We start from the raw sequence: 56,000 nt of genomic DNA, 5'->3' as shown, positions 1-56,000 counted from the left end.
CCACCTGGACCGACACGTTGCCGATCGTGAACCCGGCGGCGCGAACCCGGCGGGCCGTCTCGGTGAGCAGCGCCACCCCGGAGGCGCCGGCCCACTCCGGCTGGTCGACGCCGAAGTTCGCGCCCAGGTCACCGAGGCCGGCCGCGGAGAGCAGCGCGTTGCAGGCGGCGTGGGCCACCACGTCGGCGTCGGAGTGCCCGGCGAGGCCGTCCTGGTCGGGCCAGAGCAGGCCGGCCACCCAGCAGGGCCGGCCGGCGGCGAACGCGTGCACGTCGGTGCCGATGGCGACGCGGGGAACGATCATGAGCAGAGGGTACGCGTCAACCGCCGGCGGCCAGCAGATGCTCGGCGAGCGCCAGGTCGAACGGGCGAGTGATCTTGAGTGCGTACTCGGAGCCCGGTACGCAGGACACCGGGACGCCCTGCTTCTCCACCAGGCCGGCGTCGTCGGTGAGCGCGTCACCGGCCGCGGCGTGCGCGGCGGCGAGCACCGAGCGGCGGAAGCCCTGCGGCGTCTGCACGATCCGCAGCACGGAACGGTCGACCGTGCCGAGCACCGTCTCCTCGGCGCCGACCTCCTTGATCGTGTCGACCACCGGAAGCACCGGGATCACGGCCGGCCGGCCCGCGCGGACCGCCGCCGCGACGGCCTCCACCAGCTCGGGCGGGGTCAGTGCCCGCGCGGCGTCGTGCACGAGGACGATCTCGGGGCCGGGCGGCACCGCGGCGAGCGCCGCCGCCACCGACGCCTGACGCTCGGCGCCTCCGGGCACCACCGTCACGGGGGCCACCGGGGCGAGCAGGTCGCGGACCGCGTCGAGCTCGGCCACGGGAGCGGCCACCACGATCGTGCGCACGCTCGGGGCCGCGGCGAGCCGGCGCACCGCGTGCACCAGCAGGGGTTCCCCCGCGAGCAGGCGCAGCGCCTTGGGTCGGCCCGGGCCGAGCCGTACGCCGGCACCCGCCGCAGGGACGAGGACCGCGACGTCACCGCGCGGATTGAGCTGCGCGGTCACGTCGCGGTCCTCGGTGGTTTCTTCGCTACGAACTGGGTACGTCGATGCTGTGCGGACTAGGCCTCGGTCAGCACCTTGTCGAGCAGCGTCTCCGCCTCGTCCTTGGTGCTCTTCTCCGCCAGCGCGACCTCGCCGACGAGAATGTCGCGGGCCTTGGCGAGCATGCGCTTCTCGCCCGCGGACAGACCCCGCTCCCGCTCCCGACGCCACAGGTCGCGGACGACCTCGGCGACCTTCAGCGGGTTACCGGAGGCCAGCTTCTCCAGATTCGCCTTGTAACGCCGCGACCAGTTGGTCGGCTCCTCGGTGTGCGGGGCACGGAGCACGTCGAAGACCTTGCCCAGGCCCTCTTCGCCGACCACCTCGCGCACACCCACGATCTCGGCGTTCTCGGCGGGCACCCGGACCGTGAGGTCACCCTGCGCGACCCTCAGGACGAGGTACTGCTTCTCCTCGCCCTTGATGACCCGAGTCTCGATTGCCTCGATGAGTGCGGCCCCGTGGTGGGGGTAAACAACGGTCTCGCCGACACTGAAAACCATAGGTTCGAAACCCCTTTCGCTGTGTCTAGGGTAACACGCTCAGGCACCGATGTCTCACCGCTGTCCTGACCGTTGGCGCAGCTCAGGGGCCCTGTGAGAGGTATTTCTTCGACTTGACAGGCCGTCAAACCGATGGTTCGAACACGCTCCGTAACCTCCGGATGACACCCCGGTAGGAGTGAACGGAACGCCGAGATCAAGGGCTATGCGCTCGTTACATGGTATCCCGACGAGGGCTGCCGCGCCCACGTCTAGCGGGAGCCGCCCCCGGTGCGCGAGGCTGGTAGGCGAGCCGCTGTCGGCTCTCGAAGACGGTTCCAGGGGGTCCGATGAGCATGCCGGACGCAGACGGGCACGGGCCGTCCGAGGGGCTGCCCGACCTCCCGCCGGAGTGGGGTCGGGTGGTGATCCCCGACGACGCCTCGGCGCTCGCGCAGGAGGCCGCGCAGGTGCGCCGCGAGTTGCGCGAGGCCGCACGCCGCGCGGCGCGGGCCCGCCTGTCGGCCCTCAAGCTGCCCCTGCTCGTCCTGCTGGTGGCCATCGTCACGACGCTCGCCGGCCTGGCCGCCGTCACCTGGCCGCGCCCGCCGCGCTCCGCGGACCGGTCCACGCCGGCCCCGGAACCGCCACCCGCCGCGCTGACCGGCCGGCCGCTGCCCGCCCTCGACCTGGTCGACGCCGGGCAGTCCCCGGTGCCGCTGCGCGGCCTGGCCCCCGCCATGATCATCCTGGTGGACGCCTGTGCCTGCGTCGCCGAGGTCACGCAGGCCGCCGCGGCCGCGCCGCCCGAGGTGAACGTGGTGACCGTCACCGGCGAGCGGAGCGTGCCGACCGCGCCGACCCGCGGGCCGGGTGTGCGTACGCTCGCCGATCCCGCCGGTGGACTGCGCTCGTTCCTGCACCTGCCACCGCACCCGGACCAGGCGGTGGCCGTGCTCGTGGACCGGGCCGGCGTGGTGGTCCGGGTGCTGCCCGACCTCGGCCCGGCCGAGACGTACCGGGCCGACCTGGCTCGCCTCGCCGCCTGACCGCCGCCGCGACCTGGCCCGCCTCGCCGCCCGACCGCCGGCCGCGACGTCCGGGCCGGCGGCGGGAAGCGACGCGGCCGGTCAGCCCGCCGGCACCAGCTGTACGGCGACCCGGACCCACTCGGTGCCGGCGCTCGCGAGCCAGACGCGCAGCGGCCCGCCCGTCCCGACGACCACGAGCGCGCGGATCGCGCCGTCGCAGACCGCCGGGGCGCGGTTGACCACCCGGCCGCCCGTGATCGAGACCCGCAACGTCCCCGGCCCCGTGCACCGGTACTGGAGCAGGTACGCGGCGGGCGGCGTGTCCTCGCCGCCGACCTGCTGCGAGACGGTCCGCTGACGGGTGAGCGTCACGGCGTCGTGCCAGAGCGCGTCCGGATCCCGCGGCAGGACGAGGCCCTGCGTGATGGTCCCGGGTTCGGCACGGCGGCGGGGACCGGGGTCGACCGGGAGGGCGGCGTCGTCCTCGGTCACGAGGACAGCGGCCCCCGTGGCCGGGTCCACCCGGACGACCGCTCCCGCCCGCCCGTCGGCCGGGCCGAGTCGCACCGGATCGGTCCCGCCGACCCGGGCGGCAGCCACGTCGCGCGGCGAGCCGGCCCGGGTGCCGTCCGGGGCGTTCGCCCGCCACCACCAGCCCCCGGCCACCAGCACGAGCACGGTCGCGCCGGCCAGCACCCCGCGGCGCAACCGGTCATCCGCCTCGATGCCCATGCGCCGAGCCTAGGCGTGACCGCTCAGCCCTGTCGATCGAGCAGTACGGCGTAGAGGGTGAGGCCCGGGCCGAACGCGAGCATGAGGATCCGCTCCGGCGGCGTGGCGGCGCGGCGCAGCCGGTCCAGGATCAGCAGCACCGTCGGCGAGGAGCAGTTGCCGTGCTCGTCCAGCGTCGCCCGGGACGACGCGAGCGCGTCCGGGGGAAGACCCAGCTCACGCTCCACCACGTTGAGGATGCGCGGCCCGCCGGGGTGCACCGCCCAGCCGTCCAGCTCGGCGACCGCGGTGCCGTGCCGGGCCAGCAGGTCGTCGACCAGGCCGCGGACGTGTGTGGACAGCACCTGCGGCACCTTGGGCGACAGTCCCATCCGGAAACCGGCGTCGGTGACGTCCCACGTCATGTGGTCGGCCGTGGAGGTGTCGGTGACCGACGTGACCTCCCGCAGCGCGTACCCCGGGCCGCCGGGAAGCACCACGGCGGCGACCGCCGCGTCCGAGAAGAGCGCGTGCGAGACGATCTGCTGGGTGTCCACCCGCGCCGTGGAGGGCTGGATGTGCAGGCTCGTCAGCTCTGCGCAGAGCAGCAGCGCCGGACGGCCCCGCGCGGTCACGAAGTCGCTCGCCGCGCCGAGCCCGGGCAGCGCCGCGTAGCAGCCCATGTGGCCCACGAACATCCGCTGCGTGGTGGGCGCCATGCCGAGGTCACGGGCGAGCAGGATGTCCAGCCCGGGGGTGGCGTACCCGGTGCACGAGCAGACGATGAACAGCCCGATGTCGACGGCGTCGAGGCCGGCCGCCGTCAGTGCCCGGCCCACCGCCTCCTTGCCCAGCGGCAGCGCCTCGACCAGGTAGCGGCGCATCCGCCGCTCGGTCGGCCAGTCGGAGACGTCCTCCAGCAGCGGGTTCACCGCGGCCTGGCGGGTGCTGACCCCCGAGTTCGCGAAGATCCGCTGCGCCAACGACCGGGTGGCGCCCGAGAAGTGCCGGGAGAAGAAGCCCTCCCACAGCTCGTCCTGCCGGGCCGACGGCGGCTGTGCCGTCCCGAGGCCCGCGATCACTGGTACCGACACGATCCCCACCTCTCGTCCGACGCCGCCCTCCCCAGAACCGCCCCTCGACCGGGACGGCCCCGGGCGGCCCCACGCTCACCAACGAGGCGCCGAGCCGTCGCGGTCCGGGTCACCGCCCAACGCGGCGATGCCGAGCCAGTCGGCGCAGACGTCCGAGGTGGCCGGATGCAGTGACCCGCAGCGGGCGTCCCGGTAGAGCCGCTCCAGGGGATGGCCGCGGCGCGTCGCCGACGTGCCGGCGGCCTCCAGCATCGACGCGGCCACGTCGGCCGCGGTCGTGCCGGCGAGCAGCTTGGCCCGCCACACCCAGCGGTTGGTCTCGGCGTCGCCCGGCGCCTCGTCCACCCGCCGCGCGGCCTCGGCCACCACCAGCTCGGCGGCCGCCACGGCGGCGTCGGCCCGACCCAGCCGCGCCCGGACCGCCGGCAGACCGGCGAGGTTGCGGGCGTTCAGGTGCTCGGCCGCCGCCTCGACCGCCGCCCGGGCCACCCCCACGTAGACGGCCGCGTAGCTGGCCACGAGCCAGTGCGGCATGAGCTGCGCGACCACCAGCGCGAGACCCTCCACCCCGCCGAGCAGCCGGTCGGCCGGCACGGTCACGTCCAGGTGCAGGTCGTGCGAGGCCGTGGCGCGCATGCCCAGCGAGTCCCAGGTCGGCTCGACGGTGATGCCCTCGCCGGCCGGCACGAGGAACTGGGACACCACCGACTGGTCGGCGGCGCTGCGGGCGGCGACCAGGTAGCCGTCCGGGTGCCCGGCGCCCGAGCAGAACGTCTTGCTGCCCTTGATGTGCCAGCCACCCTCGACCGGCTCGTAGACGGTGCTGAGCTGGGACAGCCGGGCGCCGGCGCCGCGTTCGCTCATCGCCACCGCGTACCAGGCGCCGTCGGCCGCCGCCCGGAGCAGCCGGTCGCGGGCCGCGAGGGCCTCGTCCGGTACGCCGAGCGCCTCGGCCAGCTCCTCGGTGACCGCGCCCAGGGCACCGGTGACCGAGGCGTGCATGTTGAACACCAGCGCGGTCGCGCCGTTCCCCTTGGCCAGCTCCGTGGCGACCGCCGCGTACTCGGCGAACGTGGCGCCGAACCCGCCGAGGTCGCGGGGCACCATCAGCCCGAAGAGCCCGGCCTCCCGCAGGTCCTCGAAGTCCTCGGCCGGGAAGGAGCCGTCCCGGTCGTGCTCGGCCGCCCGGGCGGCGAATCGCGGCGCCAACCTGCGGGCCGCCTCCAACGCGTGCACGGTCACTTGCGCCCCCTCCTCGGCGTCCTTACCCCGCCGGGCCCGAACTATCCTTTCCGGACCCCCCAGCCCTGGTACAGCACCGCGGTCGAGCGCGTCGGCACGATCCGCGGGGCGCGGCCCGCCGGCGCGGTGCCGGAGGCACCCCGTACGCGCCGGAACAGCCACCCGAGCAGCCCGCGCACCTCCGGCCGGACGCCGCGCAGCCGCAGCGCGACGCCGTGCCGGGCGGCCTCGGCCACCAGCGCCCGGGCGTCCACGAACAACCGTGGATCGTGGATCCCGCGCGGCACGGTCGGCAGCCGCTCGCCGACGTGGACCGCCACGACGCGGCTCAGCACAGTGTCGTTCAGGGTGTCCAGCACCAGCAGGCCACCGGGCCGCAGCAGCCGGCACGCCTCGGCCAGCGCCCGCCGCCAGTCCGGCACGTGCTCCAGCACCTCACCGGCGGCCACCACGTCCGCGCAGCCGTCGGCCAGCGGCACGGCGGTGACGTCCCCGTTCACGGGGGTGACCCCGTGCGCGGCGGCCTGGGCCAGCGCCGAGCGGGTCAGGTCGACACCCACGTGCCGGTAGCCCTTCCCGGCCAGGTGCGGCGCGAGCAGCCCGGCACCGCATCCGAGGTCCACGAGCAGCGCACCGGGGCGCTCGGCGGGCGGCACGAGAGCCGCCCGCGCCTCGGCGAGCCAGTGCAGCATCGCGAAGGCGCCGTCCGGCCGCCACCACTCGCCGGCGAGGTCGTCGTACTGGCGCGGATCGTTGCGCGGCAGCACCCGCGACCGGGTGGGCGCCGCAGCGACGTCTCGCATGGAACCGAGCGTGGCACGACTCCCGGGTAACAACCAGACTTCCCTTATGTCGACTTCGGTGTTAGGGCTGGTCAGGGCGAGCCATCCGGAACCGGCGGCGGCGGTGACCGTCGTGGCCGGCCTGCTGGCCGTCGGCGTGGGGCACCGCCCGGCCGGGGTGGCCGCCGTCGTCCTCACCGTGCTGGCCAGCCAGCTCGCCGTGGGCTGGGCGAACGACGCCATCGACGCCGACCGGGACGCCGCCGTGGGGCGTACCGACAAGCCGGTCCCGGCCGGCGCGGTCCGCCGCCGCACCGTGGCCGTGGGCGCCGCGGTGGCCGCGCTCGCCACCCCGGCGCTGGGGCTGACCACGACCCCCGCCGCGGCGTTCTGGGTCACCCTCGGGCTCGTCTCCGCCCTCCTCTACGACTGGCCCCTCAAGTCCACGCCGGTGTCCGTGCTGCCCTACGCGGTCTCCTTCGGGACGCTGCCCGCCTTCGTGGTGCTGGCCCTGCCCGGCGCGCCGGCGCCGCCGGCCTGGCTGGTGGTCGCCGCCGCCTGCCTCGGCGCCGGCGCGCACTTCGCCAACGTCCTGCCGGACCTCGTCGACGACGCCCGGACCGGGGTCCGGGGCCTTCCGCACCGGTTCGGCGCCGCCGGCAGCCGGGCCGCCGCCGCCGTGCTGCTGCTCGCGGCGACCGGCGTCCTGGTGTTCGGGCCGCCCGGCCCGCCGTCCGGGGTCGGGCTCGCCGCGGTCGTGGCCGCCGTCGTGGTGCCGCCGCTGAGCTGGTACGGCGGGCGTGGCGCCGCCCGCGCCGGACGCCGTCCGGTGGCCGCCTTCCGCGCCGTGATGCTCGTGGCGCTCATCGACGTGGTGCTGCTGGTCACCAGCGGTCGGGTGGCCTGATCGTCACCCCGCGAGGTGGCATCCCCGGGTCGGAGTGCGGCCCTCGATCAGGCCCAACTACCCTGGAGCGCGGTCTGCGCGGGCATGGCCACCGTGCCCGGCGTACGCACCGGGTGTGATCGTGACGAGGAGGACCGACGTGACGCGCTCGATCAGGGGTTCCCGGCGGGCGGCCCTGCTGCTGTCCGGGGTGGCGGCGGCGACCAGCCTGCTGCTGTCCGGGTGCGGCGCAGGACAAATCTCGGAGACGGCCAACAAGGTGCCGTCGGTCCAGGGCGTCAACATCTCGACCGAGAACGGCGAACTGGCGGTGCGCGGCCTGCTGGTGGAGTTCCCCGGCGTGGAGGGCTACAAGGCCGGCGAGGACGCCCTGCTCAACGCGGTGATCTACAACGACTCGAAGAACCCGGTCACGGTCACCGTCACGAGCCAGGACGCCCGGGACGTCGTGGTCACCAGCGTGGGCGCGTCGGCCAGCCCGTCGCCGTCGCCGTCCGAGTCCCCCTCCGGTTCGCCGTCGGCGACCCCCACGGAGTCGGCCTCGCCCGGCGGCTCCGCCTCGGCCACCCCGTCGGACACCGCCAGCCCGTCGGCTCCGGCCGGGGAGCCCGCCCGGATCGAGATCGCCCCGCTGAGCTACGTGCAGCTGAACCAGCAGTCCGGCCGCATGCTCCAGCTGGTCGGCCTCAACGAGGCCCTCCGCTCCGGCCAGAACGTCTTCGTCACGTTCGACTTCGGCAACGGCAACACCATCACGGGTCCCGCCCCGATCGCCGTCCCGTTCACCCCGCCCGCCCCGCCCTCGCCGATCGTCGAGCGTGAGGGCGGCTACGAGGGTGGCGACGAGGGCGGCGCCGGGCACGGCGGCTGAGCCTCCCCGACCTACCGCGGACACCGCCGGCGTGCACCACGCCGGCGGTGTTTCGTCGTACGGCCCGGTCGTGCTCCGGCGGGGGCGCCGCGTCCGGTCGTACCCCCGAGCTAGCGTGCTGGTGTGACGACCTCCCGATCGACGACCTCCCGAGCCACGTCAGCCCGCGGCGGCGCGGCGACCGGCGGGCGGGGCCGCGCCACCGGCCGTGATCCCCGACCGGCCTACGAGTGCGACGCCTGCGGCCACCAGCCGCCCAAGTGGGTGGGCCGCTGCCCGGAGTGCGGCGAGTGGGGCTCCGTGGTCGAGTCGACGATCACCGGGCCCACGGTCTCCGGCCGGGTGGTCAGCTCCCGCATGCCGGCCGAGCCGGCCCGGCCCATCGCCACCATCAGCGCCGCGCCCGCCCGGGCCCGGCCGACGGGGGTGAGCGAGCTCGACCGCGTGCTCGGCGGCGGCCTGGTGCCCGGCGCCGTGGTGCTGCTGGCCGGCGAACCAGGCGTCGGCAAGTCCACCCTGCTGCTCGACGTGGCCCAGCAGTGGGCCGCCGGCGGCGGCAGCCCGTCGCTGGTGGTCAGCGGCGAGGAGTCGGTCAGCCAGGTGCGCCTGCGCGCCGAGCGGATGGGCGCCCTGCACGACCAGCTCTACCTGGCCGCCGAGAGCGACCTGTCGGCGGTGCTCGGCCACCTCGACGCGGTCAAGCCGGGGCTGCTGGTGCTGGACTCGGTGCAGACCATCTCCACCCCCGGCACCGAGGGCGTCCCCGGTGGGGTGACCCAGGTGCGGGCGGTCACCGCCGCCCTGGTGTCTGTGGCCAAGGAACGGAACATCGCCACCGTGCTGGTGGGTCACGTCACCAAGGACGGGCAGGTGGCCGGTCCCCGGGTGCTCGAGCACCTCGTCGACGTGGTGCTGCACTTCGAGGGCGACAAGCACTCCTCGCTGCGCATGGTGCGCGGCGTCAAGAACCGGTTCGGCGCGGCCGACGAGGTGGGCTGCTTCGAGATGCACGAGGGCGGCATCACCAGCCTGGCCGACCCGTCGGGGCTCTTCCTGACCCGCTACTCCGAACCGATTCCCGGCACCTGCGTCACCGTCGCCATGGAGGGGCGGCGCGCGCTCGTCACCGAGGTGCAGGCGCTGATCGGCGCGACCGTGGCCGGCTCGCCACGGCGTACGGTGTCGGGGCTCGACTCGGCGCGGCTCGCGATGGTGCTGGCCGTGCTCCAGCGCCGGACGGAGCGGCTCACCCTGCACGACCGGGAGGTCTTCGCGGCGACCGTGGGTGGCATCCGGGTGGTGGAGCCGGCCGCCGACCTGGCGGTCGCGCTCGCCGTCGCCTCCGGGGGACTCAACCTGGCCATCGCACCGCACCTGGTGGCGATCGGGGAGGTCGGGCTCACCGGCGAGGTCCGCCGGGTCGGCGCCGTGCCGCGCCGGCTCGCGGAGGCCGCCCGGCTGGGCTTCCGGATCGCCCTCGTCCCCCCGGGATGCGGGCCGGAGTCGACCGGGGTCGTCCCCGAGCAGATGCGGGTGAGGGAGGTCACCGACGTCCGGACGGCCCTGCAATGTGCCGCGCGCGCGTCGGCGGAGTGACCCGTCGTGGTCGGCCGACCGGACCGTCGGGCCGATACCGGACACGCCTCCACGGGCCGGACGGAAGGCATCGTGACACATCACAGTAACCACGACAGCACCCACCGCACGGCAGTCCGTAGACTGTGCCCGTGCCGATCGACCGCGATACCACCAAGCCTGCCGGCGCGACGCCCCACGCCCGCACCGGCGCCGTGGGCTCGCCCGCCCGTCCGATCAGCGTGAACGTGGCCGGAGGCGCCGCCGGTGACCCGCTGCGCGCCAACCTGGCGCTCATGGCGCCCGGCACCGCCCTGCGGGACGGCCTCGAACGGATCCTGCGCGGCCGCACCGGCGCGCTGATCGTCCTCGGCTACGACAAGGTCGTCGAAGGGCTCTGCACGGGCGGTTTCCCGCTCGACGTGGAGTTCTCCGCCACCCGCATCCGTGAGCTGTGCAAGATGGACGGCGCCGTGGTGCTCTCCAGCGACGGCACCCGCATCGTCCGGGCGGCGGTGCACCTGATGCCCGACCCGTCCATCCCCACCGAGGAGTCGGGCACCCGGCACCGCACCGCCGAGCGGGTGGCCCGCCAGACCGGTTACCCGGTGATCTCGGTGAGCCAGTCGATGCGGATCATCAGCCTCTACGTCAACGGCCAGCGGCACGTGCTGGACGACTCGGCGGCCATCCTCTCCCGGGCCAACCAGGCCCTGGCCACCCTCGAGCGCTACAAGCTGCGGCTCGACGAGGTCTCCGGCACGCTCTCCGCGCTGGAGATCGAGGATCTGGTCACCGTGCGCGACGCGGTGGCCGTGGTGCAGCGGCTGGAGATGGTCCGCCGCATCGCCGACGAGATCGCCGGCTACGTGGTGGAGCTGGGCACCGACGGGCGGCTGCTGGCGCTCCAGCTCGACGAGCTGATGGCGGGCGTGGACGCCGACCGGACCCTGGTGATCCGGGACTACCTGCCCTCGGGCCGCAAGTCGCGCACCCTCGACGAGGCGCTGGTCGAGCTGGACCTGCTCGGGGCCACCGAGCTGATCGACCTGGTGTCGGTGGCGAAGGCCATCGGCTACCCGGCCGCCTCCGACGCGCTCGACGCGGCCGTGAGCCCGCGCGGCTTCCGGCTGCTCGCCAAGGTGCCGCGGCTGCCGGCCGCGGTGGTCGACCGCCTCGTCGTGCACTTCGGCAGCCTCCAGCGGCTGCTGGGCGCCACGGTGGAGGATCTCCAGGCCGTCGAGGGGGTCGGCGACGCTCGGGCACGCAGCGTGCGCGAGGGCCTGTCCCGGCTCGCCGAGGCGTCCATCCTCGAACGGTACGTCTGACCGCGGTCCCTCACCCGCGCGCGGCCGGCGCCGGCTGGGCTCAGCCCGTGATGGTGAGCTTCACGGGCTCGCTGAGCTTCGTGCCCACCCGCGCGAACACCTGGTAGGTGCCGGGCGGAACCGGCTTCCCGGCGGCCACCCCGTCGGCGCACCGGCTGGCGTCCTGCCCGTTCCAGGTCACCTGGTACATCTGCTCGATGTTCGGCGGGAAGGACTGGACGTTCCGGCCCTTGGCGGTGCCGCAGGTGTCGGAGGACCAGATCTTCTCCGCGCCGGACTTGATGAACAGCTCCTGGAGGTCGGCGCCGACGTCCCGGCTGCACGTCCGGTCGGACTTGTTCTTGATCCTCAGTTGCAGGTCGACCGGTGCACCGCTGCGCACCGTGGCGGGCAGCGCCACCGCCGTCAGGCTGATCTCCGCGTCCGTGCAGCTGCCGTCGTCGGCGGTATCGGCGGCGGGAGCCACCGGCGGACCCTCGCCCTGTGACGCGGGCGGATCGGCCGGCGAGTCACCGGCGGTGGGGCTCTCGGCCGCCTCCGGGGGCGGCGAACCGGTCTTCGGAGTGAGCAACGACGGGCTCGGGCTGGGGCTCACGGAGCCGGTCGGAGTCGACCCGGCCTGCGGCCTCCGGTCACCGGGGTCGTCCGACCCGGTGCACGAGTAGAGCAGGACAATCAGGAAGAGAAGCCCCGCTCCGAGTACGACGGCGCGACGCCGCCAGTAAACGGCGGGTGGCAGGGGGCCGACCGTCAGACGCATGATGCCCCCACCGTAGCGGCGAGCGGCCCCGGCAGTGCGGCGCGACGCGCCGGGAGGTTCGTCGACGCGCGCGACCACACGTCCACTGTGGAGGCTGCGGCCACCGGGCCGGTGCGCCGTGCCCACGGCTGCGGCCGGGCCCGGCGCGGGTGCCGCGGTGCGCTCACAGGTAGACCTTGCGCTGGTAGACGGCGTGCGCCCCCGCCACCCGGTCGAGGAAGAGCAGCCCCGCGCAGTGGTCGATCTCGTGCTGGAGGGCGCGGGCCTCGAAGCCGTCCGTGACCAGCCGTACGGGGGCGCCCGTGCCCGGCAGCTCGCCCTCGACCACCAGCCGGCTGGCCCGCTTGACGTCCCCCGTCAGGTCGGGCACCGACATGCACCCCTCGCGACCGGCCTTCCAGCGGGTCGCCTCGACGACCGTGGCGTTGCAGAGCACGAACGTGCCGTGCACGGTCACCGCCTTCGGGTGCCCGGTCACGTCCACGGCGAACACCCGGGCGCTCACGCCGACCTGCGGGGCGGCCAGGCCGACGCAGCCGGGCGAGACCCGCATGGTGGCGATGAGGTCCGCGGCCAGCCGCACCGTCTCCGCCGACGTCGGATCGACCGTCTCGCCGGCCCGGCTCAGCACCGGGTGCGGCGCCGCCACCACGGGACGGACCGCGCCGGCCACGCCCAGCGCCTCCGGCGTCCAGTCGCCGAGGCCCGCGTACTCCCCGTCGGCGCGGCCGGCCTCCGGCCCCTGTACCTCGCCGCTCACAGCAGGTCCGGATCCGCCGGTCGGAGGGTCACCTCGACACCCAGCTCGGCGGCGACCCGTTCCAGCCGCCCCGCCAGCTCACCGGCGACACCGGGCGGCAGGTCGACCTCGGCCACCACCACGTAGAGCGCGCCGGTGAGCCGGGTGCTCAGGTCGGTGACGTTGCCCCCGAAGTCGGCGAGCACCCGGGTCATCGCCGCGACGATCCCCATCCGGTCCGCGCCGTGCACCGCCATGACGTACGGCTCGCCGCGCAACGCCGTCTCACCGTCGGGGGTGACCGCGCGTACGGTCGCCAGCAGCCGGCCCTCCGCGGCGAGCGGCGCCAGCGCGGCCTCGACCTCGGCGGCCGCCGGGCCCACGCAGATCAGGGTCATGGCGAAGTGTCCACCGAGCCGGGTCATCGTGCTGTCGGTGAGGTTCGCCCCCAGCCGGGAGAGCACCTCGGCGACATCGGCGACGATGCCCGGCCGGTCCCGGCCGATGACGGTGATCGCGAGCTCGTTCATCCGGGCATTCTGCCCGATCCGTCGCCGGCGGCCGCGTCGCCCCGCCAGGCCGCCCACGCTGCGGGATCGCGGCGCGTGACATCATCGGCGGCACCATGACTGATCCCACGTTCGCCGCCCTGGTCAGCCGCTGGTACACCGAGAACGCCCGGGACCTGCCGTGGCGCGCGCCGGGCGTGAGCCCGTGGGCCGTCCTCGTCAGCGAGGTGATGCTCCAGCAGACACCGGTGGCGCGGGTGCTCCCCGCGTACGAGGCGTGGCTGGCCCGGTGGCCTGTCCCGGCGGCGCTGGCCGAGGCGAGCCCGGCCGAGGCGATCCGGATGTGGGGGCGGCTCGGCTACCCCCGCCGGGCCGTACGGCTGTGGGAATGCGCGGTCGCCATCGTCGAGCGGCACGGCGGCGAGGTGCCGGACCGGCTGGAGCAGCTGCTGGCGCTGCCCGGCGTCGGCACGTACACGGCCCGGGCGGTCGCCGCGTTCGCGTACGGGCAGCGCCACCCCGTGGTCGACACCAACGTGCGCCGGGTGGTCTGCCGCGCCGTGGCGGGCCAGCCGGACGCGGGACCGGCGACCCGCCCGGCGGACCTGGTCGCGACCGAGGCGCTGCTGCCGGAGGATCCGGCCGCGGCCGCCCTCGCCAGCGCTGCCTTCATGGAACTCGGCGCGGTCGTCTGCACCGCCCGGTCGCCGCTCTGCCACCGATGCCCCGTGGAGGCGATCTGCGCCTGGCGGGCGTCCGGCCAGGAGGCCCCGGCCGGGCCGACCCGCCGCCCCCAGCGGTACGCGGGCACCGACCGGCAGGTACGCGGACTGCTGCTCGGTGTGCTGCGCGAGGCGACCGGGCCGGTGCCCCGGCAGCGGCTCGACCAGGTGTGGGCCGACGGCACCCAGCGAACCCGTGCACTGGCCGGCCTCGTTCAGGACGGCCTCGTGGAGCCGGTGGACGCCGACTCGTACCGCCTCGTCGGCGACGGCCCGTCCCGACCCGCCGTCCCCCTCCCGGCCCTCCCCGGCTGACCCGCGCCCCCGCCCCCGTCCGCGGACTGAGGGGATGCGGTTCTCGCGGCCGCCCGCAGCCCACCACCGGGTGCGCCTCGGCGCACCCACAAAGGGGCGGGGCCCCGGCGGCTCGCACCACCGGGGCCCCGCCCCCTGTCGCAGTTCTTCGACGTTACGCCGCGTCGTCCGCGCCCGCGGCGGCCGTGCCGCCGAGGTCGGCGGGGACGGCGTCCGGCACGGTGACCGGCTTGTCCGCGCCCCGGAAGACGAGCTTGGACTTGTCGATGTTGTTCGGGTCGCCCTCGCAGTCCACCACCACGATCTGACCCGGGGTCAGCTCGTTGAAGAGGATCCGCTCGGACAGGTTGTCCTCGATGTCGCGCTGGATCGTGCGACGCAGCGGACGCGCGCCGAGAACCGGGTCGAAGCCCTTGGTCGCCAGGTACTTCTTGGCGTTCTCGGTCAGCTCCAGGCCCATGTCCTTGTTCCGCAGCTGGGTCTCGATGCGGGCGACCATGATGTCGACGATCGACAGGATCTCCTGCTGACGCAGCTGGTGGAAGACGATCGTGTCGTCGATCCGGTTCAGGAACTCGGGCCGGAAGTGCTGCTTCAGCTCGTCGTTGACCTTCTGCTTCATCCGGTCGTAGTTGGACTCGGAGTCCTCCGACGCCTGGAAGCCCAGCGACACCGCCTTGGCTACGTCACGCGTGCCGAGGTTGGTGGTCAGGATGATGACCGTGTTCTTGAAGTCCACGATCCGGCCCTGACCGTCGGTGAGCCGACCGTCCTCCAGGATCTGGAGCAGCGTGTTGAACACGTCCGGGTGGGCCTTCTCGATCTCGTCGAAGAGGACCACCGAGAACGGCCGACGCCGCACCTTCTCGGTCAGCTGCCCGCCCTCGTCGTAGCCGACGTAGCCGGGAGGGGCACCCACCAGCCGGGAGACCGTGTACCGGTCGTGGAACTCGGACATGTCCAGCTGGATGAGGGCGTCCTCGCTGCCGAACAGGAACTCGGCCAGCGCCTTGGAGAGCTCGGTCTTACCGACACCGGACGGACCGGCGAAGATGAACGAGCCCGACGGACGCTTCGGGTCCTTGAGGCCGGCCCGGGTACGCCGGATCGCCTTGGACACCGCCTTGACCGCGTCCTCCTGGCCGATGACGCGCTTGTGCAGCTCGTCCTCCATGCGCAGCAGGCGCGAGGTCTCCTCCTCGGTCAGCTTGTAGACCGGGATGCCCGTCCAGTTGCCGAGCACCTCGGCGATCTGCTCGTCGTCGACCTCGCTGACGACGTCCAGGTCACCGGCCTTCCACTCCTTCTCCCGCTGCGCCTTCTGGCCGAGGAGCTGCTTCTCCTTGTCCCGAAGCTGAGCGGCGCGCTCGAAGTCCTGCGCGTCGATCGCGGACTCCTTGTCGCGGCGGACCTGGGCGATCCGCTCGTCGAAGTCGCGCAGGTCTGGCGGCGCGGTCATCCGGCGGATCCGCATCCGGGCACCGGCCTCGTCGATCAGGTCGATCGCCTTGTCCGGCAGGAAGCGGTCGGAGATGTACCGGTCGGCCAGGGTGGCGGCGGCCACCAGGGCGGCGTCGGTGATGCTCACCCGGTGGTGCGCCTCGTAGCGGTCCCGCAGGCCCTTGAGGATCTCGATGGTGTGGGCCAGCGAGGGCTCACCCACCTGGATCGGCTGGAAGCGGCGCTCGAGAGCGGCGTCCTTCTCCAGGTGCTTGCGGTACTCGTCGAGGGTGGTCGCGCCGATGGTCTGCAGCTCGCCACGGGCCAGCATCGGCTTCAGGATGCTCGCCGCGTCGATCGCGCCCTCGGCGGCACCCGCGCCCACCAGGGTGTGGATCTCGTCGATGAACAGGATGATGTCGCCCCGCGTGCGGATCTCCTTGAGCACCTTCTTGAGGCGCTCCTCGAAGTCACCGCGGTAGCGGGAACCGGCCACCAGCGCACCGAGGTCGAGCGTGTAGAGCTGCTTGTCCTTCAGCGTCTCGGGCACCTCGCCCTTGATGATCTTCTGGGACAGCCCCTCCACCACGGCCGTCTTGCCGACGCCGGGCTCACCGATCAGGACCGGGTTGTTCTTGGTACGGCGGGAGAGCACCTGCATGACCCGCTCGATTTCCTTCTCGCGCCCGATGACGGGGTCGAGCTTGCCCTCGCGGGCGGCCTGGGTCAGGTTACGGCCGAACTGGTCCAGCACGAGGCTGGTCGACGGCGCGGCCTCGCCCGACGCGGCGCCCGCCGCGGCCGGCTCCTTGCCCTGGTAGCCCGAGAGCAGCTGGATCACCTGCTGGCGGACCCGGTTGAGGTCCGCACCGAGCTTGACCAGCACCTGGGCGGCGACGCCCTCACCCTCGCGGATCAGACCGAGCAGGATGTGCTCCGTGCCGATGTAGTTGTGGCCGAGCTGCAGCGCCTCGCGCAGCGACAGCTCCAGCACCTTCTTGGCCCGCGGCGTGAACGGGATGTGCCCGCTCGGCGCCTGCTGGCCCTGGCCGATGATCTCCTCGACCTGCTGCCGGACGCCCTCCAGCGAGATACCGAGGCTCTCCAGAGCCTTGGCCGCGACGCCCTCGCCCTCGTGGATCAGGCCCAGCAGGATGTGTTCCGTACCGATGTAGTTGTGGTTGAGCATCCGGGCCTCTTCCTGGGCCAGGACGACAACCCGTCGCGCTCGGTCGGTGAACCGCTCGAACATGCCCTCGTGCTCCTCACGTGCCGTGCGCCTTGATGGTCAAAGATCTTGGCGGGGCCGGTGCGCGGACGTCCGGGACGGGCGTCCGTGCCTCATTACTCTATCGCCGCGGACCGACTCAGCTGAGGTCGTGTGTCTCCGGCAGGAGCCGCGTACGCGTCGTTTTGCACAACCGTGCGCGCTCAGGAGGTGTTCCGGTAGCCCCGGCGCTACGCGCAGAGCGAAATTCTCCCCGCCCGTTCGACGGGGTGCTCCGCCACAGGCGCGGGCCGGATCCGCGTCGCCGCGACCCGTCGGTGGGCCGCCGGGAGTCATCCACAGGCTGTGGATGGAATCTCCACCGCCTGTGGACAACGTCGGGGAGGCGTCGCATCTTCCCGGCCCCGGCGACGGATTCCGCCCCGGAAACGCGGCGACGCCGGCCCGGAGGTCGGGCCGGCGTCGGGGCGCCGTGACGATCGTGCCGGTCAGCGCCGGGCGTGGTACTCGTCGACGATCTCCTGGGGGATGCGGCCCCGGTCGGAGATGTCCTTCCCCGCCTTCTTGGCCCACTCCCGGATCGCCCGGTTCTGTTCCCGGTCGGCGGTCGCGCCACCCCGGCCGCGTGCCGCCCGGCCACCGACGACCACGCCGCCCCGGCCGACCTTGGTGCCCGCCGCCACGTAGGGCGCGAATACCTCACGCAATTTCTCGGCGTTCGCACTCGACAGGTCGATCTCGTACTGAACGCCGTCCAGCGCGAACTTGACCGTCTCGTCCGCGTCCCCGCCGTCCAGGTCATCGACCAGCTTGTGAATGATCTGCTTGGCCACGTCCCACATTCCTTTCGAGCAGGGTGCTCCTGCAACTGGCAAGCACAATAACCCGTGCGACGCGCGGCGCGTCAATAGGATGGGGTATAACGACCGGACGGCGCTCGGCGACTACTCCGGCCGGACCAACGGGAACAGGATCGTTTCCCGAATTCCCAGTCCCGTCAGCGCCATCAACAGCCGGTCGATTCCCATTCCCATACCGCCGGCGGGAGGCATTCCGTACTCCATGGCGCGGAGAAAGTCCTCGTCGAGCCGCATCGCCTCGTCGTCGCCGCGCGCCGCCAGCTGCGCCTGGGCCACCAGCCGCTCCCGCTGCACCACCGGGTCGACCAGCTCGGAGTACGCGGTGGCCAGCTCGAAGCCGAGGACGTAGAGGTCCCACTTCTCGGCCAGCCCCGGCTCGCTGCGGTGGCCCCTGGTGAGCGGGCTGGTCTCGATCGGGTAGTCCCGGACGAAGGTCGGCGCCTGCAGGCCGGGGACCACCAGTTCCTCGAACAGTTCCTCGGCGAGCTTGCCCGGACCCCACTTCGGGTCCACGTCCAGCCCGACCTTGTCGGCGTACTCCACGAGCCGGACCCGTTCCGTGGCGACCGTCACCTCCTCACCCAGGGCCTCGGAAAGCACCCCGAACAACGTGACCGACCGCCACTCGCCGCCGAGGTCGAACTCCCGCCCGTCGGCGTGGGTCACCACGGTCGAGCCGCTCACCGCGACGGCCGCCTGTTGTACGAGACTACGGGTCAGCTCGGCCATCGTGTCGTAGTCGCCGTACGCCTGGTACGCCTCCAGCATCGCGAACTCCGGCGAGTGCGAAGAGTCGACGCCCTCATTCCGGAAGTTGCGGTTGATCTCGAAGACGCGATCGACACCGCCGACCACGGCACGCTTCAGAAACAGTTCCGGCGCGATTCGGAGATACAGATCGGTGTTCAGCGCATTGCTGTGGGTCACGAATGGGCGCGCCGCCGCACCGCCGTGCAGCAACTGGAGCATCGGGGTCTCGACCTCGATGAAGCCCCGATCGTGCAACGAATCACGCAGACTGCGCACGGTCGCCGCCCGCGTCCGGACCATCTGCCGCGCCTGCGGGCGGACGATCAGGTCCACGTAGCGCTGCCGGACGCGCGCCTCCTCGGACAGGGGCTTGTGCGCCACCGGCAGCGGACGCAGCGCCTTCGCGGTGATCGCCCACTCCTCGACCAGCACCGACAGCTCGCCCCGCCGGCTGGTGATCACCTCGCCCGTGACGCCGACGTGGTCGCCGAGGTCGACGAGGCGCTTCCAGTCCTCCAGGCGCTCCGCGCCGACCCGGTCCAGCGAGAGCATGGCCTGCAACTCGATGCCGTCGCCGTCGCGCAGGGTCGCGAAGCAGAGCTTGCCGGTGTTGCGTACGAAGATCACCCGCCCGGTGACCGACACCCGGTCGCCGGTGGCCGTGTCGGTGGGCAGGTCGCCGTAGCGCGCCCGTACCTCGGCGAGCGTGGCCGTCCGGGGGTAGCCCACCGGGTAGGGCTCGACGCCGTCCGCGAGCATCCGGTCCCGCTTCTCCCGGCGGACCTTCATCTGCTCCGGAAGGTCGTCGGCGGGGTCCACTGGCAGGGCGTTCTGCTCGGTCACGGCATGCTTCCTCGTCGCAGAGATACGGGGGGTCACGCCCGAGCGTACTCAAGGCCCCAGGTGACCGTTACGGGATAACCTCCGCGCCATGGCTGATCACATCCAGGCGCTGTCGTTCGGCGCCGCCGCGGCCGAATACGACCGGTTTCGCCCTCGGTATCCCGAGGCCGCCCTCCGCTGGGCCCTCGACGGCGTCGGCGCGCCTCCCGCCCGGATCGTCGACCTGGGCGCCGGCACGGGGATCCTGACCCGCGGCCTGCTCGCGCTGGGGCACGAGGTGGTGCCGGTCGAGCCCGATCCGGGCATGCGGGCGCGGCTCGCGGCGGCCACACCGGGTACGACGGCGCTCGCCGGCAGCGCCGAGGCCGTGCCGCTGCCGGACGGGGCGGCGGACGCCGTGCTCGCCGGTCAGGCGTACCACTGGTTCGACCGGGACCGCGCCCACGCCGAGGTGGCCCGGCTGCTCCGCCCCGGTGGGGTGTTCGCCCCGGTCTGGAACACCCGTGACGAACGGGTCGCGTGGGTGGCCGAGCTGGGCCGGATCGCCCACCTGGGCGACAACTCCGGAAACGTGGTCGAGAGGTACGCGGACTTCGGCCCGGCGTTCACGGCCGTCGAGGTGGGCGAGTTCCACCACGCCACCACGCTCACGCCCGACGAGGTCGTCGGGCTGATCCGGACCCGGTCGTACTGGCTCACCGCCTCGCCGGAGGACCAGCGACGGGTCGAGCGGGGCCTGCGGGAGCTGCTGGCCACCCATCCCGACCTCGCCGGCCGGGAGACCGTCGACCTGCCGTACCGGACGGTGGTCCTCCGCGCCCGGCGCCGCTGAGCCGCCGGGAGCGGCCCCGGCTCACACGTTGCGCTCGTACACCATCCGCAGGCCGATCAGGGTGATCATCGGCTCGTGGTGGGTGATCGTCCGGCACTCGTTTATCACGAGCGAGGCGAGGCCGCCGGTCGCGATGACCGCCTTCACCTCGCCGAGTTCCTCGGACATCCGCTCGACGATCCGGTCCACCTGGCCCGCGAAGCCGAAGTACAGGCCGGACTGGAGGCACTCCACGGTGTTCTTGCCGATCACCGAGCGCGGCCGCGCGGCCTCGACCTTGCGCAGCTGGGCCGCGCGGGCGGCCAGCGCGTCGAAGGAGATCTCGATGCCCGGCGCGAAGGCGCCGCCGAGGAACTCGCCCCGGCCGCTGATCACGTCGAAGTTGGTGGTGGTGCCGAAGTCGACCACGATCGACGGGCCGCCGTAGAGCGTGTACGCGGCCAGCGTGTTGACCACCCGGTCCGCGCCCACCTCCTTGGGGTTGTCGATGGCCAGCTGCACGCCCGTCCGGACCCCCGGTTCGACGATCACGCTGGGCAGCTCGCCGTAGTAGCGGGCGAGCATGGTGCGCAGTGAGCGCAGCGCCGCCGGCACGGTGGAACAGGCCGCCACTCCGGTGATCTCGACGGCGTCCCCGGCGAGCAGGCCGCGGAACTTCAGGCCCAGCTCGTCCGCGGTGGACCGCGCGTCGGTCTTGATCCGCCAGGAATGCACCAGCTTGTCGCCGTCGAAGGTCGCCAGCACGGTGTTGGTGTTTCCGATGTCGATGCAGAGCAGCACGCACGCAGCCTAGACAACGAGCGCCGGGGCGGACGCGGACCGGCCGTACACCCGTATCCTTGTCACATCGCGGCATGAGCATGGGTCGATCCACGACGCGCCGGACGGGGAGCGGACATGTCGGGGATGTGGTGGGCGCGGGGACGCAACACCCTGCGCCGGCGTCGGCGACACGTGCTCGTGCTGGCCGTCCTGGCGGGTGGGGCCGTCTGGATGACCATCCGCTCGTGGCAGGAGTCCCGACGGGCGGCGGACAGCTTCGCCGGGGAGCTGTACCTCAACGTCGGCGCCGCGCTGATCATGACCCTGCTGACGTACGTCGTGCTCAACCCGCTGTTCCGCGAACTCCAGACGGCGAGCATCATCGAGCACCCCCGGCTCGACCGGGACGCACTCATCGAACGGGTGGCCGGCGCCCGCGAGCTGGTCGCGATCCTGGAGACGTGGACCAGCATGCTGGAAGGCCCGTACGCGCGCCGGTTCGTCGCCGCGCTGCGGTCCGCGTTGACCAACGGCGCGACCGTACGGGTGCTGCTGCTGGACCCGGACTCCCCCGCCGTCCGCCTGCGCGGTGAGGAGCTGCGCCGCCGGGACGCCACGGTGGCGATCCTCGGCAATCTCTGGCACCTGGCCCGGCTGCACGAGGAACTGCCGGAGTCCGCCCGGGCCCGGCTCCAGGTGCGCATCTACACGGCCGCCCCCTCGGTGCAGATGTACCGCTGGGACGGCAAGGCGTTCATCTCGTTCTTCCCCGTCCGGGGCAGCACCTTCGACACCCAGCAGATCGAGGCGTACGTCTCGACCCCGCTCGGCGAGTTCGTCGACGACCGCTTCGACGAGCTGTGGGAGACCGCGCCGGTGCGGGACCTGGCGGCGTGCCTCACCCTGCGGCTCTGCCTGCGCCAGGGCGGCCGGGACCTGGAGACCTGCGAGGCGCTCTACGTACGCTCCGACGGCGAGTGGTACATCGCGGGGGCCGACCTGGTCCGCAACGTGGCCCGGCACGGGCTGGGCGGCCTGAGCGTCGTCCTGGACCGGCCGGAGGCCGCCGGCGAGGTCTTCGCCATCGGCGAGGCGGACGAGCTGGCTCCCCCGGTCTACCACCGGGTGCTCGAACTGTTCCGCGCCAAGTACGGGTTCGACGGCCGGCAGGACACCGAGAACCGGGTGATCTTCAACCTGACGAGCACGTCGCTCACCACGGTCTGAGGACCGGCGCGTCGCCGGCCACCCGTCACGCCGTACGCAGGTCCAGCGCGATGTCGAGGATCGGCGAGGAGTGGGTCAGCGCCCCCACCGACAGGAAGTCGACGCCGGTGGCGCCGTACTCGGCCGCCACGCCCAGGGTCAGCCCGCCGGTGGCCTCCAGCTCGGCCCGGTCACCCACCGCCGCGACCACCTCGCGGAGCTGGTCGGGCGTCATGTTGTCCAGCAGCAGGAAGTCGGCCCCCGCCTCGACGGCCTCCACCGCCTCGGCCAGGGTGTCGACCTCCACCTGCACCGCCACGTCGGGGAACGCCTCCCGGACCCGCCGGTAGGCCGCCGCGATGCCGCCGGCCGCCAGCTTGTGGTTGTCCTTGATCATGGCGACGTCGTAGAGGCCGAGCCGCTTGTTGGTGCCGCCGCCGGCCCGCACCGCGTACTTCTCCAGGGCCCGCAGGCCGGGGGTGGTCTTCCGGGTGTCCAGCACCCTCGCCTTCGTGCCGGTCAGGGCGTCGGCCCAGGCCCGGGTGTGCGTCGCCACCCCGGACATCCGGCTGAGCAGGTTGAGCGCCGTCCGCTCGGCGGTGAGCAGCAGCCGCGTCGGCCCGGTCACCGTCGCCAGCACGTCACCGCGGGCCACCCGCTGGCCGTCGTGGGCCACCGGCGACACCTCGACCGTACGGCCGACGCCCGTCACCTCGCCGACCAGCTCGAAGACCGCGGCGGCCACGGGCAGCCCGGCCACCACGCCGTCGGCGCGGGCCACCAGGTCCCCGGTGTCGGTCTGCCCCTCGGGGATCGTGGCGACGCTCGTGACGTCGAGGAAGTCCGGGCCCAGGTCCTCGGTGAGCGCCGAGACGATCACCCGGCGCACCTCACCCGGATCCAGGCCACCGGCCCGCAGCGCCTGCTCCGTCGACTCCCTCATCGTGTCTCCTCCCACTGCTGCGTCACGCGGCCCTGCGCCCCGACCGCCTCGACGAGGTGGCCCAGCCACCGGTCGTCGGCCGCCGGGTAGTCCTCCCGCCAGTGGCACCCACGGGTCTCCTGCCGGGCGTACGCGGCGGCGACCAGCGCCGACGCCACGGTGATCAGGTTCGTGGCCTCCCAGTCGGCCGTCCGCGGCCGGCCCCGGCCGGCGCCGAGGTCGGTGAGGACGCCGGCCGTCCCGGCGAGCGTCTCCGCCGAGCGGAGCACCCCGGCGCCCCGGGTCATGGCCCGCTGCAGCGTGGGCGTCCCCTCCGCGGGCACCACCCAACCCCCGCCGCCGACCCACGCGCCGGTCTCCGCCGGGCGGGCCTGCTCGGGCAGACCAGCGGCGATGTCCTCGGCGATCCGGCGCGAGAACACCAACCCCTCCAGCAGCGAGTTGCTGGCCAGCCGGTTCGCGCCGTGCACGCCCGTGCAGGCGACCTCGCCGCACGCGTACAGGCCGGGGATCGAGGTGCGGCCCCGCAGGTCGGTGCGGACGCCGCCCGAGGCGTAGTGCGCCGCCGGGGCGACCGGGATCAGGTCGGTCGCCGGGTCCACGCCGATGGCCAGGCAGGACGCCACGATGGTCGGGAAGCGCCGGGCCAGGAAGTCCCCGCCCAGGTGCCGGGCGTCGAGGAAGACGTGGTCGGCGCCGGTGGCGAGCAGTACGCGGTGGATGCCCTTGGCCACCACGTCGCGCGGGGCCAGTTCGGCGAGTTCGTGCTGGCCGACCATGAACCGCTTGCCGTCGCCGTCCACCAGGTGGGCGCCCTCGCCGCGCAGCGCCTCGGAGACGAGCGGCTGCTGGGCGTGCCCGGCGCCGGGCACCCGGGCCTGCTCGGGCACGATCAGCGCGGTCGGGTGGAACTGGACGAACTCGACGTCGGTGACGGACGCTCCGGCCCGCATCGCCAGGGCGACCCCGTCCCCGGTGGAGACGGCCGGGTTCGTGGTGGCCGCGAAGACCTGGCCCATCCCGCCGGTGGCCAGCACCACGGCCCGGGCCAGGATGGCTCCCACCCCGTCCTCGCTGCCCTCGCCGAGCACGTGCAGGGTGATCCCGCAGGCCGGCCCGAGCCCGCCCGGACCGTCGCCGGGGGCGCGCAGCAGATCCAGCACGAGCGCGTGCTCGACCAGCCGGATCCACGGGTCGCGGCGGACGGCGGCGTGCAGCGCCCGCTGCACCTCGGCACCGGTGGCGTCACCCCCGGCGTGCACGATGCGGTCGGCCCGGTGGCCGCCCTCGCGGGTGAGCATCAGCGAGCCGTCGGGGTTCCGGTCGAACTCGGCGCCGATCCGCATGAGTTCGCGCAGCCGGGTCGGCCCCTCCTCGACCAGGGCCCGGACCGCCGCCGGGTCGCACAGCCCCACACCGGCGACCTCGGTGTCGAAGGCGTGCGCCGCCGGGGTGTCCGCCGGGTCGAGCACCGCCGCGATGCCGCCCTGCGCCCACCGGGTCGACCCGTCGTCGATGTTGACCTTGGTGACGACGGTGACGTGCAGGCCCGCCTCGCGCAGGTGCAGCGCCGCGGTGAGCCCGGCCACCCCCGAGCCCACCACGATCACGTCGGTCGTCTCCACCCAGCCGGGTGCGGGTGCGGCCAGCAGGCTGGGCAGGGCCGGCAGGTCGACGGTCGGAAGCTGCATGGACACAGTCAACCCCGAACGGCGCTCACGAGAGGCGGCGGGGGCGGGACGAGTGGTTTCGACTACCTCGTACCGTCGGTCGGCCCGCCAGGCCCGCCTGGGCGTCTCGTCGCCCTCACCTGGTGCGGACCGGTAGCCCGGCCGGGCCGGCCCCCTTGAGCGAGCCCGTCACCGTCCGGTGGCTGAGCCAGAGGTAGCAGCGCACCCCCCGGTCGCCGGCCCGCCAGCGGCCGGCACCGGGCGGACGGACCACCACACCGCTGCGGAAGCGCAGCTCGTCGTCGTCCGGCACGCCCACGTAGCGGCTGAGGACCGACCGGCAGCCCGTGTAGAGGGGCACCCAGTCGGCCTGCCGGGTCGGGTAGGCACCCTCGGGCGCCCGCCACACCCCGACGAACTCGGCGTCGTGCCGGGTCGCGCAGTCCACGGGCACCAGCGTCTGCACACCCCCGCCCCGACCGCCCCGGGTCTGCTGGCATCCCAGCCGCAGCGGTGACGGCCCCTTCAGCGCGTCCCGCAGGCTGCCCGTCCGGGTGACCACCACGGCCGCCGCCTCGACGCTGTTCACCTCGGCCAGGTCGCAGCGGTACCAGCGGGATCCCGACGACCAGCCCATTGCGGACGGCACCGCCACGGAGAGCCGCAGGCGGCCGGCGCGCCAGTCGTCACCCACGTACCCGCTGGCCCGGGCGTCGCAGTCGGCGAACGCGCCGCGCAGGTCGGCGGAGTCGTTGGCCGGCGGCGCGGGCCGCGACGGGAACGCGCCGACGTGGACCGTCTCCACCCGGTGCGGCTCGGCGCAGTCGATCGGCTGGTACGCCGCCAGCGTCACCACGTCGGTGGCGTCGCCCGCCTGGCACACTCCCGCCGCCGGGGTGAACGCCGCCGCGGCCGGCAGCGCGGGCCAGTCGTCGGTGAGGTCGCCGTCGCCGTCGCCCGACCCGCAACCGGTCGACAGGGCCGCCGTGGCGGCGACCGCGAGCAGGACGGTCATCGAACGGCGCATCGCGGCCTCCCCCAGGCACCGCCCGCCTCCCGGCGGTGTGACAAGGGTAACCATGAATACGCACTGGGTGACAGACCGCGCGCACCCGCCCCTCACCCCGCGATCTTGCAGTTTCCGCCCCGACAAACGGCGCAAAAGCCACGAAACAGGGGCCGGAAGTGCAAGATCGCGGAGGGTCAGACGGCGGCGTACGGGTTGGGGACCGGATCGCCGGCCGTGCCGGGGACCGCCGTGGCGGCGTCCGCCGTCAGGTCCACGATCCGGTTGTCGGCGTCGACGTGCACCACCCGCGGCCGGTAGGCGCGCGCCTCGGCGTCGTCCATCTGCCCGTACGCGATGAGGATGACCAGGTCGCCGGGGTGCACCAGGTGCGCGGCCGCGCCGTTGATGCCGATCACGCCGCTGCCCCGCTGGCCCGGGATCACGTACGTCTCCAGCCGGGCCCCGTTGGTGACGTCCACGATCGCCACCTGCTCGCCCGGAAGCAGGTCCGCGGCGTCGAGAAGATCCTCGTCCACCGTGACCGAGCCGACGTAGTGCAGGTCGGCCTGGGTCACCGTGGCGCGGTGGATCTTCGACTTGAGAATGGTTCGCAGCATCGGGATGGCCTTTCGCACGGAAGCGGGGGTCAGGAACGGGGGGCCAGGCGGATCGGCATGTTGTCGATCAGGCGGGTGGTGCCCACCCAGGCGGCGACGAGCAGCCGGGCAGGCCCGCTGACCGGCCCTGGTTCGAGGTCCGGATCGGTCAGCACCAGGTAGTCCAGCCGCGCGCCCGGCGTACCGGCGCCGAAGGCCCCGTGCGCGGCGGCCAGCACGGCGCCCGCGTCCCGCCCCTGCTCGGCGGCCTCGGCACCGGCGCGCAGCGCGGCCGAGAGGCTCAGCGCCGCGGCCCGCTCCTCCGGCGAGAGGTACCGGTTCCGGCTGGACAGCGCCAGCCCGTCCGGCTCCCGTACGGTCGGCACGCCGACCACCCGCACCGGGACGTCCAGGTCGCGGGCCATCCGCCGGACCAGCGTCAGCTGCTGGTAGTCCTTCTCGCCGAAGAACGCCAGGTCGGGGCGCGTGAGCTGGAACAGCTTGAGCACCACCGTGAGCACACCGTGGAAGAAGCCGGGACGGCTCTGCCCCTCCAGCTCGCCACCCAGGCGGCCAGGGTCGACCCGCACCCGGGGCTCGCCGTCCGGGTACATCTCGTCCCGCTCCGGCGCGAAGACCACGTCGGCGCCGGCCCGCCGGCAGACCTCCAGGTCGGCGTCGAGCGTACGGGGATAGCGGTCGAAGTCCTCCGTCGGACCGAACTGCAACGGGTTCACGAAGATCGTCACGAGCACGTGGTCGGCCTGCTCACGGGCCGCCCGCAGCAGCGCCTCGTGCCCGGCGTGCAGCGCCCCCATGGTCATCACCACGCCGACCGTGCCGGTCAGCCCGGCCCGGGCCGTGGTCAGCTCCTCGCGCGTCCTCACCAGCTCCATACCGCGGCCACCTCCCGGACCCTCGTCAGCACCACCGCGCCCGCCGGCATTCCCGTCACGCGGCCACCTCCCGCTGCGTGTCGGCGAGCACCCCGAGCAGCGACGCGGCGTCGGCCGGGCGCAGCCGGCCCGCCGCGATGGCCCGGTCGGCGGTACGCCGGGCCAGCGCCAGGTAGGGGGCGAGCGACTCGGGAGCCGTGGCGGCGAGCCGGGCGAGGTGCCGCTCGACGGTGCCGGCGTCGCCGCGCGAGACCGGACCGGTCAGGGCGTCGTCGCCCAGCCGCAGGGCGTTCTCCAGCGCGGCCCGCAGCAGCGGGGCGAGCACCTTCTCGGGCTGGGTCACCCCCGCGTCGCGGAGCCGGTCGGCCGCCTCGTTGACGAGGGTCACCAGGTGGTTGGCGCCGTGCGCCAGCGCCGCGTGGTACAGGGCGCGGTCCGCCTCACCGATCCACTCCGGCACGCCACCCAGGTCGGCCACGAGCCGGGCGGCCAGCGGTCGCAGGTCCGCGGGGGCCGTCACCCCGTACGAGATGCCGGCGAGCCGGCCGAGGTCGTCCGGCGTACCGGTGAACGTCATGGCCGGGTGCAGCGCCAGCGGGCGGGCGCCGACCGCGGCGGCCGGGTCGAGCACGGCCAGCCCGTGTGCTCCGGAGGTGTGCGCGACGACCTGCCCGGTGTGGAGCGCGCCGCCGTCGGCGAGGGCGGCCACGACACCGGCGAGCGCGTCGTCCGGTACGGCGATCAGCAGCAGGTCGGTGGCCGTCCGGGCCACGTCGGCCGCGGCGCGGGACGGCACGCCGGGCAGCAGCAGGGCCAGGCGGGCGCGGCTCGCACCGGACCCACCGGCGGCGGCCACCACCCGGTGACCCGCGGCGGTGAGGGCGGCGCCCAACACGGTGCCGACGCGGCCGGCGCCGACGACACCGACTGTCAGGGAACGGGGGGCTGCGGTGGCCGGGGCGCCCGGGCGGGCGGAGCCGACGGTGGCGGCCCGCGGCGGGGCGGCCGGGCGCGGGCGCAGCGGTGCGCTCATCGTGACGATCCAGTCCTCGAGAAGGGGTACCGGTCGATGGCAAGTATGCGCCCGGGCAACCGGATCGAAACCCCGGTTGTGAAAACCTTCACCCGGCCCGCCGCGTCCGGGAAGGGGCCCCTCCGACACGTCGGGGAACGTGCCGGAGGAAGCCCCTCGGGGTCAGCGGTGCGAGGCCAGGAAGCCGGCGTCGAGGAACTTGAAGTTCGTGTCGGGGCGGGCCTCGCCGTCCTCGCCGGGCGTCTCCGGCGTGTTCCGGCCGTCGTGCACCACCAGCAGGCCGCCCGGGTAGCCGGGCAGCGGGGTGGAGACCACGGCAGCGCCGTCGCACTCCTGCGACCCGTCGACCCGCCCGTCGACGACGGCGAACCGACCGGTGGGCCGGTCCGTGCGCCGGTCGTACGTGTAGAAGGTGTCGTCGCCCTGGCTGGAGACGACCAGCGTGCCGGTGGAACGGCCGGTGCGGTAGATGGTCAGCCCCTCCACGTCCTGGGCGATCCGGCCGCCGAAGCCCGGGTCGGCCGCGTAGTCGGTCACGCAGTCCTCCTCGTCGGCGTCGTACGCCGCCGGGACGCCGTACTCACGGACCCGCTCGACCGGCTGCGGGGCACCGCGGAAACGCCCGTCGACCAGCCGGATCCGCCACAGGCCGACCTTCTCCTGCGCCAGGTGCACCACGCCGGTGTCCGGGTCGACGACCGTCCCCTCCACCTGCGGCCCGTCACCCGGGTCCGTGCACGGCGACCAGCGGCTGCCGTCCGGCAGGGTGAACGTCGACGGCAGGACCAGCCGGTCGACCCGCCGGTAGGTGACCCGGCCGGCGCGCTCGACGAGCCGGAACACGCCCACCTCCGGGGTGCTGCGCCGGCTCACCACGGCGTACACCGCGCCGTCGGGCGCCGTGTAGGTGCCGAGGCCGTACGCCGTCCGCTGCTCGTTCACCTCGGCCTGGTCCCGGCTGAACGCGAACGGCACGTCCGGGGCGGTGACGTCGGTCAGCCGCCGGGACGCCGGATCGATCCGGTAGAAGCGCAATTGGTCGCGGCCCCGGTCGGTGACCACCGCCAGGTCCACCCGGCGACCGCCCAGCCCGAAGCCGGAGACCAGGTCCACGTTGTTGAACCGGCCCGCCTCGTCGTCCGGCCCCGGCGCCGCCGGCGTGCCGATCGACTGCCGCTCCCGCGCGGCGAGGTCGTACACGCGCAGGCCGCCGTTCTTCGCGGTGGCGATGACCAGGCTGCCCGCCCGGTCGGTCGGGTGGATCCAGATCGCCGGGTCGTCGGCGTCCGCGTCGCCGCCGGCCGCGTCGTCGAAGAGGGAGGGGGTCTCGACCGCCGCACGGACCGGACGCGGCACGTCGCCGCCCGGGCGGGTCGGTGCGGCGCCCGCGGGGACGCCGGCCAGCAGCAGCGGTACGACCACCGCGGCGGGGATGAGGAGTCGTCTCATACCGGCTGACCGTAGGGTCGGCACGGTGACGGACCCTGAACCGGAGATGAACTGATGCCGATGCGCTGGCGGGACGCCATGGACCGGGCGCTCTACGGCCCGGGCGGCTTCTTCGTCGCCGGGGCGGGCCCGGCGGGGCACTTCCGCACCTCGGTGCACGCGTCCCCGGCGTTCGCCCGTGCCCTCCTCCACGTGGTCGAACACGTGGACGCCGCCCTCGGCCGTCCGTCCCGCCTCGACGTGGTCGACGTGGGCGCCGGGCGCGGGGAGCTTCTGCGCGCGTTGATGGAGACCCTCGGGGTTTCCGGGGAGCCCACCCGCTCCGGGCGGTCAGGCTTGATCCCTCCGCGGGCGGGCTCCCCGGAAACCCTGACGTCCACGGCCGCCGGCCGCCCGTCGCCCGCCGCACCCGCGTCCGGGTCCGCCGGCCGGTCGCCCGCCGTCGCGGTCCCGCTGGCCGAGCGCGTACGGTTCACAGCCGTCGAACTCGCCCCCAGACCGGCGGACCTGCCCCAGCGGATCGCCTGGGTGCACGAGATCCCCTCCGGGATCACCGGGGTTCTCCTGGCCACCGAGTGGCTGGACAACGTGCCCCTCGACATCGCGGTATCCGCCAGCGACGGCTGGCGTTACCTGCTGGTCGACCCGACCACGGGCGAGGAGAGCGTCGGTGACCCGGTCGGACCCGAGGACGCCGCCTGGCTCGAAACCTGGTGGCCCGTACCCGGCGGACACCTGGCAGTCGAGCCCACAGCCGGGACCGGCGGTGCGAGCCAAACCCCCACCGTGACGGGTGTACGGGCGGAGATCGGCAGGAGCCGCGACGAGGCGTGGGCCGACGCGGTCGGCAGGCTCGACCGGGGACTGGCGTTGGCCGTGGACTACGGGCACCTGCGGGACGGGCGGCCCGTGGACGGGACGTTGACCGGGTACCGGGGTGGACGGCAGGTGCCGCCGGTGCCGGACGGCTCGTGCGACGTGACCGCCCACGTCGCCGTGGACTCGGTCGCCTCCGCCGGTGTGCGGGTCGCCGGGTGTGCGTACGCCCTGGGGTCGCAGCGGGAGGCGATGCGGGCGCTCGGGGCCGACGGCGGCCGACCGCCGCTGAGCCTGGCCGCGAGCGACCCCGCCGGGTACGTCCGGGCGCTCGCCGCGGCGTCCCTGGTGGCCGAGCTGACCGACCCGGCCGGCCTCGGCGGGCACTGGTGGCTGCGGCAACCGGTCGGCGTCGCGGTCGATGCGCTCGTGGCACGATGACGGGCATGACCACCGACGCCCGGGATCTCCGCGAGCTGACCGTCGGCACCGGGGCCGGCCTGGTGGCGGGCACCGGCGGTGAGCAGCTCGGCACGGACATGGTGCTCAACATCGGCCCCCAGCACCCCTCCACGCACGGCGTGCTCCGGCTCAAGCTGGTGCTCGACGGCGAGCGGGTGGTGTCGGCCGAACCGATCATCGGCTACATGCACCGGGGCGCCGAGAAGCTGTTCGAGGTGCGCGACTACCGGCAGATCATCGTGCTGGCCAACCGGCACGACTGGCTGTCGGCGTTCTCGAACGAGCTGGGTGTGGTGCTCGCCGTCGAGCGGCTCATGGGCCTCGAGGTGCCGGAGCGGGCGATCTGGCTGCGGATGGCCCTCGCGGAGCTGAACCGGGTGCTCAACCACCTGATGTTCCTCGGCTCCTACCCGCTGGAGATCGGCGCCATCACGCCGATGTTCTACGCGTTCCGGGAGCGGGAGACCCTCCAGGCGGTCATGGAGGAGGTCTCCGGCGGCCGGATCCACTACATGTTCAACCGGGTCGGCGGGCTGAAGGAGGAGGTGCCGTACGGGTGGACCGGCCGGGCGCGCGCCGCCATCGGCGAGGTGCGCCGGCGGTTGCCCGACCTGGACAACCTGATCCGGCGCAACGACATCTTCCTGGCCCGCACCGTCGGCGTCGGGGTGCTCTCCGCGGCCGACGCCGCCGCGTTCGGGGCGTCCGGCCCGGTCGCCCGCGCCTCCGGGCTCGACTTGGACCTGCGCCGCGACGAGCCCTACCTGGCCTACGACGAACTCGACGTGCCGGTGGTGACCCGCACGGCCGGGGACTGCCACGCACGGTTCGAGGTGCTGCTCGACCAGGTGTACGTCTCGCTCGACCTCGCCGAGCGGTGCCTGGAGCGGGTCGACCGGTTGACCGGGCCGGTGAACACCCGGCTGCCGAAGGTGGTCAAGGCCCCCGAGGGGCACACCTACGCGTGGACCGAGAACCCGCTCGGCATCAACGGCTACTACCTGGTCTCGCGCGGCGAGAAGACGCCGTGGCGGCTCAAGCTGCGCACGGCGTCGTACGCCAACGTGCAGGCGCTGGCCACGCTGCTGCCGGGGTGCCTCGTGCCGGACCTGATCGCGATCCTCGGCTCGATGTTCTTCGTGGTCGGCGACATCGACAAGTAGGTCCGGTCACCCCGACGGGCGGCCTCCACGGCGGGCTCCCCGGTCCGATGTCCCCGGTCAGCGCCAGCGCGCCCCGCCGGAGCGGGGTGCCTCCTGCGGCGGGTACCCGTGGCGTTCCTCGTCGGCCCGCGGGCGCCGGCCCACCCACTCCGGCTCGGCGTCGGCCGACCGGTGGTCGCGCTGCCGTGGCGGGCGCCACTCGTCCGGCACCGGGACGCCGCCGGAGGGCAGGGCCGGCCGGTCCTCGGGCTCCGCCCAGCCGTCCCGCCGTCCCTCGTCGCCACGCCCGTACGCCGGGCGCCCCACGCCCCAGCGGGGCTCGTCCCGGGGCGGCTCGCCCCAGCGGGAGTCCTCCCGGGGCGGCTCGTCGTGCCGCACGGAGGCCCAGCGGTCGGCCACCCGGTACTCGGCGCCGGTGGCGTCCGCGTGCACCTCGGCGCGCCGCTCGCCCATCCGCACCTCCCGGCCCCGGTCGTCGTCGCGGACGGCGGCCCAGCGGTCACCGGCGCGCATCTGCGTCCAGTACTCGCCGGTGTCGTCCGGCCGGGCGGCCGGTCCGCTCCGGGCCGGCTCCGCCGGGTCGGCCCAGCCCCGGTCACCCGGCCCGCCACCGTGGTCCGGCCAGCCGCGCTGGTCGTCCGGAGAGGACCAGGCCGGTTCGTCGCGCCGGCCCGTCCAGGGCCGCTCGTCGCGCGGGGCGTCCCAGCCGGGTTCGTCACGCGGGGCGTCGGACCCGGCCCACGGGCGGTAGTCGCCGTGCCGGGGACGCTCCTCGGGGCCGGCGTGCCCCGGCCAGGGCCGCTCGTCGGGGCCGGCGTGCCCCGGCCAGGGGCGCTCCTCGGGGCCGGCCCACCGGTCGTCGGCTCCGGCCCAGGGCCGCTCCTCGGCGGGTGGCGACCAACCGCCGGCGTACCCGCCGTAGCGGCCGCCGGTCGGCTCGGCCGGCGCACCGTCCACGATGGTGTGCCGGGTGGTGACGTGCACGGTCTCGGTGTGCCGGACCAGTCCGATCGGTCGGGGCGCCGGCTCCCGGTCGTGGTCGCCGGGGCGCGCGCCGTAGACGCCGGGCTGCGCCGCAGGCGGGCGGTCACCGCCGTAGACACCGGATCCCGCACGGTCGCCGTACGTTCCGCCGGCCGGGCGGTCACCGCCGTACACACCGGATCCCGCACGGTCGCCGTACGTTCCGCCGGCCGGGCGGTCACCGCCGTACACACCCGAGCCCGCGCGGTCCCCGTACGTCCCGGCAGCCGGACGCTCCGCGCCGTGCCGGCCGGCGGCGGGGCGGTCTCCGTGGGCCGGGCCACGACCCGGCACCGGTTCGTCGTCCCGGTCGTCGCGCCCCCAGCGCGGTGCGTCGTCCTCCCGGGCCGCCGCCCGGCCCCGCCCCGGCGGGACGTCCTCGTCCACCTCGGCGGCGGGCACCCGGGCCCGACCGGCTCCGGCCGGCTCCTCGGCCGCCCCCACGAGGGCGGCACCGGTGGCGTCGAGCCGCCGGCGGATCGCGGCCACCGCCTCCTGGGCCCGCTGGGCCTGGTCGAGCGCCTGGTTGCCCCGCTGGGCGGCGGCCACGATCTCGCCGCGCAACTCCCGGCGGAGTTGCTCCATCTCGTCGAGCACTTCCTCGACGCGGGCCTGGCCGCCCTCGCCGTCGGCCCGTAGCGCGATCGACAGACCGATCAGCACCACGGCCAGGATGGCGAGCACCGCGGCGAAGCGCAGCGGACCGTTGCCGTCCGCCACGAGCAGGATCAACGCCGCCACCGGCGCCAGCCCGACGCCGATCCAGAAGAGCACCGTCAGCACCGTGCGACTGGGTCGGGTTTCGGGGGCGGGCATGGCTGTGCAGCCTACCGAGAGTTGCGCCGCGTGGGAACGGGCCCAGTGAGGGTGGGCTGCCCCGACATCCGGCTGTGGCCCGCATGCCACCTGCCGGTCACCACACCGTGTCACCGGCGGGCCCCGACCGTGCGGCGCAGGTCGGGGCCCGCCGGTGAGGGCTCAGCTGGCGGCCAGCGCGCCGTCGGAGGAGAGGACCAGCCCCACGCTGGCGCTCCCGGTCTTCAGCGCGTTCTTGGTCTGCGGGCCGCCCGCGTCCAGCGAGCTGAACGAGCCGGCCGTGAAGCGGTAGACCTCGACGAGGCCGGCCTGGCACTTCGGACGCTGCGGGCACTCCGGCGGCCCGGCCAGCACCGTCGCCTGACCCGAGCACTTGGCGGCCAGATCCGACAGGGTGCGGACGCCGTACTTGTCGGCGAACGCCGTGGTGACCGCGAACGCGTTCTGGTCCTGCGCGGCCGAGGGCGTGCCGAACGTGATGCCCACCTTGTCGCCGGTCGCCTTCAGCGCCGCCACGGTCTTCTCCAGGTCGGGCGAGGAGACCGGTGCCGCACTCTGGCCGTTGACCTTGGTGTTGAGGAACTCCGCCATCGTCGCCGCGTACTCCGGGACGACCTGGATCTCGCCCTTCTCCAGGGCCGGCTCGTAGAGCTCCCGGTTGCCGATCTGCTGCACCCGCACCTGGTAGCCGGCGGCGGTGAGCGCGATCCGGTAGAGCTCGGCGAGCGTCTCGCTCTCGCTGAAGTTGCCCGCGCCGACCACGATCTCGCCGCCGGGGCCCTTCGCGATCCCAGACGTGAGGCCGGCGGCCGAGGCGAACTCCTCGGCGGCCGCCTTCGGCGTCTTGCGGTCGACGTCGACCGCCTTGTTGAGCTGGATGAGCTTGGGCGTGTCCAGCGCCGCGGAGACCTTGTCGAGCGCGGTGATCACCTGTGGCTGCGCCGCGTCGACGTTGACCGCCGGGATGATGTTGTCGCTGTTCTGGAGCTTCTTGTCGTCCTCGAGGACCACCAGTTGGTCACCGGCGACGGGCGCGCAGCCCGCCCCGCTCGCCGCCTGCTGCGGTGCCTCGGTGCCCGAGGAGCCGGCGTCGCCGCAGCCGGTCAGCAGCCCGGCGGCGGTGAGGGCCGCCGCCGCGCCGACGGCCAGCCGTGTACGTGCGTGCATCGTGCCCGCCTTCCGTGTCCCGGCGCGACCCGTTCCGGGCCGGCCGCGTGTCCGACGGGCGATCCTGTGATCGGCCGCCCGCGATTTCCCACCCAACATCCTCCAGAGGGGTACGACAACCGCTGGGGAGCTTCGTCACCGGATCGTCATGGCGTACGTCACTTCCGGTGGGCGCGGCCCGACCGGCGCACCTGGGCCCTCAGCCCCCGGTCACCGCGTCGGCGGCCCGGCGGTTCGCACCCCGGCGGGCGGCACGCAGCGGGCGCGGCGTGACGAGCCGTTCGACCAGCGCCAGCACGATCTCGACCAGCACGGCGAGCCCGGCCACGAGCACGCCACCGGCGAGGATCTGCCCGCCACCGGCCGCGATGTCCAGCCCGAACCCGGCCCGGATGATCTGGCCCAGCCCGCCGCCGTTGACGAACGAGGCCAGCGCCGCGGTCGCCACCACCTGCACGGCGGCCGTACGGAACCCGGCCGCCAGGTACGGCACGGCCAGCGGCAGTTCCACCCGGCGCAGCACCTGCCAGCCGGACAGCCCCATCCCCCGCGCGGCGTCCCGGGCCTCGGGGTCGGCCTGACGCACCCCCGTGTACGCGTTGGCGAGCAGCGGCGGCACCGCGAAGACGGCCAGCGCCACGATCACCGAGGGCCGGCCGAAGCCGAGGAAGGTCAGCGGAAGGATGGTCAGCAGCGCCAGCGTCGGGACGGCGAGCGTGACGTTCGCCACCATGACCACCAGCCCGCCGCCCCGCCCGGTGTGGCCGAGCCAGAGGCCGATCGGCCAGGCGACCAGGCAGCCCAACGCCACGGCGGCGGCGGAGAGGACGAGGTGCTCGCCGAGCCGGTCGAGGATGCCGCCCGGGTTGGTCCAGTTCAGCGGGTCGTTGAGCCAGACGATCGCCTGCCCGATCACACTCACGACGACCTCCGGGCGAGCCACGGGGTGAGCAGCCGGCCGACCCCCGCGAGGGCCAGGTCCAGCACGAGGGCCAGCAGGACGCAGAGCAGCGTCCCCGTCATGATCTGCGCCTTGTAGAAGTTGTTCTGGAAGCCCGCGAAGATCAACTGGCCGAGCCCGCCGCGACCGATGACGACACCTACCGTGACGAGCGCCACGGTAGAGACGGTGGCCAGCCGCAGACCGGTGAGGATGCCCGGCAGGGCGAGCGGGAGGTCGATCCGGAACAGCCGCGCCCACCGGCCGTACCCCATGCCCTCCGCCGCCTCCCGGACCTCGGGAGGCACCTGGGTCAACCCGGCGATCGCGTTGCGGACGATCACCAGCAGGGCGTAGAGCACCACCACGCTGAGCACGGTGACCGCGCCGATGCCCAGGTAGGGTGCGATGAACGCGAAGAGGGCCAGCGACGGGATGGTGTAGAACACGCCCGTGATCGCGAGGATCGGGCCGGCGAGCGGGCGGAACCAGTACGCCGCCACCGCCAGCGGCACCGCGATGAGGGCGGCGATCAGCACGGCGCGGGCGGTCAGCCAGGTGTGCTCGCGCAGCGCGGCGAGGAGCGTGTCAGAGTTGTCCCGCACGTACTGCCAGGAGAACCAGGGATTGCCCGGGTCGGCCCGGTAGCTCAGGCGGAAGGACATACGTGGACGTTACCCCGGAGGCCCCCGGCACCGGCGGGCGCGCGACCGGCGGTGAGCGGCGCGCGGCGTCGATCGCGCTGGAGGGCGTACGCAAGCGCTACCCGGACGGGACCGAGGCCGTACGCGAGCTGAGCCTCGACGTCAAGGCCGGCGAACTGGTCGTGCTGATCGGCCCGTCCGGCTGCGGCAAGTCCACGGTGCTCCGGATGATCAACCGGATGATCGAGCCCACCGGGGGCCGGATCCTCCTCGGCGACGAGGACGTGACCCGCGTCGACCCGGTACGCCTGCGGCGGCGCATCGGCTACGTCATCCAGAACGTCGGCCTCTTCCCGCACCAGACCGTCCGGGCCAACGTCGCGACCGTCCCCCGGCTGGTCGGCTGGTCCCGCGACCGCGTACGCGGGCGGGTGGACGAGCTGCTGGAGCTCGTCGGCCTCGACCCGGGCACGTTCGCCAGCCGCTACCCGCACGAGCTGTCCGGCGGGCAGCGGCAGCGGGTCGGCGTGGCCCGGGCGCTCGCCGCCGACCCGGTGGTGCTGCTGATGGACGAGCCGTTCTCGGCCGTCGACCCGATCGTCCGCACCCGGTTGCAGGAGGAGTTCCTGCGGTTGCAGGCCGAGGTGCGCAAGACGATCGTGCTGGTCACCCACGACCTCGACGAGGCGGTGCGGCTCGGCGACCGGATCGCGGTGCTCTCCGAGGGCGGCCACCTGGAGCAGTACGACACCCCGGCCGCCGTGCTGGGCGCGCCGGCCACCCCGTTCGTCCGCGAGTTCGTCGGCGCGGACCGCGGCATCCGCCGGCTGGTGGTCACGCCGCTGCGCCGGGAGATGCTCGAACCGGTGCCCGCGCACGACGCGCCGGCCGGCCCGGCCGTGCCCCTGGGCGGCTCGGCGTACGACGCGCTCGCCGCGCTGCTCACCTCGGACGCGCAGCGGGTGGTGGTGACCGACGGCGGCCAGCCGGTCGGGACGCTCGACCGGCAGCGCCTGTTCGAACTCATGTGAGCGGGGGGGCGGCTGCATCTCCGGTCGCGGAGGAGCGGCCGCCGGTGCGGCGGCTCAGGTGCGACGGTTCGGGCGCGGCGCCGCAGGTGTGGCGGCTCAGGCGCGGCCGCCGAGGCTGGCGGTGCCGACGACCCAGCCGGTGAGGAGGCCGTAGCTGCCGCCCTCCCCGGCCGTCTGCAACGCGCCGAGCATCGACGGCTCCGGCCCGAGCACCACGGCCACCAGGCCCGCGAGGCCGCCGGCCAGCACGTACGCCGCCCAGCCGGAGAAGAACTGGCTGAGCCCTCCCGGCACCCGGGCCGCCTGCCCGGCGGGCAGCAGGTAGAGCAGGGCCGCCGCGAAGATCACCAGCAGGATGGCCCGCAGGTCGGCCGCGAGCACCCCGCCGGCCTGGTCGCCGGCGTCGAACCGCCAGGCCGGCCAGGCGAGCACCCGCAGGTACCAGCCGCCGGCGGAGTTCGGGTCGGTGTGGGTGCCGGCCCAGCCGACGTACGCCGGGCAGCCGCCGACGGCGACGAGCACGAACGCGGCGAGCGCCCCCGTGCCGGCGGCCGTGCCGTACCGGCGGAGCGCACCCGTGGTGTTGGTGGGCGCCATGATGCTGTCCGTTCCCGGCCCGCCGTGGCGGCGGGCGGATGTGCGTGTGCCGGCCCGGTCAGTGCTTCATGAGGTAGTCGATGAAGGCGGCCCGGAGCAGCGGCGCCGACTCCTCGTAGCCGTGACCGGTCAGCTCCCGCCACAGGGCGGCGGCCTCGTCGACGGTCGGCCCGACGGAGTTCGGGGCGCCGTCGAGCACCGTGGCCTCGTCGGCGTTCGGCAGGTGCCGGAGCACCGACCAGAAGAAGCCCACGTCGCGCCGCTCCCGGGCCAGCGCGAAGGCCCGCTCCCGCAGTTCCTCGGTGGAGAGGGCGTCCAGCTCCTCGAACGATCGGCCGCCGGCGGGGGTGGCAGGTGTCTCGGTCATGCCGCCGAGCCTAACCGTCGAGATCACTCCCGGCCCGTCGGACGTGGCGTCGGACTCACCGGCCGTCGTCCCAGCGGCGCGGCTCGGTCTCCCAGCGGGACGACCGCCACGGGTCCATCGGGGAGTCGGTGGCGGGCGTGGGCAGCGTGGGCGGCCAGTCCTCGACCGGTCCGGACCCGTGCACCGCCCAGCCGGAGCTGAGCGGACCGTCGCCGGCCGGCTCCGGGGCCTCCGGCGCCGGGGATCCCGGGCGCCCGAACCGCTCGACCAGCCGGGTGACCACCAGCCCTACCCCGAGCGCCACGGCGCCGACCGCCCAGCGGCTCACCGTCCAGTCCCGCGCCTGCGCGTACGCGAGGAACGCCGACGTCAGGCCGACCGCGAACAGGGTGCCGAAGATCCCGCCGCGGCGGCCGTACGCGCTGGTGCCCGCGAGCAGCGCCACGCCGACGGCGAGCACCGTCCAGTCGAGGCCGGCGGTGGGGGCCACCGGCCCGGTGCCGTTCGCCGCGATGAGCACCCCGGCCAGCATGGCGAGCACGGTCGAGCCGACGAGCGCGGCCGAGGTGACCACCGCGGCCACCGCGCCTCGCCGCCGGGCCGGGTCGGCGACCGGGCGGAACCGGCCGACGAGCCGCCGGACGGCGCGGATGGCGCCGAACAGGCCGCCGAGCACGGCCACCGCCGCGAATCCGGCGCAGAGGTAGTACGCGTGCCGGCGCGGGTCGTACTCGCCCTGGACGAGGACCGGTTCGGCGCGGCGTTCGATGTACACGACGACGCCGGCCGCCCCGGCCAGGCTGGCCGCCCAGCCGGGCACGTGCAGCACCACGACGGCCAGCGCCAGCAGCAGCCCGGCCACGGCGGCGACCAGGGCCGCCGGGGCGACGGCGGCCACCACGCCACGGTCACCCTGCTCGGCGAAGTGCAGCGCCGCCGCGACGGCGACCGGCCCGATCGCCAGGTTCACGGCGGCGGTGCGCAGGCTCAGCCCGGCGGCGAGGACGAGCAGACCGAGCGCGACGACGTCGACCAGGAGCGACCGCAGGCCGGCGCCGCGCAGGACGTCCGGCGCGTCCCGCCAGAGCAGCCAGCCGAGTACGGCGAGGCCCACCAGCAGCACGACCTCCCAGCCGATGTGCACGGCGACGCGGTCCCGGCCCGGCTCACCGTGGTTCGGGTCGTCGAAGACGTTCTCGAGGACGGCGGCGGGTACCCCGGACGAGGGCTCGACGGACGTGTTCCGGCCCGGTTCGTCGTACCCCATGGCGCCTCCCCTGGCCCGCCGTCCAGGTCCGACGTTCGGCGGACCGACGGCGGCCGATGCTCTCCGGTCGGAGGCACGGTACTCGCGTGGCGAGCCGCACGTAACCCCCTGGCCAGCGCCGTGCCCCTCCCGGAGGCGGTCAGCGCTGGCCCGGGCGGCTCTCCCGGTCCTCGGGCTCGCGCTCGTCCTCCGGGCGTTCCGGCACCCGGCAGGACCGTTCGAGCCACAGGGCGGCGGCGACCAGCGCCAGCGACGCGAGCAGGCCGGCGCCCGCGGGCACCCGGTCCTCGGTGGCGGCGCGGGTGGACTCGACGAAGAGCCAGGCGGTCAACCCCGCGTAGAACCCGGCGAAGATGGCGCCGGCCAGCGAGGACGCCTTGGCGAGCACCACGAACCGGGCGACCATCAGCGGGTTGACGGCGGGACGCCCTGGCCGGCGCTCGATGCGCCCGCGGGTGTTGACCGCCGCGTACCCCTCGAGCACGGCGAGCCCGGCCAGCGTGACCACGGGCAGCCAGGGAAGCCGGGGGATGCCGGAGTAGTAGAAGCTGCTGATGAGCAACCAGGCCGCCGCGGCGGCGGCCAGACCGGCCACCACGAGGGTGGAGATCCGGGTCGGGCCCATCCGCGCGCGGTCCGGGCCCGTCCCGCCCGGGGGCGGGGACTGCGCCTGCGTCATGCCGGCCGGCTCCGCTGGGTCATGCCGTCGACTCTATCTCCAGATCCGGACGGGGGCGCAGTTCCTGCGCGTCGGCGGCCACCGGGCCGGCGACCAGCAGGTCGGTGAGCCAGCCGTGGCCGGGCAGCCGGCCGTACGGCTGGATGTCGATCCACGGCCGCAGCACGAACGCCCGCAGGTGGGCGCGGGGGTGCGGGAGGGTCAGCTCGGGGTCGTCGCTCCGCACCGGCTGGTCGTCGTCACCCCAGACCGCGATGACGTCCACATCGAGGGTGCGCGGCCCGTACCGTCGCTCCGGGTCGCGGGTCCGGCCGGCCGCGCGCTCCGCGGCCCGCGCCCGCTCCAGCCAGTCGTACGGCGTCGCGGCGGGGTCCTCGGCGAGCACCACGGCGTTGAGGTACGCGGGCTGGTCCGGGTCGCCCCACGGCGGCGTCTCGTACACACCGGACACGAGCCGCACGGTGTCGCCCAGCACGGCGACCGCGGAGCGCAGGTGGGCCAACCGGTCGCCGAGGTTGCTGCCGAGGGAGAGGACGGCGCGGGTCACCGGGCACGCGTCCGGGTCATGGTGACGGCCACGTCGGTGAAGGTGTGCGGCACCGGCGCCTCCGGCTTGTGCACGGTGACCGTGGCGCTCACCACCCGGGGGTCGGCGAGGCAGACGTCGAGCAGCCGGTCGGCGAGCGTCTCGATGAGGTTGCCCGGCTCGCCGCCGACCACGGCGACGAGGCGCTCGGCCAGTTCGCCGTAGTGGACGGTGTCGGCCACGTCGTCCGAGCGTGCGGCGGGGCCGAGGTCCAGGTCGAGCGCCACGTCCACGACGAAGTCCTGTCCGTTCACGCGTTCGAAGTCGTACACCCCGTGCCGTCCCCGCACCCGCAGGCCGGTCAGGGTGATCCGGTCGGTCACGCCTCCCCCTTCCGTACGGCCGTGCCGGCGGTGGCCGCCGGGACGAGGCGCGGGCTGCCCGTGGCCCGCCAGACGGCGAGCGCGTCGACCGTGGCGCGGACGTCGTGCACGCGTACGCCCCAGGCGCCGGCGGCCACGGCGAGCACGCTGGTGGCCACGGTGGCCGCCTCCCGCCCGTCGGTCGGTCGCGGTGTCCCGTCGGGCGCGGCGAGCAGCCGCCCCAGGTACGACTTGCGGCTCGCGCCGAACAGCAGCGGGTAGCCGAGGTCGAGCAACTCGGGCAGGCGGGCGCTGAGCTGCCAGTTGTGCTCGGCGGTCTTGGCGAAGCCGAGCCCCGGGTCGACGACGATGCGGTCGGCGGACACCCCCGCGCGGAGCGCGTCGTCGACGCGCTGGGCCAGTTCGGCCCGGACGTCGGTGACCACATCGCCGTAGACGGCCAGCTCGCGCATGGCACGCGAGTGCCCGCGCCAGTGCATGAGCACCCACGGGCAGCCGGCGTCACGCACGACCCGGGCCATGTCCGGGTCGGCCAGCCCGCCGGAGACGTCGTTGACCACCGCCGCACCGGCGGCCAGGGCCGCCTCGGCGACCCGGGCCCGGGTCGTGTCGATGCTGACCGGCACGCCCGCGGCGGCCAGCTCGCGGATGACCGGGAGCACCCGGCCGATCTCGGTGTCGGCGTCCACCCGGTCCGCGCCCGGCCGGGTGGACTCGCCTCCCACGTCGACGAGCTGCGCGCCGTCGTCGCGCAGACGGACGCCGTGTCCGACGGCGGCGTCGAGGTCGGCGTACCGTCCGCCGTCGGAGAAGGAGTCGGGCGTGACGTTGAGGACGCCCATCACCACCGGGGCCGGGGCCCGTACCAGATCGGTCACGACTAGACCGTACCGGTCCTCGTCGGGGCCTCCCGCGTCCCGGGTGGCGCCCGACCACAACGCCCCTGACATGCGGATTGGAACAGGTGTACGATCGGTCGTCCAGGTCGGATCGGGCAGTCTCTTCGCGGGTTGTCGCATTCCGGGGCGGCCCGTACGCTGTGGAATTGCCCAGCATCGAGATGGCGAGGTGTGGAGGGAGGGCCGAAGCGGGAACAATCCGCCCAAATCTCACCACCCTCCGTGGTGAGTAACGAACGCAGGGTCAAGACGCTGCGCCCGAACACGCACATTTCCCGCCACGCTCACCCACTGCACCGCCGCGGCGCCGCCGGCCGCGATTTGGGGAGGTTTCAGTGATCGCCATCGAGCTCATGGAGACGGCGTCGTCCGGCGTCGCCCACGCGCTCTCGACCCTGGCGTCGACTCCACTCGCCGAGCCGGCGCCGAAGGGCATCGACACCGAGGGTGTCGTCACGTTCTTCGCCAGCAAGATCGCGCCGATCCTGCTCGCCGTCCTCGGCGTCATCTTCATCGGCCGGGCCAGCCGCGGCGAGATCTCCAAGGTGTTGACCAGCTCCGCCATCGCGATCGTCGGGCTGGCCTTCATCGCCGGCGCGGCGACACTGTTCTTCGTCGGCGACTACCTGATCGACCTGATCTTCGAATAGGGCGCGGGCACGACATGCGGCTGCGCACCGACGACGACATCTACCGGGCACGCCTGGTCTACCTCGGGCCGCCCGGCTACACCCTTCCCGTCCACCTCCCGTACGCCCAGTACGGGCTCTTCATGCTGCTCGTCCCCCTCTACATGTTCATCCACTGGCTGTTCACGTTCCAGGTCGAGCTCTTCCCCGCGTGGGAGATCGCGCTCGCCATCGTGACCACGTCATTCGTCTTCCGGCACGTCGACCCGGACCGGCCGGCGCGGGCGGTCATCCGCACCGCGCTGACCGACTGGCGACGCACCCGGGAGCCCGCCACCGAGCAGCGCGACCCCCGCCTGGTCGGCAGCGGGATCAGGATCCGGGAGGAACTGGCATGACCGGGCGTACGCCGACGGGGCGGTCACACGACGCGGGTGAGGCGGTCGCATGAGTAGCTCTTCCACGCCGGGTTCCCCGGCCGGCCGTCCGGCCGCGCCGGGTGGTCACCGAGCGCGTTCGTTTGACTACGCAGAAGGCGACGAGCTGGACGAGGCGACCCTCGACCCGGCCCTCGCCACCTCACCCGGGCACGGCGGGGTGGGGGTCTTCCAGGCGCCCCGGCCGGTCGTGCGACGCACCCCGCCGGGCGCACCGTCGTCGCGCCTGCCGGACCAGACCTCGACGGGTACGGAGAGCCACGACATCGACTCGCCGTTCCTCGACCTCTTCGGATCCCCGCGCCCCGGCTCGGCCCGTCCGCTCGCGCCACCGCGCGACGCCGAGCGCGACCACCCGTCCATCCCGCAGCAGCCGGCCGCGGTCGACCCGCCATCCGCCGCCGGGCCGGCCGCCCCGCGCCTGCCCACGGCCGGCCGTGAGCGGCCCCCGGCGGCGCCGCCGGCGCTCGGCCCGGCTCCCGAGCACGCCGAGCCCACCGTGCGGTCGCGGGTGCCCCACCAGGCCGGTGACCGGCTGCCGGCGCGGCGGCCCCCGGTCGACCCCGAGCCGGTCGCGCCGTCGCGGAGCACGCCGGCACCGGCCGGTCCGCCCGTCACCGAGGCCGAGCCGGTGCCCGAACTCCGGCGGCCGGTGGAACGCGAACCGGCGCGGGCGCCCGGGCGGGAGGTCGTGCCACCCCGGCAGCGCGCCGTGGAGCGGCGGAACAAGCCGGTCAAGCCGGTGCGGGTGAAGCCACCGAAGATCAAGTTCGGCGACCGCGACCCGTCCGTCGAACTGGCGATCACCGAGATCGCCGGCCACCTGACCTTCACCCCGAACACCGTCACCGCCTGGTACTGGCTGCCCGAGGTGCGGTGGGCGTTCCGGCCGGACGCCGAGCGCGAGGCCCTGCTGTCGGCGATCGCCGAACAGTACGCGGGCCTCGCCGGCTTCCGGCTGCACCTGCGGCGCACCACCCGGCCGTTCCCCGCCGACGAGTGGGCCCGCACCCTCGACGCGCACACCGTCGCCCCGCTGCCCGACGTGCCCGGCACACCGAGCTGGGCCGACCACCTGGTCGCCGCGCAACGGCACCTGATGTCGGTGAACCACGCCGAAGGGCAGACGTACCTCGGTGTCACCTTCGCCCGCCGCTCCCTCGGCGACTCGCTGAGCGAGCGGCTGCTCCGCGTGTTCGGCCGCGGAGTGGCCGAGGCCGAGCGCCGCCGGTTGGGCCGGACGGTCGAGCAGTTCGACGAGGTGCTCGGCGCGTTCGGCATGCGCGGTCGCCGGGTGACCGCGGAGGAGCTGGAGTGGCTCCTCTACCGCTCGGTGGCGCTCTGCATGTCACCGCCCGGGGCGCTCTCCCCGGTGACCGACGGCCGGTGGGAACGCGGCGACCTGCTCGCCCTCACCGAGCAGGTCGAGCGCTACCGGACGCCGTACGGCTCCACCGTGAAGCTGGTCAACCGGATGACCGGCGAGGAGCGGCACGTGGCGGTGCTGGCCGTGGGCCGGATGGAGCCGCTGGAGATCCCCGAACGGCACGAGCCCTGGCTGCACTTCCACGAGCGCCTGCCCTGGCCGATGGAGCTGTCCACCCGGGTCGACATCCTGGGCCCGAACGACTCCTTCCGGAACCTCGAGCACCGCCTCCGGATGATCCGCTCCCAGCAGCTCGACTACGCCGAGCACGGCATCGACGCCCCGCCGGAGCTGGAGCGGCTCGCCAAGCGGGCGCTCGTGATCGGCGACGAGATGACGACCGGGCTGCCGGTCGACTCGGCGCGGGCGCACGGCTGGCACCGGATCGCCGTGGGGGGCCGGACCCGGGAGGAGTGCCTGGAGCGCGCCCGGCGGCTCATCCAGCTCTACTCCCGGGAACTGCGCATCTCGCTGCAACACCCGAAGAACCAGGACTGGCTGGCGCGCGAGTTCATCCCCGGTGAGCCCATCGCCAACACCGGATACGTCCGCCGCATGCCGGTGTCCCTCCTCGCCGCCGCGCTGCCGCAGGCGGCGTCCACGGTCGGCGACCGGCGCGGCGACCTGATCGGCCGCACGGCGGGCACCTGCCGGCGGCCCGTCTTCCTGGACCTGCACTACCCCATGGAGGTCCGCGAGCGGTCCGGGCTCGCCGTCTTCGTGGCCGAGCCGGGCGGCGGCAAGTCGACCCTGCTCGGCGCGCTCGGCTACCTGGCGGCCCGGCGGGGCGTCCAGGTGACGCTGCTCGACCCGTCCGGCCCGCTGGCCCGCCTGTGCGCCATGCCGGAGCTGAAGCCCTACGCCCGGGTGCTGAACCTGACCGGTTCGGAACACGGCACCCTGGCGCCGTACGCGCTCATCCCGACGCCGCGACGCAGCGAGTTCGGCACCGGCGCGACCGGTGACCGGGAGTTCGAGATCGCGATCTCCAACGCGCGGGCCGAGCGCCGGATGCTGGTGCAGGACATCTGCATGATGCTCGTGCCGCCGCAGGTGGCCCGCGAGGCGTCCACCGCCACGCTGTTCCGGCACGCCGTACGCCAGGTGCCGGCCGAGGAGACGTCCACCCTGGACGACGTGGTGACCACGCTCAGCCAGCTCGACGACGACGCCGGCCGGGAACTCGCGAACCTCCTGCTCGACACCGCCGAGATGCCGTTGGCGATGCTCTTCTTCGGCCGGCCGCCGGAGGGCATGCTCGGGCCGGACGCGGCGCTCACCGTCATCACCATGGCCGGCCTCCGCCTGCCCGATCTCAAGATCGAGCGCGAGTACTGGTCGGCCGAGGAGGCGCTCGCCCTGCCGATGCTGCACACGGCGCACCGGCTAGCGGTACGCCGCTGCTACGGCGGCTCGATGTCCTCCCGGAAGCTGGTGGGCCTCGACGAGGCGCACTTCATGGAGGGCTGGCGCTCCGGCCGGTCCTTCCTCGTCCGCCTCGCCCGGGACTCCCGCAAGTGGAACCTCGCGGCGCTCGTCGCCTCCCAGAACCCGCGCGACATCCTCGGCCTCGACGTGCAGAACCTCGTCTCGACCGTCTTCGTCGGCCGCATCGCCGAGGACAACGAGATCGCCTCCGAGGCGCTCCGGCTGCTGCGGGTGCCGGTCAACGACGGGTACGAGGCCACCCTCGCCACACTCTCCACCGCCGACGCCACATCGGCCACCCGGCTCGGCTTCCGCGAGTTCGTCATGCGCGACGTCGACGGGCGGGTCCAGAAGGTCCGGGTGGACGTGTCGTACGTCGACGGGCTGCTGGACCACCTCGACACCACGCCCGCCGCCATCGCCGCGGCGGCCGGTGTGCTGCCGAGCGTCCCCCTGCCGGATCTGGAGGCGTGACATGGCGAGGGCCCGGGCACGGATCACGGCGTTCCTGCTCGCGCTCGGCGTACTGGCCGGGGCCACGATCGCCTTTCCGCTGATCGGCGGCGGCCCCGCGTACGCCGCCCCGGTCACGGCCCAGGCGGCGGCCGACCTCTGCTCGACGCAGGAGTGGCAGGCGGACTTCCGCGCCTGCGTGAAGCGCCTCCAGCAGGTCGCCGAGTCGCAGGCCAACTGCTGGAAGCCGCCGACGCCGACCGCTCCCGACTCCGGGCTCGCGGGCTGGTTCGCCTCCCAGCCGGAGTCCTCGACGCAGCCCGGCCCGAAGGGCTACTACAGCGACTACGGCTACGCCGGCTACAGCTACACCACCTACCGCGTCGACGGCGGGTGCGCGTCCACTCTCCTGCACCCGGACTACAAGTTCAGCAACACCGTCGCCAACGGCGAGTTCATGCTCGCGACGGCGATCGTGGGCGCCTCGAACGCCCTCCGGGAGCGCGCGTGGGATCCCCGCACCATGTGGAGTTGGGCCGACCCACTGGTGGAGCAGGCGACCAAGGCCATCTACCAGAAGGTGTTCAGCGTCTTCGGCATCGTGACGCTCTGCGTCGTCGGGTTGTACCTGCTCTGGCGGTCGCGCCAGTCGGACATGAGCAACGCGATGACCACGGCGGGCTGGGCGCTGCTGGTCATGGTCGCCGTGACCGCGCTGGCCGCCTGGCCCGTGAAGTCCGCCAACCTCGCCGACAACTCACTGATCACCACCCTGGGCGTGGTGCACGACGCGATCGGCCCTTCTTCCCGCACCACGCCGCCAGACAGGTGCGCACTGCCGAACCCGGATGCCTGCGTCGACAAGCGCCCTCCCGCCGTCCGTGCGAGCGACACGGCCGCCGAGACGATGCTCTACCGCAACTGGCTGCGTGGCGTGCTGGGCTCGGCGGACAGCGAGACCGCGAAGAAGTACGGCCCCGCGCTCTACGACGCGAAGTCGCTCACGTGGGAGGAGGCGGAGAAGATCCGGGCCAATCCCGAGACCCGGACCGCCACCATCCAGGCCAAGCAGCAGCAGTGGATGACCGTTGCCGCGCAGATCGAGAAGGAGGACCCGGAGGCGTACGAGTACCTCCAGGGAGTGCGGGACATGGACCGCGTGGGCGCCGGCTTCATCGCGGTCCTGGCCTCGCTGCTCTTCGCGATGTTCGACCTCACCGCGTCGCTGCTCGTGCTGCTCGGCTTCCTGATCTTCCGGTGGGCGGTGGTCGCCGCGCCGATCCTCGGCACGGTCGCCCTGTTCCGGCCGGCCAGCGCCGGTCTGCGCCGGCTCGGGAACGCCGTGGTCGCCGCGATCTTCAACATCGCCATCTTCGGCACCGGAGCCGCCGTCTACCTGTTCGCGGTCGATCTGATCATGAGGACCCCCACGCTGCCCGGCTGGCTCCAGGTGGTGCTCGTGTGGCTCTGCGGTGTGGTCGGCTGGCTCCTGCTGCGTCCCTACCGCCGGATCACCCAGCTCGGCGGCAAGGACAGCAGTGAGGTGGTCAGCTCCGCCGGGTCCTGGCACCGCCGGTTCTTCCGGGACATGCGGACCGCGGCCCGGCTCGACGTGGCGGAGCCCGGCGGAACGGCCGAGCCCACCATGGGGCGGCGGAAGGCGGTCGTGGCGGAGCCGACGAGACTCCGGCCGGAGGCTCGGCACGAGGACCCGGTGCACACCTCTCCCAGCGGCGGTGGGCGGCGTCCGGACGGTCGCGAGCGCGCCGACGGTGCGCCCGAGCCGGACGAGGGGCCGACCCCTCGTCCGCCGGCACCCCGGCAACGCCGCCAGCCGGCCACGTGGACGGAGCCGGACGTGCCCGAGGAGAGCCCGTCCTTCGTCGTCTACCGTCCCGGCTCGACGGAACGGACACCACCCGACCGGCGCGCGCCGCGCGTCCGCTCCGAGGCACGGTGAGCGCCGTGCGGCGGGCCGTCGAGTTCCTGGTCGGCCGGGTGCTGCGCTCCCGCCTCGGGATCGCGCTCGCCCTCGCCGTCGTGGTGTTCGGGATCGTCGGCGCGGCCCGGCTCCTCGCCGGTCCGGGCGATCCCACCCTCGGGCTGAGCAACCGGCCGAACGGACCCATCACCACCGTGCCGCCGACCGCCGGCGACGACGGGCTGGTGGGCCGCGACGCGCCGCCCTCCCCCGTAACCCGTCCCGGGGAGCGCACGCCCGAACAGACCGCCGAACGGTTCGTCGCGGCGTGGCTCGGTGAGCCGGGGATGACCCCCGAACGGTGGCGCGAGGGCATGCGGCCGCTGTCGACGTCCGCGCTCACCGAGAAGCTGGCCGGTGCGGTGCCGGGCGACGTTCCGGCGCGGCAGATGACGGACGAGGTGGTCCTCCGACCCCGGACCGAGACGTTCGTCGAGGCGCTGGTTCCCCTCGACACGGGCCGGCTCCGGCTGGAACTCCTGGCGTCCGACGGGCGCTGGTTGGTCGACGCGGTGGACTGGGAGCAGGAATGAGCGGCGAGAGGGTGCCCCGGCGTCGACGCAGGCCACTCCGCGCGTTGGCCGCCGCGCTCACCGTCGGGCTGGGGCTGCTCTGCTGCACCGGGGGCACGGCGGCGTTCTTCCTCACCGAGCTCGGGGGCGATTCCGCCGAATCGATGACGCCCATGAGCCTCGAGTGCACCGGCGACTTCCGCGTCGACGTGACCGGGGACATGCCACGGATGGCCGACTACGGGGAGAGCCAGCTCCGGAACGCCGCGAAGATCATCGGCGTCGGTCAGGAGATGAAGGTGCCCGCGCGGGGCTGGGTCGTCGCGGTGGCGACCGCCATGCAGGAGTCCGGGCTGCGCAACCTCGCGAACCGGACCGTCGCGGAGTCCCAGGACCTGCCCAACGAGGGCGTCGGCGCCGACCACGACTCGGTCGGCCTGTTCCAGCAGCGGGCCTCCTGGGGCAGCGTGAAGCAGCGGATGACCCCCGAGTACGCCGCCCGGAAGTTCTACGAGAAGCTGCTCACCGTCCCCGGCTGGGAACAGCTGCCGCTCAGCGTGGCCGCGCAGAAGGTGCAGGTGAGCGCCTTCCCCGACGCCTACGCGAAACACGAGACCGTGGCGTCCCAGATCGTCGACGCCCTCGCCGGCGGCGCGGCGCGGACGACGATGGTCGCCAACCGGCAGACCTGCGACGCCGCCTCCGGCAAGAGGGTCGCGGCATCCGGGTGGACCGCGCCGATCGCCGGCGCCGTCGGCTCCGGATTCCGGACCGCGCAGCGCCCGGGCCACGACGGAGTCGACATCGGCGCCAAGAAGGGCACGCCCATCCACGCCGCCGCGTCCGGCCGGGTGCTGGTGGCGCGGTGCGATCCCGACAACAGCGGGCGCGAGAGCTGCGACGTGGACGGCTACCCAGGCAAGGGCGGCTGCGGGTGGTTCGTCGACATCCTGCACCCCGATGAGCGCTCCGGCGGCATCGTCACCCGCTACTGCCACATGGTGACGCGGCCCCGCGTCCATCCCGGACAGACCGTCGCCGCCGGTGAGGTCATCGGCGAGGTCGGCAGCAGCGGCAACTCCTCGGGCCCGCACCTGCACTTCGAGGTGCACGAGGACGGCGACCGCAGCGCCCGCAGCGCCATCGACCCGGTGCCGTTCATGCGTTCGCGGGGCGCCCCCCTCAAGGCGGAATGACATCCTCGGTGCCATGACAGAACGACTGCCCGATCCGTTCGCCGACCGTCCGGACTGGGCACCCCGGCCGCCGCGGCCCGTCGAGATCGTGCCGGCCACCGGCCGGGTCGCGCTGCGCGGCCGGCGGGTGCAGGTCGGGTTGCCGGGCCTCGGGTGGCGCGGCGACCTGCGGGCGGACGACCGCGTGGTGCAGGGAAGCCGGACGTACGTCCCGGTCATCCCGGAGCACGAGTGGTACCGGGCCGAGATCGAACAGGTGGAGGTCTTCGCTCCCCTGATCCCGGTGGAGCGGGTGTGGGTCGAGACCATCGGTACGCGCCCGGCCGAACCGGCCCGGCCGGCGGTCGGCCTCCGCCTCGTGTCGCTCGACGGCCCGAGCCACCGGGATCCCATTCCGGTCGTCGACGCGGACTCGGTGGCCGGCCGGCGCGTCGTCCACGTGGTCGACTCCGTCGAGCACCGCGATCTGCGCGCCGTCACCGAAACCTACTCGGGCGCCGACGGCGACATCTGCGTGCGGATCACGTCCGAGGTCGACTGGTACCGGTGGGCGTGGCGCGGACAGGCTCCCTCCACTCTGGAGGTTCCGGTCCACCTCCTGTGGATCGAGTGAGATCAGCTCGACCGCACTGCCCCACACACGCGCCAGTCGTCGTCTAGGTCTGTGGTGAACGTCCAGGATTGCCTGTCGCTCTGAATGATGCCGTCCACGCTCGCGGAAACGGTCAGGTTGACCTGCACGTCCGCACGATCCCCGTGCCGTTGCACATCGAGACGCCCCCAGCTCACGGTGATCGGAACCTTGAATCGCTCCTCTCGCCCGGCAAGGTCATCCCGCAACGATCGGAGTTGATCGAGCTGCCCGCTGCTCTCGCAGACGAACTGATCGGCGCGCACGTCGTTTCGATCCACGAGGAACGCACGGAGGTAGTTGTCCACGACGACGTCGGGGGCGCTGCGGTCGGGGGCGGTGGCGCGGTCGTACAGCACGTAGCCGGTGACGGCGCCGCCGAGGCAGAGCAGTGCGACGACCCCGGCGACCACGGTGAGGACGGTGCGTACGCGACGGCGTGGCCGCTCGGGCGCCGGGGCCGCGGGGGCGGGTGGCAGCTGCTCGGAGGGGGGCCGCTGCGCCGGTACGCGGGAGACCTGGGAACCGGCGGGGGGCTGCACTGATTCCACCTCCTGAGGCTATCGGTCGGGGGCCGCGTACCCAATGCCCCAGATGCCGCGGATCGGGCCGGTCCGCTACCCCGAGTGAGATCCCCAACGACACCCCCGCACCTCCCGGGGTACCGGCCTCACCTGGGATACCGTCTCTGCTCGGGGAGGTTGCCAACCTCGGCTAGAGGGGGTGGACGCGGTGGCCGGTCCGAAGGCACGGACGAACCGCGCCGCCGCACTGCACCGTCGGGCCGCCGCCACCGCGGCCGCCGCGGCGGGCATCCTCGACGAGATCCGCCCGGCCCCCGCCGACCAGCGCCGCCAGTACGAACTCGCCGACCGTCTGCGTACGGTGGCGGCCGTCGTGGCGCCGGGCTGGGCCGGTGCTCCCCTGGACACGCTCGCCCCTGACGCGCCTCCCGGTGAGGGCGCGCCGCCCTTCGTGCGGGTCGGCACCGCCGCGCCCCTGGACGACGCCCGCTTCCCCGCGCTGGTGCCGCTGGTGGGCTCCGGCCACCTCAGCGTCGACACCGACGCGCGGGACCCCCGGGTGGCGGGGCTGCTCCGCACCGTCCTGCTCCGTACGCTCGCCGCCACGCCGGCCGGCGCGCTGCTGGTACGGGCCGTGGACGCCGAGGGTGGGACGCTGGCGCCGTTCGCCGCGCTGGCCGACGCCGGCCTGCTCCCGCCGCCGGCCGTGGACGTACCCGGGTTGCGGGCGGTGCTGACCGAGGCCGAGCAGTGGGTGGCACCGGGCGCGAGCGGCCGGCGCCGGCACGATCGCACGCTGCTGCTCGTGATCGCCGCCCTGCCCGAGTCGACCGGGCCGACCGACCTGTCCCGGATCGAGGCGCTGGCCGAGCAGGGACCGTCGGCGGGGCTGCACCTGGTCGTGGCGGGCTGGGCGGGCCCCGGCCCGTACGCGAACCGCTCGCCGCTGCCCCGCGCCACCACGCTCGCCCTGCGCAACGCGTACGCGCTGCTCGGCGACCCGCCGGGCACGTCGTTCACCAGTCCCGGCGCAGACGCGGCGGGCGGGCTGAACTCGCCGGTCTTCGTCGAGGCGGACCCGCCGGCCGACCTGGTGGACGCGGTGTGCCGGCGGCTGGCCGCGCAGGTCGAGGCGGGTTCCCGGCTGGCGCTGGCCGACCTGCTGCCGCCCACCGGCGACGCGCTCTGGTCGGGGGACTCGACGGACGGCCTGACCACCACCGTGGGCGACGCCGCCGGCCGGCCGGTGCCGCTCGGGTTCACCGAGTTGACCCCGCACTGGCTCGTCAGCGGGCGCTCCGAGGGCGGGCGGTCGGCGTTCCTCACCACCGCGCTGCTGGGCCTGACCGCCCGGTACGGCCCGGACGAGCTGGCGCTCTACCTCGCGGACCTCGGCGAGGGTGACTCCTTCGTGGAGTTCCTCCAGACCGAGCGGGACCGCTCGTGGGTACCGCAGGTGCGGGCGGCCGCGATGACCGCCGACCGGGAGTACGTGCGGGACCTCCTCGAACAGCTCGCAACCGAGGTCCGCCGCCGCGAGGAGGCCGGGCGTCGGACGGGCGGGCAGCGCTTCACCGAGCTCCGGCAGCACATGCCGCTGCCGCGCATCGTGTGCGTGGTCGACAACCTGCCGCTGCTCTTCGCCGAGCGGGACCGGCTCGCCGCCGACGCCGCGGCCCGCATCGAGGCGCTGGCGCGGTCCGGCCGGGCGTACGGCGTACACCTGCTGCTCGCGGGCGCCGGTGACCTCGGCCTGCCCGGCCGGTCGGAGGCCGGCCACCGGGACTCGCTGCTCGGGCAGTTCCCGGTCCGCGTGGCGCTGCCCGGCGGTGGTGCGGTGCTGGAACCGACGAACGACTCGGCGGCCGGCCTGCCCGTGGGCAGTGCCGTGGTGAACACCGCCGGTGGGCTCGGCGGCCCCCGCGGCGCGGTACGCGGGCACGAGCGGCTGGTGCGGTACCCGGACCCGCAGGACGAGCCGGAGACGGTGGAGCGCCTCCGCCACGAGCTGTGGGCGGCCCGGCCGGAGGGCAGCGTCCCACCGGTGGTCTTCGCCGGGTATGCCCAGCCGCTGCTGCGCAACGATCCCCGGTACCGTCTCGCGCTCGCGGGGCGGGCGCACGCGCCGGCGGCCCTGCTGGGGCGGGCGGTGGACGTCGGCCGGACCACTGCGGCCGTACCGCTCGGCCCGGCGGCGGGGCGGAACCTGGCCGTCCTGGGTCCCGGACCCGGCGCGGCGCGGTTGCTGGCGACCGCCGCACGCAGCACCGCCGCCCACCATCCGCCGGGCACCGCGCGCTTCGTGATCGCCGCCCCCGACCAGGAAGCCCGGCCGCTGGCCGAGGCGCTGGCCGCCGAACTGGCCGCGCGGCAGGCAGCCACCGTGGTCGACGTCGGGGACCTGCTCACGGCCGCGGCCGACACGGACCCGGCCGCCGCGACGGGAGCCGCCGGCATCGCGACGGCCGGGGTCACCACGACGGCAGCCACCGGGACGCTGACGGACGACGCCGCCGCGGCGGCGGTCGCGGGCGCGACCGGGGCCCGCAGCGGCTCGGACGGGCCCGCGTGCGGGGACGGGCCGTCCGAGCCGGGGTGCGCGGCCGAGCCCACGTACCTGGTGGTCTTCGGGCTGGACCGGGTCGCCGCGGAGGAGCTTCCCGTCGAAGAGCTGCGGACGCTGCTGCGCGAGGGCCCGCCGGCGGGTCGGCACCTGCTCGGCTGGTGGCGGGTGGTGCCGCCGTTCGCCGCGCTCCTCGGGCCGGAGGACGGCGTCGACAAGCTGGCCGCCGTGGCCGCCGTCGACGTGCCCGGCGCGCAGCTCGCCGCCGTCTTCCACCGTCCGGTGGAGTGGCGGCCGCGCCCGGGACGGGTGGTGCTCTGGGACGGACCCGACGAGCGGGGTGTCGTCCTGGTGCCGTTCGCCGAGGAGGAGCCGCGATGACCGGAGGCACGGGACGGAAGCCGGGCACGGCGACCCGGAGGCCGCCGGGTCCGGCCGGCCCGGGCCGGCAGCGGACGGGTGGGCAGCGCGAGGCGGTGCCGTCGCCCACGGCGGCGGCCGACGCGGCCGTGGCCGCCTGGCAGGACTACCTCGCGGCCGCGCGGCAGCTCGACGGGGTACGCCGGGCCGCGGCGGCTGCCGCCGGTGAGCAGGCCCGGTCCGTCCAGGAGGCCCGGGAGGAGCTGACCGAGGTACGCGCCCGGCTCGCCGCCCAGCAGACGCGGCTGCGGGAGCGGGGCGTACCGCCGATCTCGCTGGTGCCGTCGCCGCCGGAGCTGTCGGAGGAGGCCCGGGCGATGGCCGGTGGGCTGGCCACGGTCCTCGCGGCGCTGCGCGGCGCCCGCGACCGCCTGGACTCCGCCGACGCGGCCCTCGTCGCCCGTTACCCGTTGCGCCCGGCGAGCTGGTCCGCCCGCCCGCGCAACCTCCTGGTGTACGGGCCGCTGGCCGTGCTCGTGCCGCTGATCCAGGTCGTCGTGTACGTCGCCACCGGCGCCGGCCCCGCGACCGTGGCCGCGCTCATCTGCGGGCTGCCGATGCCGGCGGTCGCGTTCGTGGCCGGCTGGCTCGGCGTCGGCCGACTGTTCCCGCCGGCCCAGGGCGGGAGGGTGGACCGGACACCCCGTTTCGGCGCGCTGGTGTGCCTCGTGCCGGCGGTGCTCGTCACCGCGGGGCTGCTGCTCGCCATGCTGGCCGGCTGAGCAGGGCCGCGAGCGGCGCGGCCGACCGCCCGGGATCGAGCGACACGGCCGGCCGCCCGGGATCACCAGGTCGGCCGGCCGCGGTACGCGTGGTCAGCGGGGAAGGATGAGGGCCATCGCCTCGGCCCGCGACTTCGGGTCGCGCTGGAGCGTCCCCCGTACGGCCGAGGTGATCGTCTGGGCGCCGGACTTCTGGATGCCCCGCATGGCCATGCACATGTGCTCGCACTCCAGCACCACGATCACGCCGCGGGGTGCGAGCTTCTCCATGAGCAGGTCGGCGATCTGGGAGGTGAGCCGCTCCTGCACCTGGGGCCGGCGCGCGTACACCTCGACGAGCCGGGCCAGCTTCGACAGGCCCGTGATCCGCCCATCCGGCCCGGGGATGTAGCCGATGTGGGCGCTGCCCCGGAACGGGAGCAGGTGGTGCTCGCAGAGGCTCATCACGTCGATGTCCCGGACGAGCACGAGTTCCTCGTGGTTGGCCTCGAAGGTGGTGCTGAGCACCTGGGCCGGGTCGACCCGCAGGCCGGCGAAGAGCTCGGCGTACGCCCGGGCCACGCGGGCCGGCGTCTGCTGGAGCCCGTCCCGGTCCGGGTTCTCCCCGACCGCGATGAGGATCTCGCGGACCGCCTTCTCGATCCGGGCCAGGTCGACG

At 74.3% G+C, this 56,000-nt stretch carries 53 protein-coding genes and 2 pseudogenes (2 of these 55 only partly in view); 21 read left to right on the top strand and 34 right to left on the bottom strand.

The window, feature by feature from the left end; genetic code table 11:
• The 3 genes in view from ispF to D7I43_RS19105 are tightly spaced (at most 56 nt apart) and all read right to left on the bottom strand, a layout consistent with a single transcriptional unit that may run on beyond the window.
• Window positions 1-304: the 5' portion of a 2-C-methyl-D-erythritol 2,4-cyclodiphosphate synthase gene (ispF, locus tag D7I43_RS19115; protein ID WP_120329895.1), read on the bottom strand. Its footprint begins 179 nt before the window's first position; only the first 304 of its 483 coding nucleotides appear in the window; the start codon lies at window positions 302-304; the stop codon falls past the left edge of the window.
• Between the two features lie 16 nt (window positions 305-320).
• Window positions 321-1,016 (bottom strand): 2-C-methyl-D-erythritol 4-phosphate cytidylyltransferase, encoded by a 696-nt coding sequence (ispD, locus tag D7I43_RS19110; RefSeq protein ID WP_120329894.1) that lies wholly within the window; start codon window positions 1,014-1,016, stop codon window positions 321-323.
• 56 nt (window positions 1,017-1,072) lie between these two features.
• Window positions 1,073-1,558, bottom strand: a complete 486-nt coding sequence (locus tag D7I43_RS19105; protein ID WP_012015454.1) for a CarD family transcriptional regulator — start codon at window positions 1,556-1,558, stop codon at window positions 1,073-1,075.
• A 329-nt stretch (window positions 1,559-1,887) separates the two neighbouring features.
• Here D7I43_RS19105 and D7I43_RS19100 point away from each other — a divergent pair, with 329 nt between their 5' ends.
• On the top strand, window positions 1,888-2,586 hold the full coding sequence (locus tag D7I43_RS19100; protein ID WP_120329893.1) for a hypothetical protein: 699 nt from the start codon (window positions 1,888-1,890) through the stop codon (window positions 2,584-2,586).
• Window positions 2,587-2,667: 81 nt separating this feature from the next.
• Here the strand turns inward: D7I43_RS19100 and D7I43_RS19095 are convergent, their stop codons facing one another.
• The 4 genes from D7I43_RS19095 to D7I43_RS19080 all read right to left on the bottom strand — a co-directional run bounded on the left by D7I43_RS19095 (window position 2,668) and on the right by D7I43_RS19080 (window position 6,418).
• Window positions 2,668-3,300, bottom strand: a complete 633-nt coding sequence (locus tag D7I43_RS19095) for a hypothetical protein (protein WP_120329892.1) — start codon at window positions 3,298-3,300, stop codon at window positions 2,668-2,670.
• A 23-nt stretch (window positions 3,301-3,323) separates the two neighbouring features.
• Window positions 3,324-4,382 carry a type III polyketide synthase gene (locus tag D7I43_RS19090; protein WP_120329891.1) on the bottom strand — a complete coding sequence of 353 codons (1,059 nt, stop codon included), beginning with the start codon at window positions 4,380-4,382 and terminating at the stop codon, window positions 3,324-3,326.
• 66 nt (window positions 4,383-4,448) lie between these two features.
• On the bottom strand, window positions 4,449-5,615 hold the full coding sequence (locus tag D7I43_RS19085; RefSeq protein ID WP_120329890.1) for an acyl-CoA dehydrogenase family protein: 1,167 nt from the start codon (window positions 5,613-5,615) through the stop codon (window positions 4,449-4,451).
• 41 nt (window positions 5,616-5,656) lie between these two features.
• The gene (locus tag D7I43_RS19080) at window positions 5,657-6,418 is read right to left on the bottom strand and encodes a class I SAM-dependent methyltransferase (RefSeq protein ID WP_120329889.1); all 762 of its coding nucleotides are present in this window, start codon (window positions 6,416-6,418) and stop codon (window positions 5,657-5,659) included.
• Here D7I43_RS19080 and D7I43_RS19075 point away from each other — a divergent pair.
• The 4 genes from D7I43_RS19075 (at window position 6,417) to disA (ending at window position 11,078) form a co-directional block, all read left to right on the top strand.
• The gene (locus D7I43_RS19075) at window positions 6,417-7,304 is read left to right on the top strand and encodes a UbiA family prenyltransferase (protein ID WP_420870220.1); all 888 of its coding nucleotides are present in this window, start codon (window positions 6,417-6,419) and stop codon (window positions 7,302-7,304) included. The genes D7I43_RS19080 and D7I43_RS19075 overlap by 2 nt on opposite strands.
• Before the next feature lie 139 nt (window positions 7,305-7,443).
• Window positions 7,444-8,175, top strand: coding sequence for a hypothetical protein (locus D7I43_RS19070; protein WP_120329887.1), 732 nt, complete (start codon window positions 7,444-7,446; stop codon window positions 8,173-8,175).
• 123 nt (window positions 8,176-8,298) lie between these two features.
• Window positions 8,299-9,771 carry a DNA repair protein RadA gene (radA, locus tag D7I43_RS19065; protein ID WP_120329886.1) on the top strand — a complete coding sequence of 491 codons (1,473 nt, stop codon included), beginning with the start codon at window positions 8,299-8,301 and terminating at the stop codon, window positions 9,769-9,771.
• Between the two features lie 131 nt (window positions 9,772-9,902).
• A complete protein-coding gene (disA, locus tag D7I43_RS19060) occupies window positions 9,903-11,078 on the top strand; it encodes a DNA integrity scanning diadenylate cyclase DisA (RefSeq protein WP_120329939.1) in 1,176 nt (391 codons plus the stop codon).
• A 40-nt stretch (window positions 11,079-11,118) separates the two neighbouring features.
• On the opposite strand, the gene D7I43_RS19055 is transcribed toward disA, so the two are convergent.
• The 3 genes from D7I43_RS19055 to D7I43_RS19045 all read right to left on the bottom strand — a co-directional run bounded on the left by D7I43_RS19055 (window position 11,119) and on the right by D7I43_RS19045 (window position 13,107).
• On the bottom strand, window positions 11,119-11,838 hold the full coding sequence (locus D7I43_RS19055; RefSeq protein WP_120329885.1) for a hypothetical protein: 720 nt from the start codon (window positions 11,836-11,838) through the stop codon (window positions 11,119-11,121).
• Window positions 11,839-12,001: 163 nt separating this feature from the next.
• Complete coding sequence (locus D7I43_RS19050) at window positions 12,002-12,598, bottom strand: peptide deformylase (protein WP_120329884.1); 597 nt, start codon at window positions 12,596-12,598, stop codon at window positions 12,002-12,004.
• Window positions 12,595-13,107, bottom strand: a complete 513-nt coding sequence (locus tag D7I43_RS19045; protein WP_120329883.1) for a glycine cleavage system transcriptional repressor — start codon at window positions 13,105-13,107, stop codon at window positions 12,595-12,597. The genes D7I43_RS19050 and D7I43_RS19045 overlap by 4 nt, the downstream gene beginning before the upstream one ends.
• Window positions 13,108-13,202: 95 nt before the next feature.
• On the opposite strand from D7I43_RS19045, the gene D7I43_RS19040 reads away from it, so the two are divergent.
• Window positions 13,203-14,123 carry an HhH-GPD family protein gene (locus D7I43_RS19040; protein WP_120329882.1) on the top strand — a complete coding sequence of 307 codons (921 nt, stop codon included), beginning with the start codon at window positions 13,203-13,205 and terminating at the stop codon, window positions 14,121-14,123.
• Between the two features lie 154 nt (window positions 14,124-14,277).
• Here D7I43_RS19040 and D7I43_RS19035 read toward each other — a convergent pair whose 3' ends face one another.
• The 3 genes from D7I43_RS19035 to lysS all read right to left on the bottom strand — a co-directional run bounded on the left by D7I43_RS19035 (window position 14,278) and on the right by lysS (window position 19,244).
• Entirely contained in the window at window positions 14,278-16,815 is a 2,538-nt protein-coding gene (locus tag D7I43_RS19035; protein WP_120329881.1) for an ATP-dependent Clp protease ATP-binding subunit, read from the bottom strand.
• 464 nt (window positions 16,816-17,279) lie between these two features.
• A complete protein-coding gene (locus tag D7I43_RS19030) occupies window positions 17,280-17,624 on the bottom strand; it encodes a histone-like nucleoid-structuring protein Lsr2 (protein ID WP_192902198.1) in 345 nt (114 codons plus the stop codon).
• Between the two features lie 111 nt (window positions 17,625-17,735).
• Window positions 17,736-19,244: a lysine--tRNA ligase gene (lysS, locus tag D7I43_RS19025; protein ID WP_120329879.1), complete on the bottom strand. Its 1,509-nt coding sequence runs from the start codon at window positions 19,242-19,244 to the stop codon at window positions 17,736-17,738.
• Window positions 19,245-19,332: 88 nt separating this feature from the next.
• Between lysS and D7I43_RS19020 the strand changes: the two genes are divergently transcribed.
• Window positions 19,333-20,076, top strand: a complete 744-nt coding sequence (locus D7I43_RS19020; RefSeq protein WP_120329878.1) for a class I SAM-dependent methyltransferase — start codon at window positions 19,333-19,335, stop codon at window positions 20,074-20,076.
• A gap of 21 nt (window positions 20,077-20,097) precedes the next feature.
• On the opposite strand, the gene D7I43_RS19015 is transcribed toward D7I43_RS19020, so the two are convergent.
• Window positions 20,098-20,856: a type III pantothenate kinase gene (locus D7I43_RS19015; protein WP_120329877.1), complete on the bottom strand. Its 759-nt coding sequence runs from the start codon at window positions 20,854-20,856 to the stop codon at window positions 20,098-20,100.
• A 117-nt stretch (window positions 20,857-20,973) separates the two neighbouring features.
• Here D7I43_RS19015 and D7I43_RS19010 point away from each other — a divergent pair, with 117 nt between their 5' ends.
• The gene (locus tag D7I43_RS19010; protein WP_147427263.1) at window positions 20,974-22,065 is read left to right on the top strand and encodes a hypothetical protein; all 1,092 of its coding nucleotides are present in this window, start codon (window positions 20,974-20,976) and stop codon (window positions 22,063-22,065) included.
• A gap of 25 nt (window positions 22,066-22,090) precedes the next feature.
• On the opposite strand, the gene nadC is transcribed toward D7I43_RS19010, so the two are convergent.
• The 7 genes from nadC to D7I43_RS18975 form a co-directional block, all read right to left on the bottom strand.
• Entirely contained in the window at window positions 22,091-22,987 is an 897-nt protein-coding gene (nadC, locus tag D7I43_RS19005) for a carboxylating nicotinate-nucleotide diphosphorylase (protein ID WP_120329875.1), read from the bottom strand.
• Complete coding sequence (locus tag D7I43_RS19000) at window positions 22,984-24,678, bottom strand: L-aspartate oxidase (protein WP_120329874.1); 1,695 nt, start codon at window positions 24,676-24,678, stop codon at window positions 22,984-22,986. The genes nadC and D7I43_RS19000 overlap by 4 nt, the downstream gene beginning before the upstream one ends.
• Before the next feature lie 115 nt (window positions 24,679-24,793).
• A complete protein-coding gene (locus tag D7I43_RS18995) occupies window positions 24,794-25,684 on the bottom strand; it encodes a septum formation family protein (protein ID WP_120329873.1) in 891 nt (296 codons plus the stop codon).
• A 176-nt stretch (window positions 25,685-25,860) separates the two neighbouring features.
• The gene (gene panD, locus D7I43_RS18990; protein ID WP_120329872.1) at window positions 25,861-26,283 is read right to left on the bottom strand and encodes an aspartate 1-decarboxylase; all 423 of its coding nucleotides are present in this window, start codon (window positions 26,281-26,283) and stop codon (window positions 25,861-25,863) included.
• 29 nt (window positions 26,284-26,312) lie between these two features.
• Entirely contained in the window at window positions 26,313-27,158 is an 846-nt protein-coding gene (panC, locus tag D7I43_RS18985; protein ID WP_120329871.1) for a pantoate--beta-alanine ligase, read from the bottom strand.
• 55 nt (window positions 27,159-27,213) lie between these two features.
• The gene (locus D7I43_RS18980; protein WP_120329870.1) at window positions 27,214-28,191 is read right to left on the bottom strand and encodes a Rossmann-like and DUF2520 domain-containing protein; all 978 of its coding nucleotides are present in this window, start codon (window positions 28,189-28,191) and stop codon (window positions 27,214-27,216) included.
• Between the two features lie 162 nt (window positions 28,192-28,353).
• Window positions 28,354-29,640 carry a phytase gene (locus tag D7I43_RS18975; protein WP_120329869.1) on the bottom strand — a complete coding sequence of 429 codons (1,287 nt, stop codon included), beginning with the start codon at window positions 29,638-29,640 and terminating at the stop codon, window positions 28,354-28,356.
• Between the two features lie 54 nt (window positions 29,641-29,694).
• On the opposite strand from D7I43_RS18975, the gene D7I43_RS18970 reads away from it, so the two are divergent.
• Both D7I43_RS18970 and D7I43_RS18965 read left to right on the top strand, forming a co-directional pair.
• Entirely contained in the window at window positions 29,695-30,897 is a 1,203-nt protein-coding gene (locus D7I43_RS18970; RefSeq protein WP_240033036.1) for an SAM-dependent methyltransferase, read from the top strand.
• Window positions 30,894-32,081 carry an NADH-quinone oxidoreductase subunit D gene (locus D7I43_RS18965; protein ID WP_192902197.1) on the top strand — a complete coding sequence of 396 codons (1,188 nt, stop codon included), beginning with the start codon at window positions 30,894-30,896 and terminating at the stop codon, window positions 32,079-32,081. The genes D7I43_RS18970 and D7I43_RS18965 overlap by 4 nt, the downstream gene beginning before the upstream one ends.
• Window positions 32,082-32,138: 57 nt before the next feature.
• On the opposite strand, the gene D7I43_RS18960 is transcribed toward D7I43_RS18965, so the two are convergent.
• The 4 genes from D7I43_RS18960 to D7I43_RS18945 all read right to left on the bottom strand — a co-directional run bounded on the left by D7I43_RS18960 (window position 32,139) and on the right by D7I43_RS18945 (window position 36,692).
• Complete coding sequence (locus tag D7I43_RS18960; RefSeq protein ID WP_147427262.1) at window positions 32,139-33,920, bottom strand: hypothetical protein; 1,782 nt, start codon at window positions 33,918-33,920, stop codon at window positions 32,139-32,141.
• 162 nt (window positions 33,921-34,082) lie between these two features.
• Complete coding sequence (locus D7I43_RS18955) at window positions 34,083-35,087, bottom strand: glycine betaine ABC transporter substrate-binding protein (RefSeq protein WP_120329866.1); 1,005 nt, start codon at window positions 35,085-35,087, stop codon at window positions 34,083-34,085.
• A 199-nt stretch (window positions 35,088-35,286) separates the two neighbouring features.
• The gene (locus D7I43_RS18950) at window positions 35,287-36,009 is read right to left on the bottom strand and encodes an ABC transporter permease (protein WP_120329865.1); all 723 of its coding nucleotides are present in this window, start codon (window positions 36,007-36,009) and stop codon (window positions 35,287-35,289) included.
• On the bottom strand, window positions 36,006-36,692 hold the full coding sequence (locus D7I43_RS18945) for an ABC transporter permease (protein ID WP_120329864.1): 687 nt from the start codon (window positions 36,690-36,692) through the stop codon (window positions 36,006-36,008). Before D7I43_RS18945 ends, D7I43_RS18950 begins: the two co-directional genes overlap by 4 nt.
• Window positions 36,693-36,694: 2 nt before the next feature.
• Here D7I43_RS18945 and D7I43_RS18940 point away from each other — a divergent pair, with 2 nt between their 5' ends.
• Entirely contained in the window at window positions 36,695-37,702 is a 1,008-nt protein-coding gene (locus D7I43_RS18940) for an ABC transporter ATP-binding protein (RefSeq protein ID WP_120329863.1), read from the top strand.
• Window positions 37,703-37,798: 96 nt separating this feature from the next.
• Here the strand turns inward: D7I43_RS18940 and D7I43_RS18935 are convergent, their stop codons facing one another.
• The 7 genes from D7I43_RS18935 to folP form a co-directional block, all read right to left on the bottom strand.
• Window positions 37,799-38,299, bottom strand: coding sequence for a hypothetical protein (locus D7I43_RS18935; RefSeq protein WP_120329862.1), 501 nt, complete (start codon window positions 38,297-38,299; stop codon window positions 37,799-37,801).
• 58 nt (window positions 38,300-38,357) lie between these two features.
• Complete coding sequence (locus tag D7I43_RS18930; RefSeq protein WP_120329861.1) at window positions 38,358-38,666, bottom strand: hypothetical protein; 309 nt, start codon at window positions 38,664-38,666, stop codon at window positions 38,358-38,360.
• A gap of 55 nt (window positions 38,667-38,721) precedes the next feature.
• Entirely contained in the window at window positions 38,722-39,933 is a 1,212-nt protein-coding gene (locus tag D7I43_RS18925) for an ABC transporter permease (protein WP_120329860.1), read from the bottom strand.
• A 139-nt stretch (window positions 39,934-40,072) separates the two neighbouring features.
• Entirely contained in the window at window positions 40,073-40,612 is a 540-nt protein-coding gene (locus D7I43_RS18920) for a DUF3180 domain-containing protein (protein WP_120329859.1), read from the bottom strand.
• A gap of 19 nt (window positions 40,613-40,631) precedes the next feature.
• Window positions 40,632-41,159 (bottom strand): 2-amino-4-hydroxy-6-hydroxymethyldihydropteridine diphosphokinase, encoded by a 528-nt coding sequence (gene folK, locus D7I43_RS18915; RefSeq protein ID WP_120329858.1) that lies wholly within the window; start codon window positions 41,157-41,159, stop codon window positions 40,632-40,634.
• On the bottom strand, window positions 41,156-41,521 hold the full coding sequence (folB, locus tag D7I43_RS18910) for a dihydroneopterin aldolase (protein ID WP_120329857.1): 366 nt from the start codon (window positions 41,519-41,521) through the stop codon (window positions 41,156-41,158). Before folB ends, folK begins: the two co-directional genes overlap by 4 nt.
• Entirely contained in the window at window positions 41,518-42,399 is an 882-nt protein-coding gene (gene folP, locus D7I43_RS18905) for a dihydropteroate synthase (RefSeq protein WP_120329856.1), read from the bottom strand. Before folP ends, folB begins: the two co-directional genes overlap by 4 nt.
• A gap of 356 nt (window positions 42,400-42,755) precedes the next feature.
• On the opposite strand from folP, the gene D7I43_RS18900 reads away from it, so the two are divergent.
• Genes D7I43_RS18900 through D7I43_RS18870 form a run of 7 tightly spaced genes read left to right on the top strand, consistent with a single transcriptional unit; the run spans window position 42,756 to window position 51,095 of the window.
• Entirely contained in the window at window positions 42,756-43,070 is a 315-nt protein-coding gene (locus D7I43_RS18900; protein WP_120329855.1) for a hypothetical protein, read from the top strand.
• Window positions 43,071-43,084: 14 nt separating this feature from the next.
• Window positions 43,085-43,447: a hypothetical protein gene (locus D7I43_RS18895; RefSeq protein ID WP_120329854.1), complete on the top strand. Its 363-nt coding sequence runs from the start codon at window positions 43,085-43,087 to the stop codon at window positions 43,445-43,447.
• A gap of 49 nt (window positions 43,448-43,496) precedes the next feature.
• A complete protein-coding gene (locus D7I43_RS18890) occupies window positions 43,497-46,814 on the top strand; it encodes an ATP-binding protein (protein WP_120329853.1) in 3,318 nt (1,105 codons plus the stop codon).
• 1 nt (window position 46,815) lies between these two features.
• The gene (locus D7I43_RS18885) at window positions 46,816-48,753 is read left to right on the top strand and encodes an MFS transporter (protein ID WP_120329852.1); all 1,938 of its coding nucleotides are present in this window, start codon (window positions 46,816-46,818) and stop codon (window positions 48,751-48,753) included.
• Window positions 48,750-49,307 carry a hypothetical protein gene (locus tag D7I43_RS18880; protein ID WP_120329851.1) on the top strand — a complete coding sequence of 186 codons (558 nt, stop codon included), beginning with the start codon at window positions 48,750-48,752 and terminating at the stop codon, window positions 49,305-49,307. Before D7I43_RS18885 ends, D7I43_RS18880 begins: the two co-directional genes overlap by 4 nt.
• Window positions 49,304-50,482 carry a M23 family metallopeptidase gene (locus tag D7I43_RS18875; protein ID WP_120329850.1) on the top strand — a complete coding sequence of 393 codons (1,179 nt, stop codon included), beginning with the start codon at window positions 49,304-49,306 and terminating at the stop codon, window positions 50,480-50,482. The genes D7I43_RS18880 and D7I43_RS18875 overlap by 4 nt, the downstream gene beginning before the upstream one ends.
• Window positions 50,483-50,495: 13 nt before the next feature.
• The gene (locus D7I43_RS18870) at window positions 50,496-51,095 is read left to right on the top strand and encodes a hypothetical protein (RefSeq protein WP_120329849.1); all 600 of its coding nucleotides are present in this window, start codon (window positions 50,496-50,498) and stop codon (window positions 51,093-51,095) included.
• Window positions 51,096-51,097: 2 nt separating this feature from the next.
• Here D7I43_RS18870 and D7I43_RS18865 read toward each other — a convergent pair whose 3' ends face one another.
• Window positions 51,098-51,655 carry a hypothetical protein gene (locus D7I43_RS18865; protein ID WP_120329848.1) on the bottom strand — a complete coding sequence of 186 codons (558 nt, stop codon included), beginning with the start codon at window positions 51,653-51,655 and terminating at the stop codon, window positions 51,098-51,100.
• Between the two features lie 181 nt (window positions 51,656-51,836).
• Between D7I43_RS18865 and D7I43_RS18860 the strand changes: the two are divergent.
• The 3 genes and pseudogenes from D7I43_RS18860 to D7I43_RS18850 form a co-directional block, all read left to right on the top strand.
• A pseudogene (locus D7I43_RS18860) lies at window positions 51,837-54,071 on the top strand (FtsK/SpoIIIE domain-containing protein); the annotation flags it as partial.
• A 129-nt stretch (window positions 54,072-54,200) separates the two neighbouring features.
• Window positions 54,201-54,500: pseudogene (locus D7I43_RS34405) on the top strand (hypothetical protein); the annotation flags it as partial.
• A gap of 77 nt (window positions 54,501-54,577) precedes the next feature.
• Window positions 54,578-55,342, top strand: coding sequence for a hypothetical protein (locus D7I43_RS18850; protein WP_240033034.1), 765 nt, complete (start codon window positions 54,578-54,580; stop codon window positions 55,340-55,342).
• A 93-nt stretch (window positions 55,343-55,435) separates the two neighbouring features.
• Here the strand turns inward: D7I43_RS18850 and folE are convergent, their stop codons facing one another.
• A protein-coding gene (gene folE / locus D7I43_RS18845; protein WP_120329936.1) for a GTP cyclohydrolase I FolE crosses the window boundary here: on the bottom strand, window positions 55,436-56,000 show its 3' portion. 101 nt of this gene lie beyond the right edge of the window; 565 of the gene's 666 nt are visible here — the last part of the coding sequence; the start codon falls outside the window, past its right edge — the gene reads right to left on this strand; its stop codon occupies window positions 55,436-55,438.

The organism is Micromonospora globbae, assembly GCF_003610785.1.
Lineage (GTDB): Bacteria > Actinomycetota > Actinomycetes > Mycobacteriales > Micromonosporaceae > Micromonospora > Micromonospora globbae.
The sequence above is the reverse complement of the archived record's forward strand: the minus strand, read 5'-3'. Positions and strand labels throughout refer to the sequence as shown.

Coding starts and splice junctions, on each gene's coding strand:
- D7I43_RS19105 (WP_012015454.1), bottom strand. CDS start 1,558: ATGGTTTTCAGTGTCGGCGAGACCGTTGTTTACCCCCACCACGGGGCC.
- D7I43_RS19100 (WP_120329893.1), top strand. CDS start 1,888: ATGAGCATGCCGGACGCAGACGGGCACGGGCCGTCCGAGGGGCTGCCC.
- D7I43_RS19095 (WP_120329892.1), bottom strand. CDS start 3,300: ATGGGCATCGAGGCGGATGACCGGTTGCGCCGCGGGGTGCTGGCCGGC.
- D7I43_RS19075 (WP_420870220.1), top strand. CDS start 6,417: ATGGAACCGAGCGTGGCACGACTCCCGGGTAACAACCAGACTTCCCTT.
- D7I43_RS19080 (WP_120329889.1), bottom strand. CDS start 6,418: ATGCGAGACGTCGCTGCGGCGCCCACCCGGTCGCGGGTGCTGCCGCGC.
- D7I43_RS19055 (WP_120329885.1), bottom strand. CDS start 11,838: ATGCGTCTGACGGTCGGCCCCCTGCCACCCGCCGTTTACTGGCGGCGT.
- D7I43_RS19045 (WP_120329883.1), bottom strand. CDS start 13,107: ATGAACGAGCTCGCGATCACCGTCATCGGCCGGGACCGGCCGGGCATC.
- D7I43_RS19040 (WP_120329882.1), top strand. CDS start 13,203: ATGACTGATCCCACGTTCGCCGCCCTGGTCAGCCGCTGGTACACCGAG.
- D7I43_RS19035 (WP_120329881.1), bottom strand. CDS start 16,815: ATGTTCGAGCGGTTCACCGACCGAGCGCGACGGGTTGTCGTCCTGGCC.
- D7I43_RS19020 (WP_120329878.1), top strand. CDS start 19,333: ATGGCTGATCACATCCAGGCGCTGTCGTTCGGCGCCGCCGCGGCCGAA.
- D7I43_RS19010 (WP_147427263.1), top strand. CDS start 20,974: ATGTCGGGGATGTGGTGGGCGCGGGGACGCAACACCCTGCGCCGGCGT.
- nadC (WP_120329875.1), bottom strand. CDS start 22,987: ATGAGGGAGTCGACGGAGCAGGCGCTGCGGGCCGGTGGCCTGGATCCG.
- D7I43_RS19000 (WP_120329874.1), bottom strand. CDS start 24,678: ATGCAGCTTCCGACCGTCGACCTGCCGGCCCTGCCCAGCCTGCTGGCC.
- D7I43_RS18995 (WP_120329873.1), bottom strand. CDS start 25,684: ATGCGCCGTTCGATGACCGTCCTGCTCGCGGTCGCCGCCACGGCGGCC.
- panD (WP_120329872.1), bottom strand. CDS start 26,283: ATGCTGCGAACCATTCTCAAGTCGAAGATCCACCGCGCCACGGTGACC.
- panC (WP_120329871.1), bottom strand. CDS start 27,158: ATGGAGCTGGTGAGGACGCGCGAGGAGCTGACCACGGCCCGGGCCGGG.
- D7I43_RS18980 (WP_120329870.1), bottom strand. CDS start 28,191: ATGAGCGCACCGCTGCGCCCGCGCCCGGCCGCCCCGCCGCGGGCCGCC.
- D7I43_RS18975 (WP_120329869.1), bottom strand. CDS start 29,640: ATGAGACGACTCCTCATCCCCGCCGCGGTGGTCGTACCGCTGCTGCTG.
- D7I43_RS18970 (WP_240033036.1), top strand. CDS start 29,695: ATGCCGATGCGCTGGCGGGACGCCATGGACCGGGCGCTCTACGGCCCG.
- D7I43_RS18965 (WP_192902197.1), top strand. CDS start 30,894: ATGACGGGCATGACCACCGACGCCCGGGATCTCCGCGAGCTGACCGTC.
- D7I43_RS18960 (WP_147427262.1), bottom strand. CDS start 33,920: ATGCCCGCCCCCGAAACCCGACCCAGTCGCACGGTGCTGACGGTGCTC.
- D7I43_RS18955 (WP_120329866.1), bottom strand. CDS start 35,087: ATGCACGCACGTACACGGCTGGCCGTCGGCGCGGCGGCGGCCCTCACC.
- D7I43_RS18945 (WP_120329864.1), bottom strand. CDS start 36,692: ATGTCCTTCCGCCTGAGCTACCGGGCCGACCCGGGCAATCCCTGGTTC.
- D7I43_RS18935 (WP_120329862.1), bottom strand. CDS start 38,299: ATGGCGCCCACCAACACCACGGGTGCGCTCCGCCGGTACGGCACGGCC.
- D7I43_RS18930 (WP_120329861.1), bottom strand. CDS start 38,666: ATGACCGAGACACCTGCCACCCCCGCCGGCGGCCGATCGTTCGAGGAG.
- D7I43_RS18925 (WP_120329860.1), bottom strand. CDS start 39,933: ATGGGGTACGACGAACCGGGCCGGAACACGTCCGTCGAGCCCTCGTCC.
- D7I43_RS18920 (WP_120329859.1), bottom strand. CDS start 40,612: ATGACGCAGGCGCAGTCCCCGCCCCCGGGCGGGACGGGCCCGGACCGC.
- D7I43_RS18895 (WP_120329854.1), top strand. CDS start 43,085: ATGCGGCTGCGCACCGACGACGACATCTACCGGGCACGCCTGGTCTAC.
- D7I43_RS18890 (WP_120329853.1), top strand. CDS start 43,497: ATGAGTAGCTCTTCCACGCCGGGTTCCCCGGCCGGCCGTCCGGCCGCG.
- D7I43_RS18885 (WP_120329852.1), top strand. CDS start 46,816: ATGGCGAGGGCCCGGGCACGGATCACGGCGTTCCTGCTCGCGCTCGGC.
- D7I43_RS18875 (WP_120329850.1), top strand. CDS start 49,304: ATGAGCGGCGAGAGGGTGCCCCGGCGTCGACGCAGGCCACTCCGCGCG.
- D7I43_RS18870 (WP_120329849.1), top strand. CDS start 50,496: ATGACAGAACGACTGCCCGATCCGTTCGCCGACCGTCCGGACTGGGCA.
- D7I43_RS18850 (WP_240033034.1), top strand. CDS start 54,578: ATGACCGGAGGCACGGGACGGAAGCCGGGCACGGCGACCCGGAGGCCG.